The organism is Roseibium sediminis, from assembly GCF_008711325.1.
In the GTDB taxonomy this organism is placed as follows: Bacteria; Pseudomonadota; Alphaproteobacteria; order Rhizobiales; family Stappiaceae; genus Roseibium; species Roseibium sediminis.
Genome location: NZ_VXDB01000002.1, coordinates 111031 through 167322 on the forward strand (window position 1 = coordinate 111031; position 56292 = coordinate 167322).

General features: G+C 57.5%; 59 protein-coding genes and 4 tRNA genes (2 of these 63 cut by a window edge). 9 read left to right on the forward strand and 54 right to left on the reverse strand.

All coding sequences use genetic code 11. From position 1 onward, the window contains the following. The 39 genes from secY to F0155_RS02565 form a co-directional block, all read right to left on the reverse strand. Positions 1–853 carry the 5' portion of a preprotein translocase subunit SecY gene (gene secY, locus F0155_RS02375; protein ID WP_150522876.1) on the reverse strand. Its footprint begins 479 nt before the window's first position, so 853 of the gene's 1332 nt are visible here — the first part of the coding sequence; it begins with the start codon at positions 851–853; its stop codon lies beyond the left edge, outside the window. A 48-nt stretch (positions 854–901) separates the two neighbouring features. Next, complete coding sequence (gene rplO / locus F0155_RS02380) at positions 902–1372, reverse strand: 50S ribosomal protein L15 (RefSeq protein WP_150522877.1); 471 nt, start codon at positions 1370–1372, stop codon at positions 902–904. Between the two features lie 20 nt (positions 1373–1392). After that, positions 1393–1590 (reverse strand): 50S ribosomal protein L30, encoded by a 198-nt coding sequence (gene rpmD / locus F0155_RS02385; RefSeq protein ID WP_150522878.1) that lies wholly within the window; start codon positions 1588–1590, stop codon positions 1393–1395. A gap of 41 nt (positions 1591–1631) precedes the next feature. Further along, a complete protein-coding gene (rpsE, locus tag F0155_RS02390; protein WP_150522879.1) occupies positions 1632–2195 on the reverse strand; it encodes a 30S ribosomal protein S5 in 564 nt (187 codons plus the stop codon). Between the two features lie 41 nt (positions 2196–2236). After that, entirely contained in the window at positions 2237–2599 is a 363-nt protein-coding gene (rplR, locus tag F0155_RS02395; RefSeq protein ID WP_150522880.1) for a 50S ribosomal protein L18, read from the reverse strand. A gap of 12 nt (positions 2600–2611) precedes the next feature. After that, entirely contained in the window at positions 2612–3145 is a 534-nt protein-coding gene (rplF, locus tag F0155_RS02400) for a 50S ribosomal protein L6 (protein ID WP_150522881.1), read from the reverse strand. Positions 3146–3186: 41 nt separating this feature from the next. Continuing rightward, positions 3187–3585 carry a 30S ribosomal protein S8 gene (gene rpsH, locus F0155_RS02405; protein WP_150522882.1) on the reverse strand — a complete coding sequence of 133 codons (399 nt, stop codon included), beginning with the start codon at positions 3583–3585 and terminating at the stop codon, positions 3187–3189. Between the two features lie 12 nt (positions 3586–3597). Continuing rightward, positions 3598–3903 (reverse strand): 30S ribosomal protein S14, encoded by a 306-nt coding sequence (gene rpsN, locus F0155_RS02410; RefSeq protein ID WP_150522883.1) that lies wholly within the window; start codon positions 3901–3903, stop codon positions 3598–3600. Between the two features lie 21 nt (positions 3904–3924). Continuing rightward, positions 3925–4479 carry a 50S ribosomal protein L5 gene (gene rplE / locus F0155_RS02415; protein WP_150522884.1) on the reverse strand — a complete coding sequence of 185 codons (555 nt, stop codon included), beginning with the start codon at positions 4477–4479 and terminating at the stop codon, positions 3925–3927. Further along, positions 4472–4789: a 50S ribosomal protein L24 gene (gene rplX, locus F0155_RS02420; protein WP_150522885.1), complete on the reverse strand. Its 318-nt coding sequence runs from the start codon at positions 4787–4789 to the stop codon at positions 4472–4474. Before rplX ends, rplE begins: the two co-directional genes overlap by 8 nt. Next, positions 4789–5157, reverse strand: coding sequence for a 50S ribosomal protein L14 (gene rplN / locus F0155_RS02425; RefSeq protein ID WP_008191626.1), 369 nt, complete (start codon positions 5155–5157; stop codon positions 4789–4791). Before rplN ends, rplX begins: the two co-directional genes overlap by 1 nt. Before the next feature lie 71 nt (positions 5158–5228). Next, entirely contained in the window at positions 5229–5459 is a 231-nt protein-coding gene (gene rpsQ / locus F0155_RS02430) for a 30S ribosomal protein S17 (protein ID WP_150522886.1), read from the reverse strand. A 12-nt stretch (positions 5460–5471) separates the two neighbouring features. Then, positions 5472–5672 (reverse strand): 50S ribosomal protein L29, encoded by a 201-nt coding sequence (rpmC, locus tag F0155_RS02435; protein WP_150522887.1) that lies wholly within the window; start codon positions 5670–5672, stop codon positions 5472–5474. Between the two features lie 21 nt (positions 5673–5693). Then, the gene (rplP, locus tag F0155_RS02440; protein ID WP_150522888.1) at positions 5694–6107 is read right to left on the reverse strand and encodes a 50S ribosomal protein L16; all 414 of its coding nucleotides are present in this window, start codon (positions 6105–6107) and stop codon (positions 5694–5696) included. Positions 6108–6154: 47 nt separating this feature from the next. Then, the gene (gene rpsC, locus F0155_RS02445; protein WP_150522889.1) at positions 6155–6883 is read right to left on the reverse strand and encodes a 30S ribosomal protein S3; all 729 of its coding nucleotides are present in this window, start codon (positions 6881–6883) and stop codon (positions 6155–6157) included. Continuing rightward, positions 6883–7263 carry a 50S ribosomal protein L22 gene (gene rplV / locus F0155_RS02450; RefSeq protein ID WP_150522890.1) on the reverse strand — a complete coding sequence of 127 codons (381 nt, stop codon included), beginning with the start codon at positions 7261–7263 and terminating at the stop codon, positions 6883–6885. The genes rpsC and rplV overlap by 1 nt, the downstream gene beginning before the upstream one ends. A 2-nt stretch (positions 7264–7265) precedes the next feature. Further along, positions 7266–7544 carry a 30S ribosomal protein S19 gene (gene rpsS, locus F0155_RS02455; RefSeq protein WP_150522891.1) on the reverse strand — a complete coding sequence of 93 codons (279 nt, stop codon included), beginning with the start codon at positions 7542–7544 and terminating at the stop codon, positions 7266–7268. Between the two features lie 12 nt (positions 7545–7556). Beyond that, complete coding sequence (gene rplB / locus F0155_RS02460; RefSeq protein WP_150522892.1) at positions 7557–8390, reverse strand: 50S ribosomal protein L2; 834 nt, start codon at positions 8388–8390, stop codon at positions 7557–7559. An 18-nt stretch (positions 8391–8408) separates the two neighbouring features. Then, positions 8409–8702, reverse strand: coding sequence for a 50S ribosomal protein L23 (locus F0155_RS02465; RefSeq protein WP_150522893.1), 294 nt, complete (start codon positions 8700–8702; stop codon positions 8409–8411). After that, on the reverse strand, positions 8699–9319 hold the full coding sequence (gene rplD, locus F0155_RS02470) for a 50S ribosomal protein L4 (RefSeq protein WP_150522894.1): 621 nt from the start codon (positions 9317–9319) through the stop codon (positions 8699–8701). Before rplD ends, F0155_RS02465 begins: the two co-directional genes overlap by 4 nt. Beyond that, positions 9319–10041 carry a 50S ribosomal protein L3 gene (rplC, locus tag F0155_RS02475; protein ID WP_150522895.1) on the reverse strand — a complete coding sequence of 241 codons (723 nt, stop codon included), beginning with the start codon at positions 10039–10041 and terminating at the stop codon, positions 9319–9321. The genes rplD and rplC overlap by 1 nt, the downstream gene beginning before the upstream one ends. A gap of 23 nt (positions 10042–10064) precedes the next feature. Next, positions 10065–10373, reverse strand: coding sequence for a 30S ribosomal protein S10 (gene rpsJ, locus F0155_RS02480; RefSeq protein WP_006936455.1), 309 nt, complete (start codon positions 10371–10373; stop codon positions 10065–10067). A 76-nt stretch (positions 10374–10449) separates the two neighbouring features. After that, positions 10450–11640: an elongation factor Tu gene (gene tuf / locus F0155_RS02485; RefSeq protein ID WP_150522896.1), complete on the reverse strand. Its 1191-nt coding sequence runs from the start codon at positions 11638–11640 to the stop codon at positions 10450–10452. A 47-nt stretch (positions 11641–11687) separates the two neighbouring features. Further along, on the reverse strand, positions 11688–13763 hold the full coding sequence (gene fusA, locus F0155_RS02490; RefSeq protein WP_150522897.1) for an elongation factor G: 2076 nt from the start codon (positions 13761–13763) through the stop codon (positions 11688–11690). A gap of 24 nt (positions 13764–13787) precedes the next feature. After that, the gene (gene rpsG / locus F0155_RS02495) at positions 13788–14258 is read right to left on the reverse strand and encodes a 30S ribosomal protein S7 (protein WP_150522898.1); all 471 of its coding nucleotides are present in this window, start codon (positions 14256–14258) and stop codon (positions 13788–13790) included. 12 nt (positions 14259–14270) lie between these two features. Then, positions 14271–14642 carry a 30S ribosomal protein S12 gene (gene rpsL, locus F0155_RS02500; RefSeq protein ID WP_006936459.1) on the reverse strand — a complete coding sequence of 124 codons (372 nt, stop codon included), beginning with the start codon at positions 14640–14642 and terminating at the stop codon, positions 14271–14273. A gap of 527 nt (positions 14643–15169) precedes the next feature. Continuing rightward, complete coding sequence (locus tag F0155_RS02505) at positions 15170–15463, reverse strand: regulator (protein WP_150522899.1); 294 nt, start codon at positions 15461–15463, stop codon at positions 15170–15172. A 72-nt stretch (positions 15464–15535) separates the two neighbouring features. Next, positions 15536–19741 carry a DNA-directed RNA polymerase subunit beta' gene (gene rpoC, locus F0155_RS02510; RefSeq protein WP_150522900.1) on the reverse strand — a complete coding sequence of 1402 codons (4206 nt, stop codon included), beginning with the start codon at positions 19739–19741 and terminating at the stop codon, positions 15536–15538. A 101-nt stretch (positions 19742–19842) separates the two neighbouring features. Beyond that, the gene (gene rpoB, locus F0155_RS02515; RefSeq protein WP_150522901.1) at positions 19843–23982 is read right to left on the reverse strand and encodes a DNA-directed RNA polymerase subunit beta; all 4140 of its coding nucleotides are present in this window, start codon (positions 23980–23982) and stop codon (positions 19843–19845) included. A gap of 262 nt (positions 23983–24244) precedes the next feature. Continuing rightward, positions 24245–24622: a 50S ribosomal protein L7/L12 gene (rplL, locus tag F0155_RS02520; RefSeq protein ID WP_150522902.1), complete on the reverse strand. Its 378-nt coding sequence runs from the start codon at positions 24620–24622 to the stop codon at positions 24245–24247. Between the two features lie 60 nt (positions 24623–24682). Then, a complete protein-coding gene (gene rplJ, locus F0155_RS02525) occupies positions 24683–25201 on the reverse strand; it encodes a 50S ribosomal protein L10 (RefSeq protein ID WP_150522903.1) in 519 nt (172 codons plus the stop codon). A 306-nt stretch (positions 25202–25507) separates the two neighbouring features. Then, a complete protein-coding gene (gene rplA / locus F0155_RS02530) occupies positions 25508–26203 on the reverse strand; it encodes a 50S ribosomal protein L1 (RefSeq protein ID WP_150522904.1) in 696 nt (231 codons plus the stop codon). A 4-nt stretch (positions 26204–26207) separates the two neighbouring features. Then, positions 26208–26636 (reverse strand): 50S ribosomal protein L11, encoded by a 429-nt coding sequence (rplK, locus tag F0155_RS02535; RefSeq protein WP_150522905.1) that lies wholly within the window; start codon positions 26634–26636, stop codon positions 26208–26210. 164 nt (positions 26637–26800) lie between these two features. Beyond that, positions 26801–27331 (reverse strand): transcription termination/antitermination protein NusG, encoded by a 531-nt coding sequence (gene nusG / locus F0155_RS02540; protein ID WP_150522906.1) that lies wholly within the window; start codon positions 27329–27331, stop codon positions 26801–26803. Positions 27332–27395: 64 nt separating this feature from the next. After that, positions 27396–27587, reverse strand: coding sequence for a preprotein translocase subunit SecE (gene secE / locus F0155_RS02545; RefSeq protein ID WP_150522907.1), 192 nt, complete (start codon positions 27585–27587; stop codon positions 27396–27398). Between the two features lie 103 nt (positions 27588–27690). After that, positions 27691–27766: transfer RNA gene (locus F0155_RS02550), tRNA-Trp, on the reverse strand. Between the two features lie 108 nt (positions 27767–27874). After that, the gene (gene tuf, locus F0155_RS02555; RefSeq protein ID WP_150522896.1) at positions 27875–29065 is read right to left on the reverse strand and encodes an elongation factor Tu; all 1191 of its coding nucleotides are present in this window, start codon (positions 29063–29065) and stop codon (positions 27875–27877) included. 165 nt (positions 29066–29230) lie between these two features. Further along, a tRNA-Gly gene (locus F0155_RS02560) sits at positions 29231–29304 on the reverse strand. Between the two features lie 23 nt (positions 29305–29327). Further along, positions 29328–29412, reverse strand: a tRNA-Tyr gene (locus tag F0155_RS02565). A 438-nt stretch (positions 29413–29850) separates the two neighbouring features. On the opposite strand from F0155_RS02565, the gene F0155_RS02570 reads away from it, so the two are divergent. Then, entirely contained in the window at positions 29851–30684 is an 834-nt protein-coding gene (locus F0155_RS02570) for a TrmH family RNA methyltransferase (RefSeq protein ID WP_150522908.1), read from the forward strand. A 93-nt stretch (positions 30685–30777) separates the two neighbouring features. Here the strand turns inward: F0155_RS02570 and F0155_RS02575 are convergent, their stop codons facing one another. After that, positions 30778–31956 carry an MFS transporter gene (locus F0155_RS02575; RefSeq protein ID WP_150522909.1) on the reverse strand — a complete coding sequence of 393 codons (1179 nt, stop codon included), beginning with the start codon at positions 31954–31956 and terminating at the stop codon, positions 30778–30780. A 204-nt stretch (positions 31957–32160) separates the two neighbouring features. Beyond that, on the reverse strand, positions 32161–33018 hold the full coding sequence (locus tag F0155_RS02580) for a delta-class carbonic anhydrase (RefSeq protein WP_244303450.1): 858 nt from the start codon (positions 33016–33018) through the stop codon (positions 32161–32163). 323 nt (positions 33019–33341) lie between these two features. Here F0155_RS02580 and F0155_RS02585 point away from each other — a divergent pair. Then, positions 33342–33417 (forward strand) — tRNA-Thr (locus tag F0155_RS02585). Positions 33418–33539: 122 nt separating this feature from the next. Here F0155_RS02585 and F0155_RS02590 read toward each other — a convergent pair. Next, entirely contained in the window at positions 33540–34535 is a 996-nt protein-coding gene (locus F0155_RS02590; protein ID WP_425299910.1) for a transporter substrate-binding domain-containing protein, read from the reverse strand. Between the two features lie 528 nt (positions 34536–35063). Here F0155_RS02590 and F0155_RS02595 point away from each other — a divergent pair. Together F0155_RS02595 and F0155_RS02600 are read left to right on the forward strand one after the other, a co-directional pair. Beyond that, positions 35064–35561, forward strand: a complete 498-nt coding sequence (locus tag F0155_RS02595) for a putative pterin-binding protein (protein WP_150522911.1) — start codon at positions 35064–35066, stop codon at positions 35559–35561. Positions 35562–35708: 147 nt separating this feature from the next. Continuing rightward, positions 35709–37679 (forward strand): putative bifunctional diguanylate cyclase/phosphodiesterase, encoded by a 1971-nt coding sequence (locus F0155_RS02600; protein WP_161599739.1) that lies wholly within the window; start codon positions 35709–35711, stop codon positions 37677–37679. Positions 37680–37734: 55 nt separating this feature from the next. Here the strand turns inward: F0155_RS02600 and F0155_RS02605 are convergent, their stop codons facing one another. Further along, a complete protein-coding gene (locus tag F0155_RS02605; protein ID WP_150522913.1) occupies positions 37735–39840 on the reverse strand; it encodes a hybrid sensor histidine kinase/response regulator in 2106 nt (701 codons plus the stop codon). Positions 39841–40227: 387 nt separating this feature from the next. Here F0155_RS02605 and F0155_RS02610 point away from each other — a divergent pair, with 387 nt between their 5' ends. The 3 genes from F0155_RS02610 (at position 40228) to F0155_RS02620 (ending at position 42638) form a co-directional block, all read left to right on the forward strand. After that, positions 40228–40938 carry a trypsin-like serine peptidase gene (locus tag F0155_RS02610; RefSeq protein ID WP_150522914.1) on the forward strand — a complete coding sequence of 237 codons (711 nt, stop codon included), beginning with the start codon at positions 40228–40230 and terminating at the stop codon, positions 40936–40938. Positions 40939–41111: 173 nt separating this feature from the next. After that, complete coding sequence (locus F0155_RS02615) at positions 41112–41909, forward strand: NAD kinase (protein ID WP_150522915.1); 798 nt, start codon at positions 41112–41114, stop codon at positions 41907–41909. Positions 41910–42110: 201 nt separating this feature from the next. Beyond that, positions 42111–42638 carry an Hpt domain-containing protein gene (locus F0155_RS02620; protein ID WP_150522916.1) on the forward strand — a complete coding sequence of 176 codons (528 nt, stop codon included), beginning with the start codon at positions 42111–42113 and terminating at the stop codon, positions 42636–42638. Between the two features lie 74 nt (positions 42639–42712). Here the strand turns inward: F0155_RS02620 and F0155_RS02625 are convergent, their stop codons facing one another. The 4 genes from F0155_RS02625 to F0155_RS02640 form a co-directional block, all read right to left on the reverse strand. Then, on the reverse strand, positions 42713–43870 hold the full coding sequence (locus F0155_RS02625; RefSeq protein ID WP_244303455.1) for a DUF2336 domain-containing protein: 1158 nt from the start codon (positions 43868–43870) through the stop codon (positions 42713–42715). A gap of 92 nt (positions 43871–43962) precedes the next feature. After that, complete coding sequence (locus F0155_RS02630) at positions 43963–45045, reverse strand: transglycosylase SLT domain-containing protein (protein WP_150522918.1); 1083 nt, start codon at positions 45043–45045, stop codon at positions 43963–43965. Between the two features lie 313 nt (positions 45046–45358). Next, positions 45359–45961: a flavin reductase family protein gene (locus F0155_RS02635; RefSeq protein ID WP_150522919.1), complete on the reverse strand. Its 603-nt coding sequence runs from the start codon at positions 45959–45961 to the stop codon at positions 45359–45361. Between the two features lie 7 nt (positions 45962–45968). Next, positions 45969–46562: a nitroreductase family protein gene (locus F0155_RS02640; RefSeq protein WP_150522920.1), complete on the reverse strand. Its 594-nt coding sequence runs from the start codon at positions 46560–46562 to the stop codon at positions 45969–45971. A gap of 223 nt (positions 46563–46785) precedes the next feature. On the opposite strand from F0155_RS02640, the gene F0155_RS02645 reads away from it, so the two are divergent. Continuing rightward, positions 46786–47829 (forward strand): hypothetical protein, encoded by a 1044-nt coding sequence (locus tag F0155_RS02645; RefSeq protein WP_208999095.1) that lies wholly within the window; start codon positions 46786–46788, stop codon positions 47827–47829. Positions 47830–47856: 27 nt separating this feature from the next. Here F0155_RS02645 and F0155_RS02650 read toward each other — a convergent pair whose 3' ends face one another. After that, positions 47857–49035, reverse strand: coding sequence for a phytanoyl-CoA dioxygenase family protein (locus tag F0155_RS02650; RefSeq protein ID WP_150522922.1), 1179 nt, complete (start codon positions 49033–49035; stop codon positions 47857–47859). Between the two features lie 89 nt (positions 49036–49124). On the opposite strand from F0155_RS02650, the gene F0155_RS02655 reads away from it, so the two are divergent. After that, the gene (locus tag F0155_RS02655) at positions 49125–50159 is read left to right on the forward strand and encodes a LacI family DNA-binding transcriptional regulator (protein WP_150522923.1); all 1035 of its coding nucleotides are present in this window, start codon (positions 49125–49127) and stop codon (positions 50157–50159) included. A gap of 41 nt (positions 50160–50200) precedes the next feature. Here F0155_RS02655 and F0155_RS02660 read toward each other — a convergent pair whose 3' ends face one another. The 6 genes from F0155_RS02660 to F0155_RS02685 form a co-directional block, all read right to left on the reverse strand. Next, complete coding sequence (locus F0155_RS02660; RefSeq protein WP_150522924.1) at positions 50201–50893, reverse strand: helix-turn-helix transcriptional regulator; 693 nt, start codon at positions 50891–50893, stop codon at positions 50201–50203. A gap of 18 nt (positions 50894–50911) precedes the next feature. Beyond that, complete coding sequence (locus F0155_RS02665; RefSeq protein ID WP_150522925.1) at positions 50912–51295, reverse strand: VOC family protein; 384 nt, start codon at positions 51293–51295, stop codon at positions 50912–50914. A 100-nt stretch (positions 51296–51395) separates the two neighbouring features. Continuing rightward, positions 51396–52277: a dimethyl sulfoxide reductase anchor subunit family protein gene (locus tag F0155_RS02670; protein WP_150522926.1), complete on the reverse strand. Its 882-nt coding sequence runs from the start codon at positions 52275–52277 to the stop codon at positions 51396–51398. Then, positions 52277–53026 carry a 4Fe-4S dicluster domain-containing protein gene (locus tag F0155_RS02675; RefSeq protein WP_150522927.1) on the reverse strand — a complete coding sequence of 250 codons (750 nt, stop codon included), beginning with the start codon at positions 53024–53026 and terminating at the stop codon, positions 52277–52279. Before F0155_RS02675 ends, F0155_RS02670 begins: the two co-directional genes overlap by 1 nt. Further along, positions 53023–55860 (reverse strand): molybdopterin oxidoreductase family protein, encoded by a 2838-nt coding sequence (locus F0155_RS02680; protein ID WP_150522928.1) that lies wholly within the window; start codon positions 55858–55860, stop codon positions 53023–53025. The genes F0155_RS02675 and F0155_RS02680 overlap by 4 nt, the downstream gene beginning before the upstream one ends. Continuing rightward, positions 55860–56292 carry the 3' end of an acetate/propionate family kinase gene (locus F0155_RS02685; protein WP_192913738.1) on the reverse strand. 707 nt of this gene lie beyond the right edge of the window, so 433 of the gene's 1140 nt are visible here — the last part of the coding sequence; its start codon lies beyond the right edge, outside the window; it ends in the stop codon at positions 55860–55862. Before F0155_RS02685 ends, F0155_RS02680 begins: the two co-directional genes overlap by 1 nt.

The following is a 56292-nucleotide window of genomic DNA, read 5'->3' on the forward strand; positions in this document are numbered from 1 at the left end:
GAAGAGAGGATGCAAAGATCGGCGGAATCACACCTGCAGTGTTCAGTTTGAGCGGCAGGAACGAGGTGTTGCCCTCGAACATGCGGTTGCCCATCTGACGCTTCGGGTACTGGATCAGCAATCGCCGCTGCGCACGCTCCATGAACACGATCACCGCAATCACGACCACAGACAGAATGATGATCGCAAGGATGATCCACGTTGCAAGCGCACCCTGACGACCGAGTTCAAGCGTCGAAACGATTGCGGACGGCAGACCGGCAACGATACCAGCGAAGATGATCAGTGAAATGCCGTTACCAATGCCGCGCGAAGTGATCTGCTCACCCAGCCACATCAGGAACATGGTGCCGCCGACGAGTGTCAGAACAGCAGATGCACGGAAGAACCAGCCCGGATCGGTTACGACGTTCGCCGCACCTTCCAGACCGACGGCAATGCCATAGGCCTGAAGAGCTGCCAGAACGACCGTACCGTAACGGGTATACTGGTTGATCACCTTCCGGCCCTGATCGCCATCCTTCTTCATCTGCTCAAGAGACGGAACAACCGTCGTCATGAGCTGCATGATGATCGAGGCGGAAATATAGGGCATGATGCCAAGCGCAAAGATTGCCATGCGCTCGACAGCGCCACCGGCAAACATGTTGAACATGCCGATGATGCCGGATTGCGCCTGGTTGAACGCCTGCCCGAAAGCTTCCGGATTGATTCCGGGCAACGGAATGTATGTGCCCAGTCGATAAACCAAAAGCGCCCCCAGTGTGAACCAGATGCGCTTTTTGAGTTCTTCAGCCTTGGCGAAAGCTGAGAAATTTAAATTTGACGCCAGTTGCTCGGCGGCCGATGCCATGCCCTACTCCGGTCAGTTTTTTACCGACAAAATGGGAAAAGCCCAGGCCTATTCGGCCTGAGCTCCCTTAACGACTACCTTGCCGCCCGCTTTTTCCACCGCTTCGATTGCGCCCTTGGACGCACCGGCTACTTCAAACGTGACTGCAGTCTTCAATTCGCCGTCGCTGAGAAGACGGACGCCATCGCGGACGCGCTTGACTACACCAGCAGCCTTGAGAGCTTCGACAGTCACTGCTGCCTTTGCATCAAGCTTGCCTGCTTCGATAGCCTGCTGAACACGACCCAGGGATACAATGTTGTAATCCTTGGCGAAGATGTTCGTGAAACCGCGCTTCGGCAGACGACGATGCAATGGCATTTGGCCGCCTTCAAAGCCCTTGATCGCTACGCCGGAACGGGACTTTTGACCCTTGACGCCACGACCACCGGTCTTGCCCTTGCCAGAACCGATACCGCGTCCAACGCGGGTCCGGTCCTTAACGGCGCCGGGGTTGTCCTGAAGTTCGTTGAGCTTCATGTTTCTACTCCCGATCCCGTTTACGCGTTGTCTTCAACGACGCGAACGAGATGCTGGATCTTTCTGATCATGCCGCGCACTTCCGGGGTGTCCTTCAGCGTCGAGCGGCGGTGCATCTTGTTCAGGCCGAGACCGATGAGCGTTGCGCGCTGTTCCTTGGGACGGCGCAGCGGGCTCCCGATCTGTTCGACCGTGATGGTCTTTTCGGTGTTCGCCATGGAACTAACCCTCGTTCAAGTGGGTCCGAAGACCGCCGAAATCAAGCCTCGGCGGCTGCGGTAACCTCATCGTTATTGTCCCGGCGGCGCGACTGGATCACAGAGACCTTCAGGCCACGACGAGCTGCGACGGAGCGCGGGCTGTCTTCCCTGGTCAGTGCTTCAAAAGTTGCGCGCACCATGTTGTAGGGGTTGGAAGACCCCAGCGACTTGGCAACAACGTCCTGAACTCCGAGCGTTTCGAAAACTGCACGCATCGGACCACCCGCGATGATACCGGTACCGGCCGGAGCCGAACGCAGGATCACCTTGCCAGCACCGTGACGGCCTTCAACATCGTGATGAAGGGTCCGGCCCTCACGAAGAGGAACGCGGATCATGGTGCGCTTGGCAGCTTCAGTTGCCTTGCGGATTGCTTCCGGCACTTCACGTGCCTTGCCGTGTCCAAAGCCTACGCGGCCTTTCTGATCACCAACCACAACGAGCGCGGCGAAGCCGAAACGACGGCCACCCTTGACCACCTTAGCGACGCGGTTGATGTGGACCAGCTTGTCGACGAATTCGCTATCGCGCTCTTCGCGCTCGCGATTGTCTTGTCTCGCCATTTTATACGTCTTCCGTTCTTAAGAGCGCCAACGGGCGCTGGTCAGAATTCAAGTCCACCTTCGCGGGCTGCATCAGCAAGCGCCTTGACGCGCCCATGATACTGGTACCCACCCCGGTCGAACACGACCTGCTTGATGCCGGCGGCAGACGCACGCTCGGCTACAAGCTTGCCGACCGCGGCAGCTGCTGCGGTATCGGCGCCCGTTTTCAGGTTGCCCTTGACATCCTTCTCGATCGTCGAAGCGGATACGAGAGTGTGTCCGTTCGCGTCGTCGATGATCTGTGCATAGATCTGCTTCGACGAGCGGAAAACCGAAAGGCGCGGACGGCCATTGGCCGCCTTCTTGAGTGAACGGCGCACGCGATCGCGGCGGCGTTCGAAAGCATCTTTGCTGTTCGCCATGATCCTGCTCCGTTACTTCTTCTTGCCTTCTTTGCGGACGATGAATTCGCCAGCATAACGAACGCCCTTGCCCTTGTAGGGCTCCGGCGAGCGGAATTCGCGGATTTCCGCTGCGACCTGGCCGACAACCTGCTTGTCGATACCATTGATCACGATTTCGGTCGGCTTCGGGCACTTGACCTCGATGCCTTCCGGAACGTCGTAAACGACGTCATGCGAGAAACCCAGCGCAAGCTGAAGGTTCTTGCCCTGCATTTGGGCACGGTAACCAACACCCGTGATCTCGAGCTTTCTTTCAAAGCCTTCGCTCACGCCGGTGATGATGTTCTGGACCATGGTCCGGCTCATGCCCCAAAGGGAACGCGCCGTCTTGGTATTACCACGCGGATCAACCTTGATCCCGTCGTCCGTCATTTCGGCCAGCACCAGGTCGTTGAGCACGAAGGAGAGTTCCCCCTTCGGGCCCTTAACCGATACGGTCTGACCGTTGATCGTTGCCGTTACCCCGCTAGGCACGGGGACTGGCTTTTTGCCAATACGAGACATCTGACCAACCTTGTCGTTGTCTTAAAAGCGAGACCACCGCATCAGAAGATGCGGCAGAGAACCTCGCCACCTACGTTTTCTTCCCGCGCCTGATGGTCGCTCATGACGCCACGCGGAGTCGACAGAATCGACACGCCCAGGCCATTAGAGACATGCGGGATGTTCTTCACCGAAGAATATACCCGGCGACCCGGCTTGGATACGCGCTCAATCGTGCGAATCACCGGCTCACCATCGAAGTACTTCAGTTCGATTTCCAACTCGGACTTACCGCCCTCGAATTCAACCGTGGTGAAGCCACGGATGTATCCTTCTTTTACGAGCACTTCAAGTACGTGTGCGCGCAATTTGGAATTTGGTGAACTGACCTTCGTCTTGCGACGCATTTGCGCGTTGCGGATGCGGGTCAGCATATCCCCCAACGGATCAGAAATTGCCATCGGAGTTTCTCCTTACCAGCTCGACTTGACCAGGCCGGGGATCTTACCCAGGGAGCCCAGTTCACGAAGCGCAATACGCGACATCTTCAGCTTGCGGTAGTAACCGCGCGGACGTCCGGAGACTTCACAACGGTTGCGAACACGGTTCGCAGCCGAGTTCCGCGGCAATTTCGCAAGCTTGAGACGTGCATTGAACCGCTCTTCAAGGCTGAGGCTGTCATCCTTCGCCATCGCCTTCAGAGCTGCGCGCTTCTCAGCGTATTTCTTCACAAGCTTCTTACGACGCTCGTTCTTTTCGACCGCGCTCTTCTTCGCCATCGTCGTTCCCTTCCTTGCCCGTTATTTCTTGAACGGGAAGTTGAACGCGCGGAGCAGTTCGCGCGCTTCGTCGTCGTTTGCAGCGGTGGTGCACACGATCACATCCATGCCCCAGATCTGGTCGACCTTGTCGTACTCGATCTCCGGAAACACAATGTGTTCCTTGATGCCCATCGCGTAGTTACCACGACCGTCGAAGCTCTTCGGGTTCAGACCCCGGAAGTCACGAACGCGCGGCAGCGCGATGGTGATCAGACGGTCCAGGAATTCGTACATCTGCTGGCGACGCAGGGTGACCTTCGTGCCGAGCGGCATTTCTTCACGAACCTTGAACGTCGCGATCGACTTCTTGGCTTTCGTGATGACCGGCTTCTGACCGGCGATCAGCGCGAGGTCGGCAGCAGCGGTACGTGCCTTCTTGGAATCACCGACAGCTTCACCGACGCCGATGTTCAGAACGATCTTGTCCAGCTTCGGAACCTGCATCGGGTTCGCGTAGTTGAACTTTTCCTGAAGCTGCTTGCGCACGACGTCTTCGTAGTGCGTCTTCAGGCGCGGTACATAAGTCTCAGCCATCGATCAGGTCTCCCGAACGCTTGGCCACACGGACCTTGGAACCGTCTTCCTTGACCTGGAAACCAACGCGAGTGGCCTTGCCGTCCTTCGGATCAGCAACAGCCAGGTTGGACAGATGGATCGGTGCTTCCTTGGAAACGATCCCTGCTTCCTGGGTCTGGGTCTGCTTCTGGTGGCGGCGAACCAGGTTCACGCCACGGACAAGCGCCTTGTTGTCAGACGGAAACAGCTGGATGACTTCACCGGACTTGCCCTTGTCACGTCCGGTGAGCACGACAACCGTGTCGCCCTTTTTAATTTTCGCAGCCATCAGAGCACCTCCGGCGCGAGTGAAATGATTTTCATGTGGTTCTTTGCACGGAGTTCACGCGGCACTGGCCCGAAGATACGGGTGCCAACTGGCTCCTTGTTGTTGTTGACCAGCACGGCCGCATTGCGGTCGAACCGGATCACGCTGCCATCGGGACGGCGGATATCCTTTGCCGTGCGCACGACAACAGCCTTCATCACATCGCCCTTCTTAACACGGCCCCGCGGGATCGCTTCCTTGACGGAGACAACGATGATGTCGCCTACCTGAGCGTATTTCCGCTTGGAGCCGCCGAGCACTTTGATGCACATGACACGACGTGCGCCGGAGTTGTCGGCTACGTCGAGGTTTGTTTGCATCTGAATCATGACTGGCTGCCTTGTTCTTCTATCGGCGCTCCTGCCAGGGGCGCCTGATGCTCAACCTTCATGGAAAGTGGTCAGTTGCTGACCACAGTCCAACGCTTGTTTTTCGAAATCGGCGCGCATTCTTCAATCTGAACAATGTCGCCGATCTTGTGAGTGTTGGCTTCGTCGTGCGCCCGGTACTTCTTGGACCGACGAACGGTCTTCTTCAGAAGCGGATGGGTGAAACGACGTTCGACCTTTACGGTCACCGTTTTGTCGTTTGCGTCGCCGACGACGGTGCCCTGCAAAATACGCTTCGGCATTATGTCGTCTCCTTACGCGCTAGCCGCCACACGCTTTTCGCGCATGATCGTTTCGATCCGGGCAATATCGCGGCGGATCTGCCGGACGCGCCCAGTATTTTCAAGCTGACCCGTAGCCCGCTGGAAGCGCAGATTGAACTGCTCCTTCTTGAGGCTCTCAAGCTCAGTGCGGAGCTCGTCGAGGGTCTTTGCCCTTACATCACTCGCCTTCATGGCCTTGACTCCTTGCCTGCCTTACTCGGCGATCCGCTGGACGAACCGGCACTTGATCGGCAGTTTGGCGGCGGCAAGACGCATTGCTTCACGAGCAACGTCTTCCGGAACACCATCGATTTCGAACATGATCCGGCCTGGCTTGACGCGGCAAGCCCAGTAGTCCGGAGAACCCTTACCCTTACCCATTCGGACTTCGGCCGGCTTCGAGGAAACCGGGAGGTCCGGGAAGATCCGGATCCATACGCGACCCGCACGCTTCATATGGCGGGTCATGGCACGGCGGGCCGCTTCGATCTGACGCGCAGTAACGCGCTCCGGCTCTACAGCCTTCAGACCGAAAGCGCCGAAGTTGAGGTCAGTGCCCCCCTTCGACAGACCGTGGATGCGGCCCTTGTGCTGCTTGCGGAACTTTGTGCGCTTCGGTTGCAGCATCGTTCTTCTCTCGTCTTTCGTGTTTAACGAGCAGCTGGCAGCTTAAATTAAGCTGCGCGCTCGCGGCCCCGATCCCGGCGTCCGCCGCGATCACCCTGGTTGTTATCTGAGCCCTGGGTCGCACGGCGTTCAGACGCCATCGGATCGTGCTCGAGAATTTCACCCTTGAAGATCCAGACCTTCACGCCGCACACGCCGTAGGCAGTGTGAGCAGAAGCAACACCGTAGTCGATGTCTGCGCGAAGAGTGTGGAGCGGCACGCGACCTTCACGGTACCATTCGATACGCGCGATTTCCGCGCCACCGAGACGGCCACCGCAGGTGATCTTGATGCCTTGTGCGCCAAGACGCATAGCCGACTGAACGGACCGCTTCATGGCACGACGGAATGCAACACGGCGTTCCAGCTGCTGGGCGATCGAAGCCGCAACGAGAGTTGCGTCAACTTCCGGCTTGCGCACTTCAACGATGTTGATGTGCACTTCGGACTTGGTGATGTCAGCAATCTTCTTGCGAAGACGCTCGATGTCTGCACCCTTCTTGCCGATGACCACACCCGGACGACCGGAGTGAATGGTAACGCGGCACTTCTTGTGCGGACGTTCGATGACGATCTTGGAAACAGCTGCCTGCTTCAGTTCGTTCATCAGGAATTCGCGAATGCGGAAGTCTTCATGAAGAAGAGTGCCGTACTCACCCTTGCCGGCGAACCAGCGGGAATCCCAGGTGCGGTTAATCCCGAGGCGCATGCCGATCGGGTTTACTTTATGTCCCATCAGGCACTCTCCTCGACTTCGCGGACGACGATGGTCAGGTTCGAGAACGGCTTCTCGATCCGGCCAGCGCGGCCACGTGCACGAGCCTGGAACCGCTTGATGACAAATGCCTTGCCAACATGAGCTTCGGCAACCACCAGGTTGTCGATGTCCAGGTCATGGTTGTTTTCCGCGTTTGCAATCGCAGACATCAAGGTCTTCTTGACATCCTGCGCAATGCGCTTGCGGGAGAAGGTCAGGTCGGCAATCGCGGTGCCGACCTTTTTACCGCGGATTGCAGCCGCAACGAGATTCAGCTTGCGCGGAGAAACGCGCAGCATGCGGGTCATTGCCCGGGCCTCATTGTCGGCGAGCGTCCGCTCACGCTTCGGCTTGCCCATCGTTACTTCCTCTTTGCCTTTTTGTCGGCGCCGTGTCCGTAATAGGTCCGGCTCGGGGAAAACTCACCGAACTTGTGACCAATCATCTCTTCAGACACCAGCACCGGAACGTGCTTTTGACCGTTGTAGACGCCGAAGGTAAGCCCAACGAACTGAGGCAGAATCGTCGACCGGCGGCTCCAGGTCTTGATAACCTCGTTGCGGCCGGACTCCCGTACCTTGTCCGCTTTCTTGAGAAGGTAACCGTCGACAAACGGACCTTTCCAGACAGAACGTGTCACGATCCTTGCCCCTTACTTCTTACGCGCGTGGCGGCTACGAACAATGTACTTGTCCGTGGATTTATTGCGCCGCGTGCGCTTACCCTTAGTCGGTTTACCCCAAGGAGTAACCGGATGACGGCCACCGGATGTCCGACCTTCACCACCACCGTGCGGGTGGTCGATCGGGTTCATGGCGACACCACGAGTGTGCGGGCGAATGCCAAGCCAGCGAGAGCGGCCTGCCTTGCCCAGATTGATGTTGGAGTGATCCGGGTTGGACACTGCACCAACGGTAGCCATGCAGGTACCGAGGACGCGGCGCTGTTCGCCGGACATCAGACGCAGGGTTGTGTAACCCTGGTCACGACCAACAACCTGAACAAAAGCACCAGCTGAACGTGCGATCTGCGCGCCCTTGCCCGGCTTGAGTTCGATGTTGTGAACGATCGTGCCAACCGGAATGGAAGCGAGCGGCATTGCGTTACCCGGCTTCACGTCAACTGCCTGGCCGGCAACGACAGTGTCGCCTACGCCCAGACGCTGCGGAGCAAGGATGTAGCTCAGCTCACCGTCTTCATAACGGATCAGCGCGATGAATGCGGTCCGGTTCGGATCGTATTCCAGGCGTTCCACGGTGGCCGGCACGTCGAACTTGCGACGCTTGAAGTCGACCAGTCGGTACGAACGCTTGTGACCACCACCCCGGTTCGGGGCAGTCAGGCGGCCGTTGTTGTTACGGCCACCGGTCTTGGACAGGCCTTCGGTCAAGGTCTTGACCGGCTTGCCCTTCCAGAGGTCGGACCGGTCAACCTGCACCAGCTGGCGGCGGCCCGGCGACGTGGGATTGAATGTCTTAAGTGCCATCTTCTTCTGTCCCCCGCCTTAGAGCCCGGTGGTCACGTCGATGGCCTGCCCTTCGGCGAGCGTCACGACGGCCTTCTTGAAGTCGGACTGACGGCCAATGCGACCGCGGAACCGCTTCACCTTGCCCTTGCGGACCAGTGTATTTACGGCCGTAACCTTGACACCGAACAACGCTTCGACAGCTGCCTTGATCTGCGGCTTTGTCGCGTCATTGGCTACCTTGAAGACAACCTTGTTTTCTTCAGAAGCCAAGGTCGCCTTTTCGGTGATTACCGGGCCGACGATTTTGTCGTAGTGAGGAAGGTTGCTCATTTAAAGCGCTCCTCAAGTGCGGACACCGCAGCCTTGGTCAACACCAGGGTGTTGGCCCGCAGGATGTCGTAAACGTTGATGCCCTGAACCGGCAGAATGTCCACATTCGGGATATTCCGGGAAGCCAGTGCAAAGTTGTTGTCGACCTCGGCGCCATCAATGATCAGCGCGCTGGACAGCCCTGCCTTTGCAAGGGTTTCCTTCAGAGCCTTGGTCTTTGCTTCGGCGGCCTTTACGTCTTCAACGACGATCAGGCTGGATGCCTTGGCTTTCGCAGACAGGGCATGCTTGAGGCCCAGCACGCGAACCTTCTTGGGAAGGTCGTGGCTGTGATCGCGAACGATCGGGCCGAATGCCTTGCCGCCGCCGCGGAACTGCGGAGCCTTGCGGTTGCCGTGACGCGCACCGCCCGAACCCTTCTGGCGCACGAATTTCTTCGTGGTACCAGAAACTTCCGAACGACCGAGCGCCTTGTGGGTACCGGCCTGGCGCTTGGCAAGCTGCCAACGCACCACGCGGTGGATCAGATCGGCGCGCGGCTCAAGACCAAAAATCTCGTCCGACACCGTGATCGAACCGGCCGCCCCGCCTTCCAGGGTCTTGACCTGAAGTTCCATCACTCACTCTCCTTCCCGGCCGCTTCAGCAGCAGCTGCAGCGCCTTCCGGCGCACGGAATGCACCCGGCATCGGCACACCTTCCGGAAGTGCCTTCTTGATCGCGTCGCGAACCACGATCCAGCCGCCCTTGGCGCCCGGAACGGAACCTTCAACCATGATCAAGCCACGCTCAACATCCGTACGCACAACTTTCAAGTTCTGCGTGGTCACGCGGACATCGCCCATGTGACCGGCCATTTTCTTGCCCTTGAAGACGCGGCCCGGATCCTGACACTGACCGGTCGAACCGTGTGAACGGTGCGAAACAGAGTTACCGTGAGATGCGCGGCCACCACCGAAGTTGTGACGCTTCATAACACCGGCAAAACCCTTACCGATCGAAGAGCCGGTGACGTCGACAAACTGACCTTCGACGTAGTGGTCAGCGGTGATTTCCGCGCCAACGTCGATCAGGTTGTCAGCCGACACGCGGAACTCGGCGAGCTTGCGCTTGGGCTCCACCTTGGCAACCGCGAAATGTCCGCGCATCGCCTTAGGCGTATTCTTTACTTTTGCCAGACCAACGCCGACCTGCAGCGCGGTATAGCCGTTCTTTTCTTCAGTCCGGTGGGCAACCACCTGGCACTTTTCCAGTCGCAGAACTGTGACCGGAACATGCTCGCCTGCATCATTGTAGATGCGGGTCATGCCCACTTTCTGAGCGATCACTCCAGAACGCATTTACGTGTCCCCTTCGATCCGCCTCAGAGCTTGATCTCGACGTCCACACCAGCGGCCAGATCGAGCTTCATAAGAGCGTCAACCGTCTGGGGCGTCGGATCAACGATGTCGAGAAGGCGCTTATGCGTGCGCATCTCGAACTGATCGCGGCTTTTCTTATCGATATGCGGGCCGCGAAGTACTGTGTACTTCTCGATCCGCGTCGGCAGCGGTACGGGTCCCCGTACCTGTGCACCGGTCCGCTTGGCCGTGTTCACGATCTCCTTGGTGGAGGCGTCGAGAATACGGTGGTCAAATGCCTTAAGACGGATCCGGATATTCTGACCGTTCATTTCAGATTTCCCGAGGTAAATCGGCAGGCCCGCCGCCAGAGTGTTTCATTGAAACCGGAGCAGGCCCTGCCGGCGATTACTTGATGATGGAAGCGACGACGCCAGCGCCGACGGTCCGGCCACCTTCGCGGATAGCGAAGCGCAGACCTTCTTCCATGGCGATCGGAACGATCAGCTCAACGTCAACAGAGACGTTGTCGCCCGGCATCACCATTTCAGTGCCTTCCGGAAGGGACACAACACCCGTCACGTCCGTCGTACGGAAGTAGAACTGAGGACGGTAGTTGGTGAAGAACGGTGTATGACGACCGCCTTCTTCCTTCGTCAGGATGTAGGCTTCTGCCTTGAAGTTCGTGTGCGGGTTAACTGTACCCGGCTTGCACAGCACCTGGCCGCGCTCAACGTCTTCACGGCCGATACCGCGGATCAGTGCGCCGATGTTGTCGCCTGCTTCGCCGCTGTCCAGCAGCTTGCGGAACATTTCAACGCCCGTAACAGTCGTCTTCTGGGTGTCGCGGATGCCGACGATCTCGACTTCCTCACCAACCTTGACGATGCCACGCTCAACACGACCGGTCACAACCGTACCACGGCCGGAGATCGAGAAGACGTCTTCGATCGGCATCAGGAACGGCTGATCCTTCGGACGCTCCGGCGTCGGGATGTAGGCGTCAACCTGAGCCATCAGTTCCTTGATCGCGTCACGGCCGATAGCCGGGTCACGGTTTTCAACTGCCGCCAGTGCAGAACCCTTGACGATCGGAATGTCGTCGCCCGGGAACTCGTAGGAAGACAGAAGCTCACGGATTTCCATTTCGACCAGCTCGAGGAGCTCTTCGTCGTCGACCTGGTCAACCTTGTTCATGAACACGACAAGTGCCGGAACGCCAACCTGACGAGCGAGAAGGATGTGCTCGCGGGTCTGAGGCATCGGGCCGTCAGCTGCGGAGCAGACCAGGATCGCGCCGTCCATCTGGGCAGCACCGGTGATCATGTTCTTCACGTAGTCGGCGTGGCCCGGGCAGTCAACGTGAGCGTAGTGACGGTTTTCCGTCTCGTACTCAACGTGTGCCGTGGAGATGGTGATGCCGCGCGCCTTTTCTTCAGGTGCTGCGTCGATCTGGTCATATGCCTTAGCAACTGCGCCGCCGGTTTCGGCAAGCGTCATCGTGATTGCTGCAGTCAGCGTCGTCTTACCATGGTCAACGTGGCCGATCGTGCCAATGTTGACGTGAGGCTTATTGCGCTCAAATTTTTCTTTCGCCATCGGATTACTCCGTTTCTCTATTTCTTTTTGACTACAAGAGGTTGGGGTCAGGCGTATTTCGCCTGAACCTCTTCGGCGACGGCCTGCGGCACCTGCTCGTAATGGTCGAAGACCATCGAGTACTGGGCACGGCCTTGGGACATGGACCGCAGGTTGTTCACGTAGCCAAACATGTTGGCCAGCGGGACCATTGCGGTGATGACTGTCACGATACCGCGGTTTTCGGTACCGGCGATCTGACCCCGACGGGAGTTCAGGTCACCGATCACGTCACCCATGTAATCTTCCGGAGTGACGACCTCGACCTTCATGATCGGCTCGAGAAGCTTCGGACCAGCCTTCTGGATCCCTTCACGGAAACCAGCGCGACCAGCGATTTCGAAGGCGAGAACCGAGGAATCAACATCGTGGTAGGCACCGTCGATGAGGGTTGCCTTGATGTCCAGCATCGGGAAGCCTGCCAGCGGACCGGAAGACATGACGCTTTCGATACCCTTGCTCACGCCCGGGATGTATTCCTTCGGAACCGATCCACCGACGATCTTGCTTTCGAATACGAAACCGGCATTTGCTTCAGCCGGCTCAAGCACGAGCTTGATACGGGCGAACTGACCAGAACCACCGGACTGCTTCTTGTGGGTGTAATCCACTTCAGCAAGCTTGGTGATGGTTTCGCGGTAAGCAACCTGCGGAGCACCGATGTTGGCTTCAACCTTGAACTCGCGACGCATACGGTCGACGATGATGTCGAGGTGAAGTTCACCCATGCCAGCAATGATGGTCTGGCCGGATTCTTCGTCGGTCTTGACGCGGAAGGACGGATCTTCAGCAGCCAGGCGGTTCAGGGCGAGGCCCATCTTTTCCTGGTCGGCCTTGGTCTTCGGCTCAACAGCGATCTCGATAACCGGCTCAGGGAACTCCATGCGCTCAAGGATCACCGGCTTCAGCGGGTCACACAGGGTGTCGCCGGTCGTGGTGTCCTTCAGGCCTGCGATAGCAACGATGTCACCAGCATAGGCGATATCGATGTCTTCGCGGGAGTTGGAGTGCATCTGCATCATGCGACCGACGCGCTCTTTCTTCTCCTTGACCGTGTTGAGCAGGGTTACACCCTTTGTCAGCACGCCGGAGTAGATGCGGCAGAAGGTCAGAGAGCCAACGAACGGGTCGTTTGCAATCTTGAATGCAAGCAGGCCGAGCGGCTCTTCGTCAGAAGACTTGCGCAGAACTTCGCCTTCGGTCTTCGGGTCGATGCCGCGGATGTCCGGAACTTCAACCGGGCTCGGCAGATAATCAACAACGCCATCAAGAAGCGGCTGCACGCCCTTGTTCTTGAAGGCAGAACCACAGAACACCGGAACGAACATGCTGTTGATGGTGCCCTTACGGATCAGCTTGCGCAGCTGCTCGTTGGACGGCATTTCGCCTTCCAGGTAGGCTTCCATCGCAGCTTCGTCGACTTCAACGGCTGTTTCGATCAGCTGCTCGCGAGCTTCGTTTGCACGGTCCACCAGGTCAGCCGGAATATCAAGGACATCCCATGCTGCACCGAGGTTTTCCGACTGCCATACGAGAGCCTTCATTTCGATGAGGTCTACGCAACCGGCAAACTCGCTCTCAGCACCGATCGGGAGCTGCATGACAAGCGGAGTAGCACCAAGACGGGTCTTGATCATGGTTACGCAACGATCGAAATCGGCGCCCAGCTTGTCCATCTTGTTGACGAAGATCATCCGCGGGACCTTGTACTTGTCGGCCTGACGCCAGACAGTCTCGGTCTGCGGCTCAACACCAGCATTGGCGTCGAGGAGAGCAACTGCGCCATCGAGAACGCGGAGCGAACGCTCAACTTCAATCGTGAAGTCAACGTGGCCCGGGGTATCGATGATGTTCAGACGCTTCTCTTTCCAGAAAGCGGTCGTCGCAGCAGAGGTAATCGTGATGCCACGCTCCTGCTCCTGCTCCATCCAGTCCATGGTGGCTGCGCCATCATGCACTTCGCCAATCTTGTGGCTCTTGCCTGTGTAGTAGAGGATCCGCTCGGTCGTGGTCGTCTTGCCAGCATCGATGTGTGCCATGATGCCGAAGTTGCGGTAGTCCTCGATTTTATGCGTGCGCGCCATAGCGTCAGCCCTTCGAAGTCCTGATTACCAGCGGTAGTGCGAGAATGCACGGTTGGCGTCAGCCATACGGTGCGTGTCTTCGCGCTTCTTAACTGCAGTGCCACGGTTGTTGGCTGCGTCGAGCATTTCGCCGGACAGACGGTCAACCATGGTCGTTTCGTTGCGGTTACGCGCTGCAGTGATCAGCCAGCGAATTGCGAGAGCCTGACGACGGTCAGAACGCACTTCCACCGGAACCTGGTAGGTTGCACCACCAACACGGCGGGAACGCACTTCCACTTGCGGCATAACGTTTTCAAGAGCTGCGTGGAACACTTCAATCGGGTTCTCACGGGTCTTGTTTTCGATCACATCGAAAGCACCGTAAACGATGCGCTCTGCAACCGACTTCTTGCCGTCGTACATGATAGCGTTCATGAACTTGGTGACGACAATGTCCCCGAACTTCGGATCCGGGTTGATTTCGCGTTTTTCTGCGCGGTGACGACGGGACATCTAATGTGCTCCTTACTTCGGCCGCTTCGCGCCGTACTTGGACCGGCGCTGCTTACGATCCTTGACGCCCTGGGTATCAAGCACACCACGAATGATGTGGTAGCGAACACCCGGCAAATCCTTCACACGACCGCCGCGGATCATCACGACAGAGTGTTCCTGAAGGTTGTGACCTTCACCCGGGATATAACCAATGACTTCAAAGCCGTTGGTCAGACGGATTTTTGCCACTTTACGCAGAGCCGAGTTCGGCTTCTTCGGAGTGGTCGTGTAAACGCGGGTGCAAACACCACGCTTTTGCGGGCAGGCCTCCATGGCCGGCACTTTGTTCCGCTTCGGCGGATCTTTCCGCGGCTTGCGGATCAACTGGTTGATGGTCGGCATATCGTGCCCTTTACCTTGTCCATCCAAAAATTCGTATCGCAACTGCCGTTTTCGCTGACTTTGCATGCAAAATCGCGCCCGCGCACTCCAGAGGAGCGGCAGGCGCTGCGAAAACCAGAGGACCACGCACTTTCATACGCGGTCATGCAATCGACGCTTATTCGCCTTTATGAACCCGGCAGCGTTTAAGAGGCTATTTCCTGCGCGAGCCGCGCTGGACAATTCCGCTCTTACCGCCTGCCCTTGGGATGGCCGGAACCTACTCACATCCCCTTCCCGCGTCAAGCGGTTTATCGGAATTTCCCGTTTTCCGGGATTTCGGCAGATTCCTAGGCTTTTTCAGTCGATTTTCGGACAATTTGCGCAATCTTGTTTCGCGGATAGCGCTTGTTTCAATCGTATTGTTACCGATACCGGAAATGCATGGCTGGCATACAGATGAACAAATGCTTAACACATTGGTTCAATTCATGACTCGGCTTTGGAATCACGTTTCCAAGAATCGGATTTCGGCGAATCCTTTTGCCCTATTCGGCAAATGCGATCACCGCGACGTTTCCGGCCAACGCATCCTCATAGGCTGCTTCATAGGTCGGGTCTTCCGGCTCGCCGTCCATGACGCCGATCTGATCCAGCTCCGCTTCGACATAACCCTTAGAGGTCAGCGCCTCGAGCGTCTTGCGAACCGCATCATCATCATCCGCTCCACGCAGGAGCACATGGACCGGAGTAGCTGTTTCTTCAGTGCCGTCTTCATGGTCCCATACCCGACCGATTACTATGTAGACGACCGGATCGAGTGTATCGCCATTGTCATTCATGATGAGATTTCCCTGGTACATATGAGAAGGGCCGCCCGAAGGCGGCCCTGCATTTTTCATTTGGTCGAACCGTTATTCGGCTGCGCCGCTGAGATCTTCCAGAAGACCTTCGGCGGATGCTGCGCTTTGCGAAGACTCCTGCCGTTGTGCTTCCTGGATCAGATCGTCCCGGTGGGTTGCGATCTGGCGGATGCGCTTCATCACCCCGCCGGTACCGGCCGGGATCAGGCGACCAACGATGACGTTTTCCTTGAGGCCGACCAGCGGATCCACCTTGCCGCCGACAGCAGCTTCGGTGAGAACGCGCGTCGTCTCCTGGAAGGACGCTGCGGAGAAGAACGAACGGGTCTGCAGCGATGCCTTGGTGATACCCAGCAGAACCGGGTTACCCTTGGCAGGATCGCGAGCGTTATCGATCGCCTTCTGGTTGGCTTCCTCGAAGTCGATACGGTCGATCTGTTCGCCCGCAAAGAACTCCGTCTCACCCGGATCAGTGATCTCAACCTTCTGCAGCATCTGGCGAACGATCACCTCGATGTGCTTGTCGTTGATGGTCACGCCCTGCAGACGATAGACTTCCTGGATTTCATTGACGAGGTAAGCAGCCAGTGCCTCCACGCCCTTGACGGCCAGAATGTCATGCGGTGCCGGGTTACCGTCGAGGATGTACTCACCCTTCTCGATGGCATCGCCTTCCTGAAGATGGAAGTGCTTGCCCTTCGGGATGAGGTATTCGACGGGCTCCATCCCCTCGTCCGCCGGCTCGATGATGATCCGACGCTTGTTCTTGTAGTCACGGCCGAAGCGGATCGTACCGGAGATTTCCGCGATGATCGCGTGATCCTTCGGACGACGTGCTTCGAACAGTTCTGCAACGCGCGGCAGACCACCGGTGATGTCCTTGGTCTTGGCGCTTTCCAGCGGGATACGAGACAGAACGTCACCGGCCTTAACCGATGCACCCGGCTGAACCGACAAAATGGCGTCCACGGACAGAAGGATACGGGCATCCAGACCGCGAGCGGTCTTGGAAACAGCACCCTTTGCGTCCTTGACGACGATTGCCGGCTTGAGGTCCGCACCACGCTGGGACGAACGCCAGTCGGTAACGACACGCTTGGTGATGCCGGTCGCCTCGTCGGCGGTTTCCTGCACGGAAATACCGTCAACCAGGTCTTCGAAGTCCACGATACCGTCGACATCGGCAAGCATCGGACGCGTGTATGGATCCCACTCGGCAATCCGCTGGCCGCGCTTGACCGTGTCGCCATCGTCCACATGAAGCTTGGAGCCATATGTGACACGGTGAACGGCACGCTCGTTGTCATCACTGTCGAGGACAACGATGGACATGTTGCGGACCATGGCAATCAGGTTGCCATCGGAGTCGCGCTGGACATTGCGGTTTCGGATCTTGACCCGGCCATCGACGTTGGATTCGATGAACGAAGAGTCGACAACCTGTGCCGTACCACCAATGTGGAACGTACGCATCGTCAGCTGTGTTCCCGGCTCACCGATGGACTGGGCAGCGATAACGCCGACAGCCTCACCCATGTTGACCGGAGTACCGCGAGCAAGGTCACGGCCGTAACAGGTCGCACAGACGCCGGTTTCGGTTTCACAGGTCAGAACCGAGCGGATCTTGACCTGCTGAACCTTGGCAGCCTCAATGACTTCCACGTCCTTCTCGTCGATCAGGTGGCCCTTCGGAACGATCATTTCACCGGTCTGGTGATTGTAAACGTCCTCTGCGGTCGTACGACCCAGAACGCGCATGCCAAGGGAGGCAATGACGTTACCGGCGTCAACGATCGGTGCCACGGTGATGCCACGCTGGGAACCACAATCCGGTTCAAGGATGATGGAATCCTGCGCAACGTCCACCAGACGACGGGTCAGGTAACCGGAGTTAGCAGTCTTCAAGGCGGTGTCGGCCAGACCCTTACGAGCACCGTGTGTGGAGTTGAAGTACTCCAGAACCGAGAGGCCTTCCTTGAAGTTCGAGATGATCGGGTTTTCGATGATCTCGCCGGACGGCTTGGCCATGAGGCCGCGCATACCAGCCAGCTGCTTCATCTGCTGGGGTGAACCACGGGCCCCGGAGTGGGACATCATGTACACCGAGTTCATCTGCTTCTGGCGACCGGTTTCCTCGTCGAATTCCACCGCCTGAATGCGCTTCATCATCTCGTCAGCAACACGGTCGGTACACTTCGCCCAGGCGTCGACAACCTTGTTGTACTTTTCGCCCTGGGTGATGAGACCGTCATTGTACTGCTGTTCGTATTCGGTTGCCATGGCGGCAGTCTCGGCCACCAGCTTCTGCTTGGTGTCCGGGATAACCATGTCGTCCATGCCGAACGAAATACCTGCTCTACAGGCGTTCTTGAAACCGAGACCCATGATCTGGTCACAGAAGATGACCGTCTCTTTCTGACCGCACGCACGATAAACGGCGTCGATCATCTTGGAGACTTCCTTCTTCGTCATCAGCTTGTTGCAGATGTCGAAGGGAACTTCATGGTGCTTGGGCAGAAGCTCACCGATGAGCATGCGGCCCGGCGTGGTTTCGTGGATTGCGGAAACCTCGTTGCCATCCGCGTCAATGGTCCGGAAACGACCCTTGATCTTGGTGTGCAGCGTGATGACCTTGTTCGCCAGCGCGTGATGGATTTCGCCGATGTCGCCGAAGGCCATGCCTTCGCCCGGCTCCTTCTCTGCCATGATCGACAGATAGTAGAGGCCGAGAACGATATCCTGCGACGGAACGATGATCGGGCCACCGTTTGCCGGATGCAGAATGTTGTTCGTGGACATCATCAGCGTACGTGCTTCCAGCTGGGCTTCCAGCGAGAGCGGTACGTGAACAGCCATCTGGTCACCGTCGAAGTCGGCGTTGAAGGCCGAACAGACGAGCGGGTGCAGCTGGATAGCCTTGCCTTCGATCAGGGTCGGTTCGAACGCCTGGATGCCAAGACGGTGAAGCGTCGGCGCGCGGTTCAGCAGAACCGGGTGCTCGCGGATCACTTCGTCAAGGATGTCCCAGACTTCCGGACGCTCTTTTTCAACCAGCTTCTTCGCCTGCTTGACGGTGGAAGAGAACCCCTTCGCGTCAAGACGGGAGTAGATGAACGGCTTGAACAGTTCGAGCGCCATCTTCTTCGGCAGACCGCACTGGTGCAGCTTGAGTTCCGGGCCCACGGTGATGACCGAACGGCCGGAATAGTCAACGCGCTTACCAAGAAGGTTCTGACGGAAGCGGCCCTGCTTGCCCTTGAGCATGTCGGACAGCGACTTCAGCGGACGCTTGTTGGCACCGGTGATGACGCGGCCACGGCGGCCGTTGTCAAACAGGGCGTCAACAGACTCCTGAAGCATGCGCTTCTCGTTCCGGATGATGATATCCGGAGCACGCAGTTCCATCAGGCGACGCAGACGGTTGTTACGGTTGATCACGCGGCGATACAGATCGTTCAGATCCGACGTCGCGAACCGGCCACCGTCGAGCGGAACCAGCGGACGCAGATCCGGCGGGATAACCGGAACGACGGTCATGATCATCCATTCCGGGCGATTGCCGGATTCAATGAATGCCTCGATAACCTTCAGGCGCTTGGCCAGCTTCTTCGGCTTCAGTTCGGTCGTGGCTTCAGCAATTTCCTGACGCAGCTGTTCGCTTGTGCGCTCGAGATCGAGGCTCATCAGGATTTCGCGGATTGCCTCTGCACCGATCATCGCGGTGAAAGCGTCTTCCCCATATTCGTCCTGCGCAGCAATGAAGTCTTCTTCGGAAAGAAGCTGGTGCTGCTTCAACGGGGTCAGACCCGGCTCAAGAACGACATAGTTTTCGAAGTACAGAACGCGTTCCAGATCCTTCAGCGTCATGTCGAGCAGAAGGCCGATACGGCTCGGCAGGGACTTCAGGAACCAGATATGCGCAACAGGCGCAGCCAGTTCGATGTGGCCCATGCGCTCACGGCGAACCCGCGACAGGGTGACTTCAACGCCACACTTTTCGCAGATAACGCCCTTGTACTTCATGCGCTTGTACTTGCCGCAAAGACATTCGTAGTCCTTGATCGGGCCAAAAATACGCGCGCAGAACAGGCCGTCACGCTCAGGCTTGAACGTACGGTAGTTGATGGTCTCAGGCTTTTTGATCTCGCCAAACGACCAGGACATGATCTTTTCCGGGCTCGCAAGCGAGATCCGGATATTATCGAAGGTCTGTGTGGGAGCCTGCTGATTAAACAGGTTCATGACCTCATGATTCATGGTCCATCTCCTTCACTGCAGGGGCCGGGAGAACGCCCGTCGGCGCTCTCCCCTCAGCCAGCACTGCAAGTCTCAAATCGGTCTTAGTCTTCACGTCCGGATCACTCGGCTGCGTCAGCAGCAGGTTCGTCGGAGAGCTGAGGCTGATCGGTGCGCTGCAGCTCCACGTTCAGACCCAAAGACCGCATTTCTTTCACAAGCACGTTGAAGCTTTCCGGAATGCCTGCCTCGAAGGTGTCGTCACCGCGAACAATGGCCTCATAGACCTTTGTACGACCGGCCACGTCATCCGACTTGACAGTAAGCATTTCCTGCAGCGTGTAGGCTGCACCATAGGCTTCAAGGGCCCAGACCTCCATTTCCCCGAAGCGCTGGCCACCGAACTGCGCCTTACCACCCAGCGGCTGCTGGGTAACGAGCGAGTACGGGCCAATCGAACGGGCATGGATCTTGTCGTCGACCAGGTGGTGGAGCTTCAACATGTAGATGTAGCCCACGGTCACACGGCGATCGAACTCTTCCCCTGTCCGGCCATCATAGAGGACCGACTGGCCGCTCGTATGGTATCCGGCAATGTTCAGAGCATCGACAACATCTGGTTCACGCGCGCCGTCGAAGACCGGCGTTGCAATCGGCACGCCCTTCTTCAACTGTTCGGCAAGGAGCGTGATGCTCTCGTCATCGAATTCCTTGACGTTATCGCCCTTCAGATTGTCGCCGTAGATCTCGACGATCTTTCCGCGAAGCTCATCAATCTGGCCCGACTTCCTGTACTCATCGTACATTTCGCCGATACGCAGACCCATGCCGCGGCAGGCCCAACCCAGGTGGGTTTCAAGGATCTGACCAACGTTCATGCGCGAAGGCACGCCGAGCGGGTTCAACACGATGTCGACATGCGTGCCGTCTTCCAGGAACGGCATGTCTTCACACGGGTTGATCTTGGACACCACACCCTTGTTGCCGTGACGGCCAGCCATCTTGTCGCCCGGCTGAAGCTTGCGCTTCACGGCAACGAAGACCTTGACCATCTTCATGACGCCCGGGGGCAGCTCATCACCACGCTGCAGCTTCTCGACCTTGTCGATAAACCGCTGCTCAAGGCGCTTGCGGCTGTCATCATACTGACCGCGCAGAGCCTCGATTTCGGACATGAACTTCTCGTCTTCGGTCGCAAACTGCCACCACTGGGACCGCGGGAATTCATTGAGTGCGTCGCCGTTCAGCTCCCCACCCTTCTTGAAGCCCTTGGGCCCTGCAACAGCGGACTTGCCGAGCAGCATTTCTGCCAGACGGCCATAGACGTTACGGTCCAGGATTGCCTGTTCGTCGTCACGGTCCTTTGCAAGACGCTCGATTTCCTCGCGCTCGATAGCCATAGCGCGCTCGTCCTTCTCAACGCCGTGGCGATTGAAGACACGAACTTCGACAACGGTACCCGAAACTCCCGGCGGCAGGCGCAGGGACGTGTCGCGAACATCGGACGCCTTTTCACCGAAGATGGCGCGCAGAAGCTTTTCTTCCGGCGTCATCGGGCTTTCGCCCTTCGGAGTGATCTTGCCGACGAGAATGTCGCCCGGATGCAGTTCCGCACCGATATAGACAATCCCGGCTTCGTCGAGGTTCTTCAGGGCTTCTTCCGAAACGTTCGGAATGTCGCGCGTGATTTCTTCCGGACCAAGCTTGGTGTCACGCGCCATCACTTCGAATTCTTCCAGATGGATCGAAGTGAAGACGTCATCGGACACGATCCGCTCGGACAGCAGGATGGAATCCTCGAAGTTGTAGCCGTTCCACGGCATGAACGCGACGAGCACGTTCCGGCCGAGAGCCAGATCACCGAGATCAGTCGACGGACCGTCCGCAATGATGTCACCCTTGTGAACCCGGTCACCCACGCGAACCAGCGGGCGCTGGTTGATGCAGGTGTTCTGGTTCGAACGCTGGAACTTCATCAGGCGGTAGATATCAACACCGGACTTGCCCGGATCGAGATCTTCGGTTGCCCGGATAACGATACGGGTCGCGTCAACCTGGTCGACGACACCGGCGCGCTTTGCACCGATGGCCGCACCGGAGTCGCGAGCCACGATCGGCTCCATGCCGGTTCCAACGAACGGAGCTTCTGCCCGCACGAGCGGAACGGCCTGACGCTGCATGTTCGAGCCCATCAGGGCGCGGTTCGCGTCATCGTTCTCAAGGAACGGAATGAGCGCGGCAGCAACAGACACAAGCTGCTTCGGCGAAACGTCCATGAGGTCAACGCGATCAGACGGGACCATCATGTTTTCGCCGGCGTGGCGGCAGGTGATCAGTTCGTCCGTGAACCGTCCGACGTCATCATAGCTGGCGTTGGACTGAGCCACGTAGTGCTTGGCTTCTTCCATCGCGGACAGGTAGACGATGTCGTTGGTCACGACGCCGTCCTTCACCTTGCGATACGGGCTTTCAATGAAGCCGTACTTGTTCACACGGGCGAAGGTTGCAAGCGAGTTGATCAGACCGATGTTCGGGCCTTCCGGCGTCTCAATCGGGCAGATACGACCGTAGTGCGTCGGGTGAACGTCGCGAACTTCGAAGCCTGCGCGCTCACGGGTCAGACCACCCGGGCCAAGGGCCGAAAGGCGGCGCTTGTGCGTGACTTCGGACAGCGGGTTCGTCTGGTCCATGAACTGCGACAGCTGCGAGGAGCCGAAGAATTCACGAACGGCAGCCGCTGCCGGCTTCGCGTTGATCAGGTCCTGCGGCATAACGGTGTCGATCTCGACAGAGCTCATGCGCTCCTTGATCGCGCGTTCCATGCGCAGCAGGCCAACCCGGTACTGGTTTTCCATGAGTTCGCCAACCGAGCGAACACGACGGTTGCCCAGGTTGTCGATGTCATCGATTTCGCCCTTGCCATCACGCAGCTGCAACAGCACGCGAATAACTTCAAGGATATCTTCCTTGCGCAGGACGCGAACCGTGTCTTCAGCATCGACGTCGAGACGCATGTTCATCTTCACGCGGCCAACGGCGGAGAGGTCATAGCGCTCTGCATCGAAGAACAGCGACTGGAACATGGCTTCCGCGGAATCGATGGTGGGCGGCTCACCCGGGCGCATCACGCGGTAGATGTCGAACAGCGCGTCTTCGCGGGACTCGTTCTTGTCCACGGCAAGGGTCGTGCGGATGTACGGGCCCGTGTTGACGTGGTCAATGTCGAGAACAACAAGATCGTGGTAACCGCGATCAACGAGTTCCTCGAGGAGCTTGCCTGTGATTTCCTCACCGGCTTCCGCATAAATCTCACCGGACTGAGCGTTGACGATGTCCTCAGCCAGATACTGGCCATGCAGGTCTTCGTCGGTCACCTTCAGAGCGGTAACGTTCTTTTCAGCCAGCTGCTTGATGGTGCGAGCCGTGATCTTGCGACCACCTTCGACAACCACTTCGCCGCTGTCAGCGTCGATCAGGTCATAGGACGCCTTGGTGCCCTTCAAACGCTCGCCGTCAAACGGCATGCGCCAGGAACCATCCTTCTCGCGGGTATATTCAATCCGGTTGTAGAAGGTGTTCAGGATCTCTTCGCCGTCAAGGCCGAGGGCCATGAGAAGCGAGGTGACCGGGATCTTGCGGCGACGGTCGATACGCGCATACACGACGTCCTTGGCATCGAACTCGATGTCCAGCCAGGAGCCGCGATAAGGAATGACGCGCGCTGCAAACAGAAGCTTGCCGGAAGAGTGCGTCTTGCCCTTGTCGTGATCGAAAAACACGCCCGGCGAACGGTGCATCTGGGAGACGATGACGCGCTCGGTGCCGTTGACGATAAAGGTACCATTGTCCGTCATGAAGGGCATGTCGCCCATGTAGACGTCCTGCTCCTTGATGTCCTTCACCGACTTGGCGCCGGTTTCTTCGTCGACATCAAACACGATCAGGCGCAAGGTGACCTTGAGCGGCGCTGCGAACGTCATGTCGCGCTGGCGGCACTCGTCAACATCGTACTTCGGAGCTTCAAATTCGTAGGAAACAAACTCAAGAAGAGATGTTCCGGCAAAATCGGAGATCGGGAACACGGACTGGAATACGGCTTCCAGACCATCATTTTTGCGTCCACCGCCCGGCATCTCGTCGACCTGAAGGAATTGGTCGTAGGATGCTTTTTGAACCTCGATGAGATTGGGCATGGCCGCGACATCGCGGATTGATCCGTAGTATTTACGAACCTTTTTGCGACCGTTGAACGTTTGGGTCATTGTCGCTCCTCGTATCGGCCGGGTAACGGCTTCCCGAAACGCCCCTTGTCCATCGGATGCTTTGCATCCAGGCGCTTCGGAAAAACGTTCCCCATTGATCACCCTGCCAGCGTGAAACAGGATCGTGATCGGTCTATGGGGTCTGAGGCATCCCTTTGGAAAGAGGATCCCCCAGTGGTACGTTTGCCCCGGAAACGGGAGAACCCGCCGGGGCCAGAAAACGGCCCCGGTTACCCGGGACCGTTATTGGGCTAAAGCCCGATTACTTCAGCTCGACGGTAGCGCCGGCTTCTTCGAGCTTCTTCTTCAGCTCTTCTGCTTCTGCCTTGGAAACCTGTTCCTTGACCGGCTTCGGAGCGCCTTCGACGAGTTCCTTGGCTTCCTTCAGACCGAGACCCGTGATGGCACGGACTTCCTTGATGACGTTGATTTTCTTGTCGCCAGCAGATGCCAGGATGACGTCGAATTCGGTCTTTTCTTCTTCAGCAGCAGCAGCGCCGCCACCAGCAGCAACAGCAGCAACTGCAACCGGAGCAGCAGCAGAAACGCCCCACTTCTCTTCCAGAAGCTTGGACAGTTCAGCAGCTTCCATAACGGTCAGTGCAGACAGTTCTTCGACGAGCTTTTCAAGATCAGCCATTTTTCAGTACCTTAAGTTCGAACCAGTGTGTTGGTTTTGATTGACAGTGTTTTGGTCGCCTTATGCGGCCTTGTCCTTCTCGGCGTACGCGTTGAAGACGCGGGCGAGCTGCCCGGCCGGCGCGTTGACAACCTGAGCAATACGGGATGCCGGGGTCTGGATCATACCGACCAGCTTTGCGCGCAGCTCATCGAGCGACGGCATAGAGGCCAGAGACTTAACTCCGTCCGCGTTCAGGTTTGTGGTTCCGAGAGCGCCACCAAGGATTTCAAACTTTGCGTTTGCCTTGGCGAAGTCTACTGCTGCCTTCGGGGCTGCGATCGGATCCTCGGAATAAACGAGGACGGTCGGGCCCTGGAAGAGGTCAGCAATGTGCTCCAGTTCCGTGCCTTGAAGGGCAAGTTTCACAAGGCGGTTTTTCGCGACTTTCACAGAGCCACCAGCTTCACGTACAGAAGACCGCAGGGCAGTCATCTGGGAAACTGAAAGGCCTGCATAGTGCGCGACGACAACGACGCCGGTCTGTGCCAGCTCGGCGTTGAGAGACGTCACGAACTCGTGCTTTTCCGCTCTTTCCACTTGCCTTCTCCATTTGATGACGTTTCCGTCACCGGTTTGCCTTTGCCGCAGCAGGTTTCCCGAACCCGGGACGCCCGCTAACGACGCTCAGGGTCCTGTCCCCTCGCTCGCGCGAGCAGCGCGGCAAGGCCTGGTTCGAACCGGGTGTTCGCTTTCGCGAAAGTTCGGCTCTTACCTATCTATGCAGGCCACTTGGCTTAAACCGGTTTCCCGGCACCTGCAGTCTCGGACAGGGTGACCTGGCGGCGAGCCACCAGATCAATCAGCCGGTTGCCCGGCCGAAACTTGTAGATCCGACGTGTCGGATTACTCGCTGACGGTTGCCAGGTCGACCTTTACGCCCGGGCCCATCGTCGAGGAAATTGCGATCCGGCGCATGTACTGCCCCTTGGATCCGGACGGCTTTGCCTTCTGAACAGCATCAACAAATGCCTGGATGTTCTGCTTCAGAGCATCTTCAGAGAAGGAAACCTTGCCGATGCCTGCATGAACGATACCGGCCTTTTCGACGCGGAACTGAACAGCACCGCCCTTGGCGTCGTTAACAGCAGACTTCACGTCCGGAGTTACCGTTCCGACCTTCGGGTTCGGCATCAGGCCGCGCGGGCCGAGAACCTTACCGAGGCGACCGACGAGCGGCATCATGTCCGGGGTAGCGATGACCGTATCGAAATCGATCTTGCCGCCCTGGATGGCTTCAACCAGGTCTTCTGCACCGACGATGTCTGCACCGGCTGCCTTGGCTTCTTCAGCCTTGTCGCCACGAGCAAACACGGCAACGCGAACAGTCTTGCCAGTGCCGTTCGGCAGAACACACACGCCGCGGACCATCTGGTCTGCATGACGCGGATCAACGCCGAGGTTGATTGCAACTTCGACGGTCTCGTCGAACTTGACCTTGGAACGACCCTTAACGAGAGTCAGAGCTTCGCCCAGACCATAGGTCTTGTTGCGATCAATACCCTCACGAGCTTCCGTGATACGCTTTCCGAGCTTAGCCATGATCTTACTCCGTAACTTCCAGGCCCATGGACCGGGCGGAGCCTGCGACCATCAGCATTGCTGCGTCGATGTCGTTGGCGTTCAGGTCTTTCATCTTTGCTTCAGCGATTTCCTTGACCTGCGCCTTGGTCACGGAACCAACGGTGCCGCGGCCGGGGGTCTGGGAACCCTTCTGAAGCTTTGCGGCCTTCTTGAGGAAGAACGACACCGGAGCCGTCTTGATCTCGAAGGTGAAAGACTTGTCGGAATAATATGTAATGACGGTCGGGCACGGAGCGCCCTTCTCAACATCCTGGGTCTGAGCGTTGAACGCCTTGCAGAATTCCATGATGTTCAGACCGCGCTGACCCAGCGCAGGACCAATCGGGGGAGACGGTGTTGCAGAACCAGCCGGCACCTGCAGCTTGATATAGCCGTCAATTTTCTTCGCCATGTTGATCTCCATTCATGCAAGCGGATGATGGCTCATCAGCCTTGCGGGAGTTGGTGGTGTGACCCTTGATGCCTGCCCGGCGATGAGCAGGCGGATCTACCACCCGATTACCCTGCCCCGTTCAGGACAGGCACGGAGACTGCCAAAGCAGCCAAACAGTCAGATCAGAGCTTGTCGACCTGACCGAATTCCAATTCGACCGGCGTGGCGCGACCGAAGATCGACACCGCCACCTTCAGGCGCGCACGCTCGTCATCAACTTCTTCGACGAGGCCGGAGAAGGACGCAAACGGGCCGTCGGATACGCGAACCTGCTCACCAACCTCAAAGCTGATGGTCGGCTTCGGACGATCAACGCCTTCCTGCACCTGATTGATGATGCGAAGGGCTTCCCGCTCGGGGATCGGCACCGGCTTCTGGTCTGCACCGAGAAACCCGGTAACTTTCGGTGTATCCTTGATGAGGTGGAACGCCTCGTTGGTCATGTCCATCTTCACCAGAACATAGCCCGGGAAGAACTTGCGCTCAGCCTCAACCTTGCGGCCGCGGCGAACTTCAGTGACCTTTTCCATCGGAACGAGAATTTCCTCAAAAAGGTCGGAAAGACCCTTTTGCTCGGCCTTTTCACGGATGGACTCGGCGACCTTCTTCTCGAAATTCGAATAGGCGTGCACAATGTACCAGCGCTTGGCCATGTTCTTCAGTTCCGTTTCTTGTTCTTTTCAGCGTGTTACGGGCAGATCCTCAATCGGGATCGCTTTAAACACCAAGCAGCCAGCCGATACCCCAGCCCATCAACTGGTCGGCAAGCAGGAAGAAAATCGACGCAATCACCACCATGACAAAAACCATGACAGTGGTTACGGCAGTCTCGCGACGTGTCGGCCAGGTGACTTTCGACACCTCGGAGCGAACCTGCTGAATGAATGTAAAGGGATTGGTCTTCGCCATTCCGATTCCGGTCTGTTAAATACGAGTGGGCGCGCGACCCATGTTCGCGCGCCTCACCCGAGGTCTATGTAACCCCTCGGGGCTCTGCTTTCAAGAGCAAAAATGGCAGGGGCAGCAGGGTTCGAACCCGCGACCTGCGGTTTTGGAGACCGCCGCTCTACCAACTGAGCTATACCCCTTCAGGTGATCGAATTTCGATCTTGCTCCTGATACTCGCCTGACCTCGATTTATCAAGGCCTGACGAAGATATCCACCGGGTCCGGGCGGACCCGGTGGACACCAATTCTTACTTGATGATGGAAGCGACGACGCCAGCGCCGACGGTCCGGCCACCTTCGCGGATAGCGAAGCGCAGACCTTCTTCCATGGCGATCGGAACGATCAGCTCAACGTCAACAGAGACGTTGTCGCCCGGCATCACCATTTCAGTGCCTTCCGGAAGGGACACAACACCCGTCACGTCCGTCGTACGGAAGTAGAACTGAGGACGGTAGTTGGTGAAGAACGGTGTATGACGACCGCCTTCTTCCTTCGTCAGGATGTAGGCTTCTGCCTTGAAGTTCGTGTGCGGGTTAACTGTACCCGGCTTGCACAGCACCTGGCCGCGCTCAACGTCTTCACGGCCGATACCGCGGATCAGTGCGCCGATGTTGTCGCCTGCTTCGCCGCTGTCCAGCAGCTTGCGGAACATTTCAACGCCCGTAACAGTCGTCTTCTGGGTGTCGCGGATGCCGACGATCTCGACTTCCTCACCAACCTTGACGATGCCACGCTCAACACGACCGGTCACAACCGTACCACGGCCGGAGATCGAGAAGACGTCTTCGATCGGCATCAGGAACGGCTGATCCTTCGGACGCTCCGGCGTCGGGATGTAGGCGTCAACCTGAGCCATCAGTTCCTTGATCGCGTCACGGCCGATAGCCGGGTCACGGTTTTCAACTGCCGCCAGTGCAGAACCCTTGACGATCGGAATGTCGTCGCCCGGGAACTCGTAGGAAGACAGAAGCTCACGGATTTCCATTTCGACCAGCTCGAGGAGCTCTTCGTCGTCGACCTGGTCAACCTTGTTCATGAACACGACAAGTGCCGGAACGCCAACCTGACGAGCGAGAAGGATGTGCTCGCGGGTCTGAGGCATCGGGCCGTCAGCTGCGGAGCAGACCAGGATCGCGCCGTCCATCTGGGCAGCACCGGTGATCATGTTCTTCACGTAGTCGGCGTGGCCCGGGCAGTCAACGTGAGCGTAGTGACGGTTTTCCGTCTCGTACTCAACGTGTGCCGTGGAGATGGTGATGCCGCGCGCCTTTTCTTCAGGTGCTGCGTCGATCTGGTCATATGCCTTAGCAACTGCGCCGCCGGTTTCGGCAAGCGTCATCGTGATTGCTGCAGTCAGCGTCGTCTTACCATGGTCAACGTGGCCGATCGTGCCAATGTTGACGTGAGGCTTATTGCGCTCAAATTTTTCCTTCGCCATCGGCGTCGCTCTCTGTCCAATACGCGTTTATATCGATATAGGCTCGCGGCGGGACACGTTCCGAAGCTTTGGAATACTCCTCAGACGACGAATTTATCCCATAGATTTTCAGGATGTCCGGGCGAAAGAGCCTTCCGTTCCGGTCACTCCGATCAGCACCCATGATGGAGCGGGTGAAGGGAATCGAACCCTCGTCGTCAGCTTGGAAGGCTGCTGCTCTACCATTGAGCTACACCCGCGCGCCGGACCCGAAAAGAAACGATGGTGGAGGAGGTTGGATTCGAACCAACGTAGGCTTAGCCAACGGATTTACAGTCCGTCCCCTTTAGCCACTCGGGCACTCCTCCATCTCGTCTCACTTCACGCCGAAGCGGTCAGGATGGCTTACCGAAGAGCCCGCCTTGGTGGTGCGAGCAATCCCGTGGCGCGTGTTATGCAGATAGGGACCTTTGGTGTCAACGGCGTTTTTGCGAAGAAGTTCATAAAATCGTCGCTCGTTCGAAGTTCCCCTCCCCGAACGTTGGATACGGACCGTTGCTTTCTCCCGGTATCCTGCCCTTTTCTGGCGGTTCTGTCACGTTTCTTCACAGCTTCTACGTCGCAAATTGCCCCATCGGAACACCTGTGTGGAAAACCCGAGAAGGCAAAACCGACACTTTTTGCGCCCCTTTTGGATTGGCGATTCAGCCCGTTGGCCTAACAGAAGCCCAAATAGATCGCGGGCTGCCTGCTTATGACAATTGTCACTCTTTAAAGCTTCGGGGTTTGGGAGTAGGAGTGCTGTCATGACTGAGAACAACAATGGTTCCGGAGCCAAGCGTCCGGGAGACAATCGCCGCCCGCGCAACTTTTCGCGCCCGGGCCAAGGCAACAGGAAACCTGCGCCGCGCCGTCCCGGCCTGCCGCCGGAAGGACCGATCCTTCTCTATGGCCTGCATACGATCGAGGCAGCCTTTGCAAACAAGGAGCGCAAACGCCGAAAATTGTTTGCGACGGAAAACGCGCAGCGCCGGCTGACCGAGCGCGGAGTAGTCATAGACGTCCCGATCGAAACAGTGCCGCCAAAGGCGCTGGACCGGATGGTGACAAGGGATGCGGTGCATCAGGGCGCCGTTCTGGAAGTCGTAGCGCTGCCTGCCTATGGACCGGAACACCTCAAGGGTGCGCGTCTAGTGCTCGCGCTTGATCAGGTGACCGATCCGCACAATGTGGGCGCGATTCTTCGTTCAGCGGTCGCCCTTGATGCCGACGCCGTTGTCACGACCGAGCGACACGCTCCTGAAGAAGGCCCGGTTCTGGCAAAATCTGCCTCCGGTGCCCTCGACATGATCAAACATGTTCGGGTGAAAAACATGGCGCGGTTCGTGACAGAAATGCAGGATCAGGGTTTTGCCGCCATTGCACTGGACAGTGATGGCCCCGCCTCCCTTGAAGACACCGAGTTTGCCGAAAAGACGGTGCTGGTTCTTGGCTCTGAAGGCAAGGGCGTCCGTCAGGGCGTTCGCGAAGCCTGCACAGCGCTGGCACGCCTCGACATGCCCGGCGCCATCCGCTCGCTCAATGTTTCCAATGCGGCTGTGCTGGCTCTTTATGTCGCGCGCCGCAAGATGGGCCTGTGACGCGCAGCCCCTACATTTGGATTTAGACGCAGAATTGAAAAAGGCAGAGAGGGATCGCTGCCTTTTTTGTTCCCAGACGCAATGAGGTCAGGCTCAAGCCGCTGAATTGGCGGCCGCCCCACTCAGAGGCTCCTCCCTTGCCTCGGCCCGTGTCAGGAATGTCGCCAGCGACAGGCTGAGCAGCAACATTGGACCCGTGACCATGAGCCCTGTGCGAATGTCATAAAGATCGGCAACGGGGCCGATCGTGAGCGGGCCGATCAGGAACCCGAGAAGCGCAATAAACGACAGCACGGCGACATTTGAAGCCGGACTGGTTCCAGGTGCTGCTGATGCTGCTGTGACGCCGAGCGGGAATGCCAGCGACACTCCGACCCCAAGAACGCCGAGGCCTGCAAGAGCGACCGGAGCAGAAGGCGCAAACCAGATCAGGGCAACGCCGAACAATCCGATAAGGGCAAGCCCCTGCCCCAGCCGACCGGGTGCTGCCATCTGGCGCAGACGATCTCCGAACAGGCGTGTCGTTGCCACGCAAAGGGCAAAGACGGAGACGCCGAGACCTGCGAGACCGGGATTGGCAGCGAAGGTGTCTCTCAGATAGACCGCAGCCCAATCGGCCATGGCTCCTTCGATCAGGGTCGTTCCAAACGTGAAGATGCAAACGCCCAGAAGGATCGGATGCGGAAGCCTGAAGCCTTTTGCAGTCCCCTCTTCCATGCGCTCGACCCTGGTTGGCACGGGAACGCCCTGGATTGTCGGATAGGCAAGAACCTGCACCACAATCGCAATCACCATGCCGGCGTATAGTGGGCTCATACCTGCCCATGCAACTGCGGAACCGATCAGCGTGCCGCTCAAAAGGCCGAAGCTCCAGAATCCATGCGCAGTGCTCATGACCTTGCGGCCTGTCTCCTTCTCATATTCATCGGCCAGCACATTCAGACCGAGTTCCACAAGAGACAGTGAGCTGCCAACGCAGGCGAGCGCGGCCATCAGGACCCATTGCGACGTGGCCAGGAACGGCGTCAGCATCACAAGGAGAAATACGGGGAAGAAGACGAAGGTGATCAGACGCGCACCGAGCCAATTCGCCACTTTCCCGGCGAAAAGAAGCGTGGTCAGCGTACCAATCGGCGCGCCGATCAGCGCGATTGCCAGTTCGCTGTTTGTCAGGCCCAGAGCTGTCTGGACGCCAGGAATATGCGGCAGCCAGGCACCAAGGGCGATGGGTTGAAGAAAGAAGATAATGCAAATGCGTTGGGCGTGGGTCATGACGAATCCTGCCGAAAGAAATAATTTCGGCTTCCGAACTAACAGCAAGACCAACGTTTGCACAGACGGGAGAAATCCCAAGGGCAAACTCACCTAACGTCATTTTCTCGCGGAATTCTGAGATTTGTTGGCTCTTCATCCCCAAAAAGGGTCAGCGGCTTGCAGGAAAAAATCTCCCCTGCAAGCTGAGCTTCAAACTGCCGGTTAGTTGATCGGCGAAAGAAGGTCTGGATTCACCACCAGATTACGAACGCCGTGAGCGTGGTCTTCGTCAAACGGATTGTCCGCCAACCAGGCAGCGACGGAGGAGATCGAAACCTTCAACACTTTAGGATGAACATTCCAGGTCACCTGAAAGGGCGAGGCCTTGGTGTTGTACCCAGGTCCGGTTGTCGACCCGGCATAGCTGACCGGCTGCCCCAAATCCGAAGGCATATTGATCGCTTGATGATTTCCGTCGACGACCCCAACCTCATTAAGGACGCGCAGGTCGGCAGCCTTATCATCGTTCACCAGCACATATACAAAGGCCTCAACGCGCAGCTGCGGGTTCGCATTTGCCTCTGACAGGCAGGACCCAAGGGTCGGACCAGGCGTGATTGGCGCGGTGGAATGCACGTAGTGAATCTCGATCGTATCCCCCGGCTGCAGATCACCATGCTTGCCCTCACCGACAGGATAGTCGATGGCTGCCAGCTCAGCGCTGCTCAGCTGTCCGTCATAAAGGTATCCGCCCCCATACCCATGCTCATCGGGATTACCGGCATGGCGCGTGTATTCCCCGCCCTTGTGTTCTGCACCTTCATGAAAATGAATGTTGCAAAGGTTCATCTGGTCCACAGGGGGAGCCTTGCCGAATGCGACGGGATTGCTGCCTGCAACAGATTCGATGTCTCGCGGCGCCTGCGGTCCGAATCCTGCCTCATTCGCCATTTCCGCAAGAGCCGCCCGTTGACCGGCGATGGTTTCGTCACTCAGGCGATTTTCGCCCGCGTTGGCGCTTCCGTTAGAAAGCAAAAGACAAAGTGAAAGGCCGACTGCCGTAGAAACTGATAGTTTCACTTGTTGCTCCTTTATTCAAATAATTGTGCAGCACAAAACGTAACTCGCTACGCGTCGGAATATAATTATTTCTACGTATACTTTCCATAGTTACAGATTAGATCGTCCCGATCCGCACCATCACTGAGCGCATTCCAGGGGGAAGCCCAAGGGTTTGAAACTGATACTGACATGCGTCTTGACCGCGGCGTGTTATCCACAAACACCTTGCCGCTGGTTTCATCAGAAAACGGAAAATCAAAATTCCCTCTTGCCCCGCAAAGGCAATTGAGGGTACACGGTGCTCCTCGCTTCGGGCCATATCCGAAAGCGCTTGACCCTTAGCCGGTATAGCTCAGCTGGTAGAGCACGTGATTTGTAATCTCGGGGTCGCGGGTTCGAATCCTGCTGCCGGCACCACCTCCCCCTTTCTATAGAGTCCGCTTTAGCTGCGAGCCACTTGGTTCTCGCAGACGATCGCGGCCTGCGCCTTCCGGTTTGAAGAGCGGAAGGACGCAGGCCATCTTTCGAACAATTGGCACCTAGTTTCGGACTGTTTCCTCGCCCGGCGGGATATAGCCCGGCACATCAAGTTCGCCGTACCATTTTGCCCACAAGGCGTCGAATTCGCCGCTTTGACGAAGTTCCGCGTAGCGCTTCTTCATGTGTTGCCGAATCTCGACCGGCGTCTGGAGCGAGGCGGCAAGATAGGTAACAGGGATGCCGAAGGCCCGGATCGGCGTGGCCTTCAGCGGTTTGCCATGACCGCCAGCAGCCAGCCAAGCCTCGGTCTCCTTTACTGAAACCAACGCCTCTTCCTTGATTACGATTGTGCCGCCCAATCGTCCCATCGAGATTCTTTGCGCATCCGACATCAGGGCCGGCCTGCCGTCGACAAAAACCAGATCGTGCTCGGATTCCATCTTTTTTCGATAATCGACATCGGTTTTAAGCCGCTCAATATCCAACACGCGATCGAAGTCTGATGCCGCCTTGACGAAGAAATTGCTCCTGTATTCCGGGTCTTCCTGCAACCGCTTCTCAAACTCCGGGTTCCAGGCAATTGCCTCGTCAATTTCGATGAAGTTGGGCCCGAGAACCAGATCATCAATATCGTCAAGGTCACCAATCGACTCTTCGGCCCGGGTCACCAGATAGGCAGCCTCGGTGTTGAACACGCCGATATAGTCCATGAAAGTCAGGCGCTCGGGGCGATAGGAAACCAGCGGCAGAAAATTCGCCTCCCCTGTCCGTATGTTTTCCAGCGACCTTTTCCAGACCGGGGCATCGGCAAAGCTGACGGCAAGATCAACCGGCGCACCGTCCAGAAGCGCATTGATCAAATCGACTTCAAATCCCGTATACGCCTGCCGTGTTGCATCATAACCCGATGCAGGCACCTGCATCGATAAATAGGCCCGCAACGTCAGCGGCTCTGCTTGCAGGTGTTGGCTGGAGAGGACGCTCAACATTCCTGCGGCCAACACCAATCCACCAGCCCTCAAGAAGCCATTTAAACGAACGATCATTGTTTCCATGTTCACGCGCCCTCCCGCTCGAACATTGCCAAATTGAAAGCCGGCGCCTACGTGAAGTTGCGGCACCACAATAGAGAGCGCTCCGAAAGGAGAGACGTTGCCAGCTGGCAAATTCTTTCTCCTTCAATGCATGCGTCATCGTTCCCGGAAATGCCTCTACGCACATCCAAAGTTCCAATCGAAAGACATTGCATGCATTCGAACGCTGCTGCCAGACGCAGGAAAAGAAACCGTCATCCCTGGCAGAACACACTCGCCCACCAAGTCAAACACCCGGAAAGAGATAACTTTTTATAAATTCTTCCCATACGTAAGCTGCGAGAGATAACCACATTCGCCTCATCTTACGTAGTTGTCATTTACTGCAATTTCCAAAATTAATTCTGATTCTAAAAGATATTCGACAGGATCGCATTGTTGCAATTATGCCTTTAACTCAAACCATTAAATACGCCTTATATTAACTTGCATTTGGTAGTATCGTAGAGGTTGAAATTTGTAACTCACCCGTCTGGAGAAGGATGTCGAATGCGTTTTGGATCTGCTCTTGGACCTCTTGCTGTTGCTCTCTCGCTCACAATTCTGCAGCTGCCTTTTGCCGCGACTGCAAGTGCTGCGGAGACACTGTTCGCGTTGATTACCGCGGATGGAACGTCAACTGATGTCACCGACAAAACCTTTGAAGAGATCGGCTACACCGAGATCAAGACTCGTCTTGTCGGTGAAGCGGACACGGTTTCCACCGTTCGCGGCGTCCTGTTTTCCGCCCTGCTGGATCATTACGGTGTCGATGCGGAGACCGTACAGGTGACCGGACTCGACGGATACATGGCCGAGCTACCTGTCGACGAGCTGAAGCAATATCCGGTCGTGATAGCAACTGAAGTCGACGGAAATCGCCTGTCAGTTCGAAGCAAGGGCCCGGGTTGGGTTGTGTACCCGTTCACGGACCATCCCGAAATTGACGATCAATTGCGCGAAGCCCGCTGCGTGTGGCAGGTCCGCGATATCGCCGTCCGGAACTAGAGGAAGCGAGCAGGGTTATAATTGCCGCTCAGCGGCAAAGTTTGTGTGGCGTTGAATACTCCTCACCGGAACTCCTCTCTCTCAGTTTCTAATATGAGAGAACCTATCAGGGAGCTACTCCGGGAGGATGCTGCGAAAAGGAACAGGATGAAGCCAAAAACCAAAGCGCTTGCAGTCAGTTTGCCGCTATTGCGGTCGGCCCTTGTGATCGTTTTGTTCGTGGCTGCCATGACCTTCACGCATTTCACCATCAACAAGGTTGTTGGCGATTTTGACCGGCGTGAATTCTATTCTGCCCGTCTTGAAGAGGTCAGCCAGTTTGGCTGGGAATACCGTAGCTTCTACGAAATGGGTGCGGCGCTGGCCTATGGCGAGCCGTGGGCCAGCCGTGCCGACCTCAACCGCGCGCTTGATATCTTCTGGTCTCGCACACATACATTGTCGCAGGCTGACTATATCGAGGCGTATGACGATCCTGAAAAACCCCTTCGGCTGGTCAAGGACGTCAAGGACGCCCTGCCGGAATTCGAAAAGGCCGCAAATCTGATCGTTGAAGGCGATCCAGAGAGCCTTGCCCCTTTGAGAACCCTTTATCTCACCTATCGGAACGATATTCTCGATTTCTCACAGGCGGCCTACAACATGCGACGCCTGAAGGCTGCAGCAGCGCTTCAGTCGCAATTCGAGACGACCGATACGCTCAAGGACCTCAACCTTTGGCTCGGAATCGGCGGTTTGCTGGGCTTCTTTTACCTGTTGTTCGAGCTGTTTCAGACGCGACGGCTTGCCGACAAGCTGCATGCCTCTAACAAGAAAGTGCGGGAACTCGCGGAAACGGACTTCCTCACCGGCCTCTATAATCGCCGCAGCTTTTCCGAACGCGTTGAAAAGATGCAGGCGGATGATGAAACCGCGGCCTATAGCCTCCTTTATCTCGATCTCGACGGCTTCAAGCCGATCAATGACCGGCTCGGCCATATTGCCGGCGACGTTGTGCTGCGGGAAATCGGAGTGCGCCTGAATTCCCTGTCCGATGACATTTTCATTGCCCGACTGGGCGGGGACGAATTCGCGATTCTGGCATCCGGTGGAGCCGACGCAGCACAGCGCCTGTCTGAACGGGTGCTTGAGGTCATATCGGCCAGGATCGACTGTGACGGGGCGACCATCTCCATATCAGGCAGTATCGGAATCACAGTCGTCGAGGACGGGCGCAAGCCGACAGTCTCGGAACTGATGCATGAGGCTGACCTGGCTCTCTATGAAGCAAAAGGCCGGGGACGACGCGGTTTCCGCTTCTACCATCCGCAAATGGCCAATGAACTGCGGCGCCGGGTCCAAATCGAGGAAGAACTGGCGCGCGCCATCGAAACCCAGTCGATCGAGATCGTTTTCCAGCCGATTGTCGGTGAGGAGGATGGCAACATCATCGCGCTGGAGGCACTCTCCAGATGGGTTCACCCGATTTCCGGCGCGATCGGGCCGGAGGAAATGTTCGACATCGCCGAGGAGATCGGTCTTGGACCGGCGCTTGGCAGTTATGTCCTGGAACAGGCGTGCAAGAGCGCCCGACCTATTCTTGATGCATTGCCGGAACTTGCCCTGTCGATCAACGTCCGCCCCAGCCATGCCGCGGTAGATGAATTTGTTGACGACTGCCTTCGTGTGGTTTCGGTCAACGGCCTGAACAACAGCGGACTGGTGCTTGAATTTACAGAAGATGACATGGCAACCAACTATAGCCGCATCGGAAAGAACCTTTCGGCCCTGACAGATGCCGGCGTCCGTATAGCCATCGACGATTTTGGCAAGGGCTATTCAAGCTATGCCCGCTTGATGCAATTCCCGTTCTCTGTGCTCAAGCTCGACAGATCGATGATCGCCCATATCGAAACCGATGCTCGCGTGGCGACAATGGTCTCTGCGCTGGTTTCCATGACCCGCAAGCTTGGCGCCGAACTCATCGTTGAAGGTGTTGAGACCGGCACGCAACATTCCATGCTTCAAAAGGCAGGCGTGACACGGTTTCAGGGCTTTTTGTTTGCCACGCCGATGGCACCCAAGGATTTGCTTTCCTGGCTGGATATCTGTCCATCGCGCCGCAAGCGGCTGGTCTGACCTTCCCTAACACTACAACGGACTTTCCTCGCTCCACAGCTGACCTGAAAAAGGCTCAAATGCTCTCGTGCTGTCTGAGGGATTGGAGAACCTTCTGGAGATCGACCAGAGACAATGGCTTTTGGAGGAAGGTCACCGGCTCGATATCAAGGATTGCCTGTTCCTCATGCTCTGGAATGTTTCCGCTCATGAAGACGAAGACGGCGGTATGACCGGACCGACGGAAGAAGCGAAGCACTTCACTTCCAAACCCCTCACGCAGGACAATATCGCAGAACACCACGTCAAGAGATCCGAGAAGCTGAGGAGACAACGCTTCCACCCCCTTCAAATCGGATGCGGCAGTAACATCATGCCCCAGAACCAGGAACAGTTCCTTGAGTGTGAGCTGCAAGTCGATGTTGTCCTCGACAATTAGAATCCGGAATGACCCCTTGCCGCCCTTGCTCGGAGCATCTGCCGGTGCGACGGGTATAATTCCGGGCTTGTCTTGCGCCGGGAACACCAGTGTCGCTGTGGTTCCCTTGCCTTGCTGGCTTTCAAGCTCGAGCCGGCCGTGATGACGGGCAGCGAAGGCCGAGACTGTTGAGAGGCCAAGGCCAGTACCGGTTCCATTTGTCTTGGTGGTGAAGAATGGCTGAACCACCTTTTCGATCAACTCCGGCGCGATGCCCTCTCCATTGTCCGTGACGCCAATATGAACTTCACCGTCGATCTGGCGGCAGGACAATTTGACCTCTCCACTCCCCTTTGTCGCATCGCAGGCATTTGAAAAGAGGTTGAGGATCATCGTTTCAAGGAGAAGCGCGTCGATCAGGATATAAGCCTCATCCTCCAGCTCCAGCTGCACTGACACATGGAACCGATTGCTGTGGGACAGCAATCTGGCTGTTATTCGCAAGACATCGGCTGCGTCCACGATCTCGATCTGCTCTGGCAAGTCCCTGACCGAAGAAAGCAATTGCCGGGTAACGATCGAGGCGCTGTCACAGGAATGGAGGATATTGAGCAAAATGGCCTGATGTCTGGCGTCGAGACCTCGGGCAGTCAACAGCTCGCAATTTGCCTGAATGACCGCCAGATAATTATTGAAGTCATGCGCCACACTGCTGGCAAGCATGCCCAGGGCCTTCAGTCGTTCGTTCTTGGAGGCTTCCTGATCAATGCGACGCTGCTCGGTAACATCCAGCATCGTCAGGATATAGCCTGTTTCATCGTCGCTGAGCTTGAACCGCTTGCACCCGGTGCTGAAATAACGACCGTCTTCCTGCGGCAAGTCTCGCCTCCCCCATTCCATGCTGGCGGGGCCGGACATGATCAGCTCTTTCAGCGGCACCGGCACGCTGCCTCCGACCTCTGTCCCGGGAAAGAGCTTCTCGAAGGCAGGGTTCATGCGGATGATATTCATTCGCTCGCCAATGACGGCGACGCCTTCGCTCAACGAGTTCTGGATGTAGTCTGAAAACTCCTTCTCCCTCCGGAGCCGCTCCCGCTCTTCCTCGAGTGCGGCATTCGCCTGAATGACCTTGCTTTCGATGAAACTTGCCTGGGACGAAATCCAGTTGATGGCCAGGGTCAAATTGATGGCAGTCGCCGTTCCATGAAAGATCCACCAGATCAGTCCGTTGGTTTCCGGCCACATCCATTCAGGAGAAGCTGGCCCCAAAACCAGCAGAAGGAAGCTGATATAAACCACTGGCAACAGTGGATAGGCAGCAAGAAGGAACCGGGCGTTGTAACTCAGGAAGCCGAACATCATCGGGATCTGGATGCACACCGACCCGAATACGGTGACAAAGTGCTGCTGCCCGGCCTGCAGAACATAGGCTGCGCAGGCAAGAACGGTGCTGAGCGTCGACAAAAGCGCATGCCATTTGCGCAGCCGTTCCCAGAGCCCGAGATCAAACCTTCGCTCTACCAGACTTTCCTTCAGCGCGCCGCACATGAAGACTGCGACAATACTTGGTGCAAAAGCAAGGATGTAGGGCAAAACGTTGAAGGAAAGATCCGGTGTAACGACATCAAAAATAAATGCGGAGAGCGTAAGGAGCGAAACGGCAAAAACGCTGAACCGGGAAAACTCGAAATAGATCACGATCCCGCGGGCTGTGCGGAGCTCAGTTCGCCCCAAATGCTTGAGTGCGGCAGCCTGATCCGCCACGGGAAGCCGTGACGCCCCGGTTCTCAAACAGCGTATCGCTCTCCCTACCCCACCCAATGCAGAACACTTCTTCCCGTGAGATGCCCGGACTTTACTTGCCCTTGGCAATTATAAGAAGTTTGCGCCTTAAAGTAAGTCCCCCTCCTGCCCTTTTTCTGTTTTACTGCCGACAAGGGCTGCAGCTGCGCCTCTGCGTTATCCAAGTGATTTCACCTGTACGGGATTTACTGATGACATGACGCAGGAAGATAATCTCTATCTGGCAGATCAAATAAGAGCGACGCCTTGCTAACGGACAGATGGGAAAAATGCGGGTTTAGGGAGTTGCCAAAGCGGCAAATCGGGCTCGAACACCTTTTACCTGCGCTGCTTTTTTTGCTCTGTGCCTTGATCCTGATTTTCTCCCAGTACCCCCATACGGCGAACGCCGACGAGGCACGTATCCGGATCGTGGATAGTGACCAACCGCCATGGACCGCCGTCGGGCGTCTCAACATGGCTGGCCATGACCGCCTATCGATGTGCACCGGTGTACTGGTTGGTCCCAAAACAGTGATTACAGCCGCTCACTGTCTTTTCGATGGACGCAGTGGATACCCGCATCCTGTGAATGACCTTCGGTTTGTCACGGGAGTCAGGCGAGACCAGAATGCGGGAGTCGCCGAGGTCGACTGCGCGCTTTTTCTGCCCGGGTTCACATACGCACGAAAACCCTCTGTGAGGGACACACGGTGGGACATCGCAGCTGTCATTCTCAAACACCCCTTGCCGGTCCTTCCGGTACCGGTCATTCGCACCAGCGCCCTTGCACGGGTCGGCGGCGAAACCCGTCTGAGAGCCGCCGGATATAGACGATCACGCAAGTTTCTCCCGACTCTCGATGGAGATTGCCGCCTTTTGTGGACACGCGATGGCATCTGGATCACCAGCTGCGCGACGGAAAGCGGGGCGTCCGGAGGACCGGTTTTCGTGGAAGACGACGGGATCTGGAAACTCGCTGCGATCATGTCTGCACGTTTGAACCGCGCGGGTTCCATTGCTGTTCCGCGTGGCATCTGGAGCGACCTTGTCCGCAGCGATGCGTGTCCGGGACCATAGGCAAAGTCCGCCCGACAAGGGGAGCGTTCCCGTTTATCGGACCCATAACGGATGGGAACCGGACCGATCCTCCCAATTAAGGACTTGGCGCAGCGACATTTTCCTGCATTTACTTGTACGCAGCTTTTGCAATGCACCAATTTGCAGTGACAAGGACAACCCAGCAGCTGGCCATGAATCAACATGTAGACGCCCGCACGAACCTTCAGACGGAAAAGCTGGCTTTCGTATCCAGCGATACCGACGAGGCCATTGCGGCACGTGAGGCGTTGTCACGCCACTACGGATCGGTGGAAGCGGAAGACGCGGACGTCATCGTCGCTCTTGGCGGCGACGGCCTGATGCTGCAGACCCTGCATCGTTTCATGGGTACGGGAAAACCGATCTACGGCATGAACCGCGGCTCTGTCGGCTTCCTGATGAACGAGTTTCGCGAAGAAGACCTGCGGGCGCGCCTGAAAGCTGCCGATGTCACGACAATCCACCCTCTGATCATGGAAGCGGTCGATCTGGACGGCACGCAGCACATGGCCCGGGCGATCAACGAAGTCTCCCTTCTGCGTCAGACTTCTCAGGCTGCCCGGCTCAAAGTGTCCGTAGATGGGCGGGTACGACTTGAGGAGCTGGTCTGCGACGGCATTCTTGTTGCCACTCCCGCCGGCAGTACCGCCTATAACCTGTCGGCTCACGGGCCGATCCTGCCGATCTCCTCGCCGCTTCTGGCCCTCACCCCCATCAGCGCCTTTCGTCCGCGCAGATGGCGCGGAGCCTTGCTGCCTGATCATGCAAGGGTCGACATCGACATTCTGGATTCCGACAAACGCCCTGTCAGTGCATCGGCCGACCACAGGGAAATTCGAAACGTTGTGCGGGTATCCGTTCGCGAGGAATCCAGCCTTGATGGCCTGATCATGTTTGATCCGGACCATGGCTGGGACGAACGCATTCTGACAGAGATGTTCCGGTACTGACGGAATCCGGGTGTTCCGGCATCGCTCATCAGCCCGAAATTAGCCCCCGGTTAGGTATAAACTGAAAGCTACCCACAGAATGCGAGCGGGATGTGATCGTTCAACTTGCATGTAGTGGTAGAATAGGCTCGTGTTCGATTCGTGACTTCTGCAGCTATTCGTTGCCCTCGCGCGACGGGTAAAACAATCGAGAGACGTCCCATGGGTCCAGACGAACTAGGCGATGACGAGGACTATGAAGTCATCAAGCCGCCCCGCAATCTCAAATCCAAAGTTCGAGAATTGAGCGCACGCGAAGCTTCGAAGTTCGACCCGATCAAGGATGCCGAAACCGCCCTGCAACGGCTGTCGGGCAACTTCGACGACTGGATGAAAAATGAAACACGTGATCTGGCAGAAGCCTGGAAAGCTGTCGAGCAGGACGGGTTGAACACGGAAACCATGGACCGCGTCTATCAGACCACCCACAATATCAGGGGACAGGCCGTGACGTTGGGCTTCCCTCTTGTGGGCGAGGCTGCGGCCCTGTTCTGCCATCTGATGGACACCGTGCCGGATGCCTCGCACCTGCCGAAGGAACTCGCCGCGCGCTACGTTGCCGCCATTCGGGCCATGGTTGCCGAGAACGCGCGGGACGAAAACAGTCCGACAGGCAAGGCACTGGTCAATGGCCTAGCCGATGTGACCGACGCGCTTTTGGACAGGATGCCAAAACCCAAGCAAGACTGACAATCCCCCCAACGGAAAAGGCCCCGGCGGATGATCGCGACGGGGCCTCTTTTTATTGGATCCGGTGCTGTTACTCAGGCTGCTGCAAGCGCCTTCGTTGTGCTGGTTTCCCTCATGAAGGCACGAGCCTCCTGGCGCGCGACATCAACGGAGAAGTTGCGCAGGAAGGCGACAATGTCGTCGTTTCCGTCCAGCGAGTCGTCCTGCAATTCCTCAAGCAGATACTCGGTCAACATGCGAGCCTGCTCGATATGGAGATCGCGAGTGAAATCTGCCTGAACCTGCCGAGCCAGATCAATGGTCATCAGGAAGGCCTGATGCGAGCGAAGCGGCAGGCCAGCCTTTCTCAGCAAGGCGCGCAGGACAGCAGGGCGAACCGTCTGCAGTGTCTCACGCAGCCGTTTGACCGGGACATTCCCGAGCACCGAAAGCGCATGGACGAACAGGCGCAGTTGGCCGCAGCAAACCGCACGCAGCAACAAACGGGTGTTCAGATGCGCTTCTTCACGCAGGTACCCCACGAAATCCGCCAGCTGCTCCTCATCTGCCTTGGAGGCAAGCTTCAGGATGACCTTGTCACCGGACTCGGTGGCAAACTTGCCGCGAGCGCGTTCCGACAGACCGGTTTGGACCAGCGGATTGTTTTCCAGGCTCACCGCAAGTTTCAGCAGCAGCTTGTGGCGCATGCGAATGCAGATGTCATCACGCTGCAGCAGGCGTTCGCGAACGATCGGGTGATCGGCAAAGCGATCCGCGATGCGAGTAACGGCGGACTGAATGACGGTGGCGCTGGTGTTGTCCAGAAGCGCAGCACACGCCGGCGCCTCGCCCACTTCGGCAAGGGCAGCGGCAACAGCTGCAGACAGATACGGCCTTTGGGCAATGGCAACCTGAGCCCGTTCGGACCCCTCGGCCGCCAGATCGACCAGTTCCGTATCGGAGAATATCGGGGAGCGACGCAGGATCGGCTCAGCCACCTCGTCCACATCACCAGCCAGACCGCGAATGATGTGCGGCGGGGCTTCTGCGCTTCTCGCCAGGTTCTCGGCGAGGGATTTCCGAACATCGATGCTCGGATCGTCCAAAAGCAGCGTCAGGGCTACGGTTGCGCCCTTCCGTTCTTCGTAGGACAGTTCCGAATGAAGCCACGCACGTGCCAGTGCACCTGCTGCTTCAGCTCTCGGCCCGTCCGGGGCTGTTTCGACCCATTTAAGAAACTCGTTTATGACCATCTTCAACGCACTACAGATCCGTTTCCACCAGACCAGAGTGACATCAAAGCCTTAACGATCGGTTCACCATAAAAACAGCAAAACGCGTTTTCTTACGCAGGGGGAAGCAAGTCCTTCTGCTCCCTTTTGCCGTCAAGGATCAGAAACCGGGTAAGATCCAGCGGCAATCCATCCTGAGCCACAGCCAATTCCTGGATAGCCAGTTTGGACCCATTGCCGGACAGCCGCGAATAGGCGCTTTCCTGAACAGCTGCAAATGCCGACGCCAGACGCGCCTTCACATTGACGTTTTCAGTGGCAGCGTCATTTCGAAACAGGGCTTCAAACGGGTTGGATGTTTCTGTTGCCTGAAAGGCGGACAAGACCCGACTGGACACGCCCATACCGACCTCGGAACCATCCGACTGCACGTCGCCCGCGCTTGCCACGGCATCGGGGTCCGGCCGCTGCGACGGGACACCAACATTGAGGGTCGGCTTGTCCGTTGGCAGCATGGCGACCTCGGTCAGCCCCCTCACCTTCGGCTGGCGCCCATTGTCGGATACGTTCGCGATCATCGTTACAGCGTCATGCTTTGAAACGATGACATTGTAGACCTCTTCCATCGACCGGGGCGTTCCGTTCCGGTGATAGAAGATGGGCTTGTTCGCCCTTGCCTGCTTGGAGAAAACGGCGTCCGCCCGCATGTCCGGGCTCGACTCCATCGCATTGATCAGCCGCGATGCACCAGTTGCTCCCAGAAAATGCGCCATATAGAGCTCGCCATCGCTCGGCGGACGGCCGATCTTTCGGCTGAGCTGGTCAGCGTTCTTCTGGGTCAGGGCTCCGGCCATAAGGGCCGAGATCTGCGGATCCTTCCGCAAATCCAGGATCTCCTGTTTCACTCGGGCATCGCTGACATAGTATTTGCCGCTTCTGCTCCGCTTTATCTGGTCGGCGTAGTTTTCAAGTCCGTGTTTCGGGCCTGCCTCTTTCACTGTCTCCAGCCAGGTGGACTCGATGAATTGGAACAAACCGGTCGCACTGGACGTGCGCGCCTTGGCTGTAGGGTTCATCGACGATTCACGCTGGGCCGTCTTCACCAGATAGTCGAAAGACGTGCCTGTTGAACTACTGGCTGACTGAAAGGCCTGCTCGATCCGGGACGCGACCGACGCGGTCTCAGCTACACGCATGATACCCGCTCCTCGAGAGTTTTAATCTATGGTTAATTTCGAGCCACAAAGGTTAACAAGTGGTTAACAATCCACACCGCCGCGTCATTTTTCTGAAATTACGAACTAGCTTCAAAACATTGATAGTTCTTATTATTTTTGGATACTTGAAACAATTGCCTCCCGCAAGCCTTTTTACAAATTGCAATTTGGATCAAGGCTTAATGATGGCTATTGCAAGTATTTACATGACAAGAAAATACAAAACGCAGCACATCTGGAAGGATGTGCTGCGTTTCATAAAAGCGAGACCAAAAGACTATTGGCAGAACTGCTATCCGCCGGGGCGTCCCATCTCGAAAACCTCGTTCACCACCGCATAATCCTTGTATCCCAAACGTGATAGTGGCCGAACCTTGGTCACGTCGAACCGCCCATCGGTCAGAACTTCATCCTTGATGTGAATGGCAACGACCTGGCCGAAGACCACATGGCTGCCGGTTTCCTTGCCATCCAGATCACGAATGTTCTCGGCCTTCAGAAGTTTACACTCCAGAGCCGAATAGGCTGCGGCCACACGCGGAGCCTTTACAAAGCGGCATTCAGCCATCTCAAGGCGCGCTGCCTCGAACTCCGACATGCCATGTGGCAACGGGGCTGAGGAAGCGTTCATCGCGTCCTTCAGATCATAACTGACCATGTTGCAGACGAATTCGCCGGTTTCCTCGACATTGGAAACGGTGTCCTTGTATCCCGTCGAAGAGAACACGACGATTGGCGGAGTATCTCCCACGGCATTGAAGAAACTGTAGGGCGCAAGATTTGCCCGCCCTTGCAGGTCCAGCGTGGAAATCCAGCCGATCGGGCGCGGGGCGACAATGGCCTTGAAGGGGTTGAACGGGAGACCGTGATCGTTCTTGGATGTCTCGTAGAACATGCGTTTTTCAGCTTTCCGACCAGTTGGAACAGATATCTGCAAGGTTTGGGCGATCCCGCTCGACGGGGGCCTGTGTTGGCAGGCCGATATGGATGAAGCCGGCGAAGCGCTCACCCTCCCTCCGGCCAAGGAACTGGCTCGCCTCGTCATCAAAGGCATACCATTCCGTCAGCCATTGAGCCGCATATCCGGCCCCTCCGGCTGCGTTGACAAGGTTCATGCAGGCCGCACCGGCAGAGAGCTCCTGCTCCCACACCGGGATCTTGGGATGGATGGCTGCCTTGCTGATGACACCGACAACCAGCGGTGAACGGGTGAAGCGGGTGCGCTCCTGCTCCAATCGTGCCTCGTCCAGTGGGCCAAAATTTTTCTGCGCCAAGGCAACAAGCCGATCGCCGATCCGCTCCCCCTGCTCGCGGCGATAAACGACAAAGCGCCACGGGGCCAACTTGCCGTGATCGGGAACACGGGCAGCAGCGGTCAGAATCTTTTCAAGTTCTTCGTCCGCAGGACCGGTGCCTGTCATTGTGATACAGGGATGAGACCTGCGGGTCAGAAGGAAATCCAGCACTTCGGGGCGTGGAGCAGCATTCGAGGTCATGAATAATACCTGTATAAAGGGAGTGCGGCAGGACGATAGATGACGTAATTCATTGACCGCAATTGTCAACTTTTGACAAGCTGTCTTGAATTCGCCGGATTTTCCATTGCAGGAAGATCATGAAGTGCGTTTAAAGACGCCTTTCGGCAAAGAATGAAGGTCTGGAGTAGGAAGTGTGCTGAACCATTCGCTCAGAATCAGAAAACTGGCGATATGCGCTGCAATGGCGATTGCCCTCGCGCTTCCTTCTGCAACGAGCGGGATGTTCGGTTTATCCGGCTATGCCTGGGCCCAAAGCGAAGAGACCGCAGTTCGCGCGCCCCGAGAAAAACCCAGCCCGGAAGAACTCGTCAGCGAACCGGAAGCCCCTGTTGAAAACCTGCTGGACCGACCGCCGGAACCTCTGTTTTCCGATGCGTTGCTTCCCTACGCACCGGCCACGCAGGGAGCCAACGGATTTCCGGCAGGCGCAAGTGAGGGTGTTCTTTATCTTATGGCGCGACTGACGCGCGATACGGAACCTCTGACCAACGGCCTTGTCTGGCGCATCTATAGCGAAACGACCAACTCCGATGGCAAACTGGAACTTGTTGCCAAGTCGGAAGGCGGCAACGGAGAATTTCGCCTCGATCCGGGCGTCTACCTGATCCACACCGGCTACGGCTATGCAACTGCGGTCAACCGGATCGTGATGGGCCGAAAGGTCGAATCCAAGATGGTGATCCTGAACGCAGGCGGCGTGAAGCTGAATGCCGCTCTCGATCAGGAAACGCCGCTCAAGGCGAACGTCAAATTCGACGTTTACGGAATGGAGTTCAACGAACGCGGCGAACGCCGTCTGATTGTCGGAGATATTCCACCGGAGACCATCGTGCGCCTGAATGCGGATACGTATCACATCGTCAGCCGATATGGAGAAACGAACTCGGTCGTGCGGGCGGATGTGCAGGTTTTGCCCGGCAAGCTCACCGAAGCCATGCTCTATCATGATGCAGCCGAAATCACGCTGAAACTGGTCAATGAAGGGGGCGGAGAGGCCATCGCCAACACGTCATGGTCTGTACTCAGCCCCGGCGGTGATGTGGTGGTGGAAGCAACGGGTGCCTTCCCGAGCTTTGTTCTGGCAACCGGCGACTATGAGGTCATTGCCAGAAACAACGGGCGTTTGTTCCGGGACACGTTCGAAGTCAAGAATGGCGACGACCGTGAGGTCGAGGTCCTGGCCAGCAGCCGAAGCGACAAGGCCGCTCCGGCCAAGGTGAACTGACACACCGGCCAACACGGTACCGGGCTCTCAAGGCCGACGTCTGGCGTCCTGTTCGTCAAGAGCTGCTTCAAAGCTGGACCTATCCCACCGTTCCGACAACGCCTTGAGGAACAACTGTTTCTGCGTTTGCGGGGCCAGACCGCCGATCGGCGGGTCGCGGTCCAGATTTGTCGGGAAGGAATACCCTTCCGCGCAGGAGGACACTGCCGCCTCAATGGATGACCAGGACATGCTGCCGGATGCGTGTGCATCCTTGAGCGCGGGATAGAGCGCCTTGCACATCGCCATCCTGTCGATGCTTTCCATCGCCCGACCGAAAGCGCTGGAGACCTGAAGAAGATTGACCAGTCGCTGCACGTCCGCGCTGCGATTGGCACCGGCGGCATGAAAGAGGGCCGGATTGAAGAAGAGCGCGTCGCCCTTTTCCAGAGGCAGCTGGATGTAGCGCTTCTCGAAACAGGCCCGGAACTCGTCCAGTCTCCACGCGGCGTAACCTGCCCTGTAAAGCTGGGAAAACGGCAGAAGTTTAGTCGGCCCACTTTCAATCGGCATGTCCACATGCGCAACGCCCCCCTGAAGGGTCATCACCGGAGACAGGTCGTGCACATGCGCCGGATAGGAGGCGCTGATATCCGCCGTCTGAAAGCCGAGATGATAGTCCCTGTGCGCCTGCTGGGCTTCTCCACCCGGGCGCACCAGATTGACCTGCGCGGTCATCTGGTAGTTCGGCCCGAGCCACGCTTCGCACACGGTGTCTATCGCCCGGTTGCCAAAACAGCCGGCAAAGACCGCTGGAGCCTGCAGACACAGCTTTTGCAGGGAGTTCCAGATCCGGTCATTTGCACCAGCCTTGGCGAAGTGATCCGCCCCACCGCCGTTTTCAAGCTTTTCGCGCGCAATGATGTCGTGAAACACCTTAGCGGCTTCATCAAGCGGAGCCGTGTCGGCAAAGGCACCTTTAAGGACAAGAACACCGGACAGGTCCTTGAGGACATGCGCCCATTCCGCCATCAACCGACGACGCAGACCCGCCCCTTCCAGCTCCTTGCCAAGTCCTGCCACATCATAGATCGGGACATTCTTGACGACGGTGTCGGTGAAAACCAGCTCACTTGCCTCAAGAGACCTGCTGACCAGAGCCCGAAACTCGTCGATGTGGCAGGATTTTGCATCAAAATATCCCGAAACAGGCAGTCGAGCATCCATCGTTCTTTCCCCCGGCTTGTTTTCCTTTCCCTGAAAGTACCGTCGCGTTCCGCTTGATTTGCGCTCGATTTCCATCAAGAATCCATCAAATGACCCATCGTTTTCCCGTCAAGGAGATTGCCCTCCAGTCAGGGCTCAGCACCGCCACCGTGGACCGGGTTTTGAATGATCGCCCGAATGTCAGTCCGCTTGCCCGTCGCCGGGTTGCGGCAGCGCTCAAGGAACTGGAAGCTCAGGAAGACCAGCTGTCGGCGCGCGGCAGGCGGTTGATGATCGATATCGTGGCCGAGGCCCCTTCCCGTTTCCTGCGCGAGATCCGCCATTCGACGGAGCGCGCTCTTGCCTCGTTTCTTCCGGCCTCCGTCAGATGCCGTTTCACCTTTCAGGAAACCATGTCCGTGCCTCAATGCGTGGCCGAGCTCAATCGCATTGCCAAACGCGGAAGCAGCGGCGTTTGCCTGAAGGCGCGGGATGTTCCGGAAGTCCGTGCTGCAATTGCGGAGTTGAAGAACCGCGGCATTCCGGTGGTGACCGTGTTCACCGATTGCCCGTCCTCCGCCCGCATTGCCTATGCCGGGCTGGATAATCTGGAAGCCGGGAAAACTGCCGGATATCTCATGTCGGGGCTTCTCAACGGTCTTGAAGGAGCGGTTCTTGCGTCTCGAAGCGACAGAAGTTTTCAGGGCGAAGAGGAACGTCTTCAGGGGTTTGAACGGGAACTATCATCCTGCCGACCGGACATCGAGATCCTGTCTGTGGTCAATGGCGCAGGCCTGAACGCCAGAACTGCCCGCTCTGTGGAGGAGGCTCTGCGAGCGGGAACCGACATTATCGGCGTTTATTCAATGGGCGGTGGCAACCACGGCTTGCTCGGCATGCTGGACAATCTGGGCCAGAAACCGGTGGCTGCCATCGGTCACGATCTGGATGAAGACAATGTGGAGCTTCTGAGGTCGGGCGACCTGTCGCTGGTGCTCTACCATGATCTTGAGCAGGACATGCACATGGCCATCCGGCATCTTCTGGCGGCCCAGCGCGTTGTTCCCGAACCGGAAGAAGAGGCCCTGAGCGATATCCAGGTCATCACACCCCGCAACATTCCCGCGCGGTTCAGATTGCCCTGAACGAGCTGGCCTTAGCGAAACAACCTGAACAAACCGGTGCGCTACAAGCCGCAATTCTCGTCTTCCATTCGTCGATAGAAGTCTTTCAGCGTCTTTCCTGGCTCGTGCTGAAAGGTCTCGCCCGTGTCCAGCACCGCACCAACCCGGTCCAGTCGGAACATCCGAAAATCATCGCGCAATTCGCACCAGGCAACCAGTGTCCAGACCTTGCCCCAGAACCAAAGGCCAAGAGGACGGAGGATGCGTTTGGTGTCTGCGCCAGCCGCGTCCCTGTAGGTGACTGATAGCCGCCTGCGTTCGTTGGAGGCCGTTTCCAGAAGATCAATGAGTTCCCTGACTTCCGGCGTCATTTCGAAGGCAAGCGCGTGGATTTCAACCCCGTCGGTGCGCAGCCTGAGGTTTCGCGGTAGAACTGCGTCGATCTTCACCAGCGCTTCTTCCGCCGCGCGGGCCATTCCTGCCCCGCCCCAGGCGCGGATCAACCGCGCTCCTGCCACCAGAGCCACGATCTCGTCACGGGTGAACATCAAGGGTGGCAGGTCATAGCCGTCACGAAGGATATAACCGACCCCGGCAGCGCCATCGATCGGGACGCCGGTTGCCTGCAGATCGGCTATATCGCGATAGATGGTCCGTTCAGAGACTTCCAGCCGATCAGCCAGTTGTCTTGCCCGCACAAGCCGCCCGCCCCTCAGGTATTGAACAATCTGGAACAGGCGGTCTGCGCGTCTCATGAAACTGGCCTTGGGGCTTTACTTCGGATTGGCCTGAAACATTCCGACGGAATTGCCATCAGGATCAAGGCCATAAACAAACCGTCCAGAGGGAATGGCAATCGTCTCGGACACGATTTCTCCACCAGCTGCCGCAAACCGTTCAACTGTGGCTTCAAGAGTATCAGGGCATGCAAGGTGGATGGTCGGGCCAGTTCCGCGCGCAGGCGGTTTGCCCGGATAGAGGTGCCCGGCGACGCCGTCTTCCCCTGCGGAAGGGAACATTGCAATCGGGTTTGGCCCCATGTCTTCCACCTTGTTCAACTCTGTCTTGAAGACGGCGTTGAAGAAGCGGATCGACGTTTCCAGATCGGATACCGGGAGTTCGAACCAGACTGCAAAATTTGCGGGTTTGAAAGTCATTTGAAATGTCCTCGTTTGTTTGTTCAACGAGGAGAGACCTAGCACCCCCCTCCTGACAGCATTCTGTCAGGAGCCTGTCAGGATCAGCAATTTTCCTGAGTTATCTGTCATGCTTGCCATAATAGAGGCCGACAACATGCTCGGCCTCTGCAAAGAACAGCCATCTGGACGCGAAGGTTCCAAGGACAAAAAAGCCGGCTGCAAACACGGTTCCAGCCAGACTTCCGGGCCACGTGGCGACGATTGCAATTGGCAGCAGGATCATGGAGACAAAGGCGATGACCCGCAGTTTTTGCGCATGCTTGCGTCCGACGACATGGACCATCTCCTTCAGGAGATAATTCGTGCCGGTGTGGGGCGGTTCAAACAGGCGTACCTTGCCAAGCTTTCCCAAACCGGTGGCACTTCCGATGTTGCTGCCTTGCTGGGCAAAGCGCCGGTCGCCGAATATCCAGTGCAAGAGCTGCGCAACACTGGCGCAGACCAGCAACAGGAGCGCCGCGGCAGTCTGCTGGGCCAATATTGCACCTCCCGCGAGAGACAGGGTCAGCATGTAGACGGGGGTGAGCCAATGGTTCCAGCGGGGAACGGTCTTGAGCTGCGCATAGATCATCGCGGTTGAAAACACGGTGGCAACAGCAAGGGCTGCGCCCAGCCAACCAAGCGGGGCAATTGTGCTTTCCCGGAAGATGACGTTGATGGCATAAAGACCCATGACCGCCAGCGTGGCGGCAGAAAGCCAGGCCTCACGCGACAGCCAGCTGGTCTTCCACTGGCTGAAGGCCCGCAATGCGCGTTGCGGATTGCCGAGATGGAAGGTCGACGCGATCAACCCGGAAACGGCAAAGGTGAAGGCGATGGCAAAGGGCATGAAAGCCGCAACGCCCTGAACGTCCAGAACACCAATCCCGAGGAAGGCAAGCATTCCAAAGCCAAGACCGGAGAGAACGGTGAAGATGATAACCGAGGGAGCCGGATGCATCAGAGTGCCTCCAATGCCTTGTCGAGCCAGCCAAGGAACCCTTTCGGCTCCTCGGCGACCGGAGTGAGAGAGGATATGTCGACCGGTTGCGCTGTCAGCCTGTCCTTGGGCCTTGGCGGCAGATATTTGTTGGTGGGCGCTGTGCCCTGCTCGGGCATCAGGTCAAATCCGCCGCGTTCGGCCACCAGCTTCGACACGTCGCTGTCCGGGTCTCCAAGATCTCCGAAATGGCGTGCCCCGGCGGGACAGGTGCGCACACAGGCCGGCACCCGGTCCACCTCTTCAAGGTTCTCGTTGTAAATCCGGTCAACGCACAAGGTGCATTTCTTCATGACACCTGCGACCTGATCAAGCTCGCGGGTACCATAAGGGCAAGCCCAGGCGCACAACCCGCACCCGATACAGGCGCTTTCATCGACCAGAACGATCCCGTCCTCGGATCGTTTATAGCTTGCCCCCGTCGGGCAAACGGTCACGCAGGGTGCCGTGTCGCAATGCAGGCAGGACTTTGGAAAATGAACCGTCTGGCTGCACCCGCCGCCAGTTGGCGCGATCTCATAGGAATGTACCCTGTTCAGGAAGCTGCCAACGGGATCGGCTCCATAGGCATCTACGTCGCTGAGCGGCGCGCCGTAGTTTTCCGTGTTCCAGCCCTTGCAGGCGACGACACAGGCATGGCATCCGACACAGGTATCCAGATCGATGACCAGCCCGAGCTTGCGCTGCGTTGTTGCGGGAAGTTCGGTCATGCTTCCACCTTTTTCTGAACAATCGTCGGGCCTTCGCCGACGGGCGACACCTGGGATGATGTCGTCGGCTTGCTGTGTTTCCGCGGTCGGGATTTTTCGATCCGGACCCGCAAATCAAACCACGCGGCCTGTCCGGTGATCGGGTCTGAATTGGACCATCTCAGACCGTCTCCCTTGGGGGGAAGAAGTTCGTTGATGAGGTGATTGAGGAGAAAACCCTTGGTGGCCTCCGGTGCGCCCTTCTCAAGCGCCCATGCCCCTCGCCTCTTGCCGATGGCGTTCCAGGTCCAGACCGTGTTCTCGTTCAGTCCGGCCATGTGCGCAACCGGCACCCGGATTTCTCCATGCACCGAGGTGACCTTGGCCCAATCCCCGTCCTTGAACCCCTTCTCTTCCCAGATCTTGGTCGGAACATAGAGCGGATTCATGCCATGGATCTGGCGCAGCCACGCGTTCTGACTGCCCCAGGAATGGTACATGGCCATGGGTCGCTGGGTCAGCGCATGGACGGGATAGGCATCCTCGTCGATCTCGCGGTCCTCCAGCGCCGGATACCAGATCGGCAGCGGGTCCATGCAATCAATGATCCGCTGTCTGAGGTGATCCGGCGGCTGCCTGTCGCCATGCCCTTCCGCAGCCAGCTGCATGCGGCGCAAGGGTTCCACATAAAGCTGGAAGAGATAGGGCTGCGGCTTGTCGTAGAAGCCAAGCCCCACAGCCCACTCCTGATAGGCCGTGTTCCATGGCTTGTAGAACGCGGCTTCCTCCGGCACATGCTCGACAAAAAACCCGCCATTTTCGATATAGCGGTTCAGCTGGTCCGGATTGACCTCGCCTCTCCCGCTTTTCGAGCCATCGCCCCTGAACCCCGCCAGTGGGCCAATGCCCGGTCGGCGCTGGTGGTTGACGATATAATCCGCGTAATCGGCATAAATCGCCTCGCCCTTGTCATTGACGAAACCGGGAAGGCCCAACCTCACGCCAAGATCGACCAGCACCGACTGGAAGCCGCGCACATCGCGGTCCGGTTCGATGACCGGCCAGCGGATTGCATCAGCAGCTGCATCCGCCTCACAGATCGGGCGATCCAGCAAAGAGATGCAGTCGTGGCGCTCCAGATAGGTGGTATCGGGGAGGACCAGGTCCGCGAAGGCGACCATTTCGGACGAATAGGCATCCGAATAGATGATCTTCGGGATGACATAGTCGCCGTTCTCGTCCTTGTCTGTCAGCATGTCCATGACGCTGCTGGTGTTCATGGACGAGTTCCAGGACATGTTGGCCATGTAGAGGAACAGCGTGTCGATCTTGTAAGGATCACCGGCATGGGCGTTGGAGATCACCATGTGCATCAGCCCATGGGCCGAGAGCGGGTTCTCCCAGGTAAACGCCTTGTCGATCCGTGCCGGCGTGCCGTCTTCCTTCAGTGCAAGGTCCTGCGGGCCACGCACGAAGCCAAGATGCGGCCCGTCCAGCGGACATTTGGGCTGGGACTTGCAATGCGGCGTTGGATGCGCTTCGACCGGCTTCGGGTAAGGCGGCTTGAAGCGGAACCCGCCGGGAACTTCCACCGTCCCAAGCAGGATCTGCAACACATGCAGCGCTCGGCAGGTCTGAAACCCGTTGGAATGGGCGGAGATCCCGCGCATGGCGTGAAAACTGACCGGGCGACCCAGCATTTTTTCGTGACGCTCGCCGCGAAAGTCTGTCCACGGCTGGTCCAGTTCAAAGGCCTCGTCAAACGCCACACGGGCCACTTCCGCTGCCAATGCCCGAATGCGATCTGCCGAAATTCCGCACCTGTCAGACACTTTTTCAGGGGTATAGTCTTCGGACAGAAAATGCTCCGCCATATGCTGGAACACGGTGCGATGTGTCGCCCCGTCCATATCGACTGAGCCGGCAAGATCAGGATTGATGCCCGCCTTGTCGAAAGGCTCAAGCACACCGGTCTTGCGGTCAACAACCAGCGGCTTTCCGGTTCCATCGCGCAGCAGCAGCCCCTTCTCCGGCGAGCCGGGCGTCTCGTTCACCAGACAGGGTGCATTGGTGTAGCGGGAGAGATAGTTCAGATCGATCTTTCCGGCCTTCATGAGAAGGTGGATCATCGACAGGATCAGCAGACCGTCGGTTCCGGGCGTAATCCCGACCCATTCATCCGCAACTGCATTGTAGCCGGAGCGGATCGGGTTGACGCCGATGACCTTGCCGCCGTTCGCCTTGAGCTTCCCGATCCCCATCTTGATGGGGTTGGAGTCGTGATCCTCGGCAACGCCGAATATGACGAAGAGTTTCGTGCGGTCCCAGTCCGTCTGACCGAACTCCCAGAAGGCGCCGCCCATCGTGTAGATGCCGGCGGTTGCCATGTTGACGGAGCAAAAGCCGCCATGGGCGGCATAGTTTGGCGTTCCGAAGTTCTGCGCCCAATAGCTGGTGAAGCTCTGTGACTGGTCGCGCCCGGTAAAGAAGGCCAGTTTTTCCGGAGCATTATCGCGCAAGGGCCCAAGCCATGAGGTGGCAATTTCAAGGGCCTCGTCCCACGAGATTTCCTTGAATTGTCCCGATCCCCGCGGCCCCGTCCGCAAGAGAGGCGCCTTCAATTTCGAAGGGGCGTTGACCTGCATGATACCGGCGGAGCCCTTGGCACACAGGACGCCCTTGTTGACCGGGTGATCGCGATTGCCCTCGATATAGGCAACCCGCTTTTTCCCATCCGGGCCGTCTTTCATGTGGACGTTGATCCCGCATCGACAGGCGCACATGTAGCAGGTCGTTTTCCGAACCTCGTCGGAAACCTTTGGCGAGGTGTCGAGGGTCGGGTTCGGACTGGCCATCAATGGACCTCCATGAGTGACAGGGCGTTGCGGGCGATCATCGCCTCTTCCTCTGCAGGCACGATCCAGACCTGAACCTTCGACTGCTCTGTGTGGAGACGGGTGGAATTTGCGGAATTGGCATCAGCATCAAAATCGACGCCGAGCCAGGAAAGATCGGATACGATGCGTTCCCGGGTTCCGGCATCGTTTTCGCCAATGCCGCCGGTGAAGGCGATCGCATCCGCGCCGCCCATGGCCGCGATCATCGATCCGGCGTGGCGGACGGCCCAGTAACAGAAGTGATCGACAGCGAACCGGGCCTCCGGCGTATCCGCCGCTTTCAACTCCCGCATGTCGGACATGCCGCCCAGCGCAAGAAGGCCGCTTTTGCGGTTCAACAACTCGGAGGTTTGCGCAGCGCCGTGATCTTCGACTAGCTTCAGGACGGCG

Coding starts and splice junctions, on each gene's coding strand:
- secE (WP_150522907.1), bottom strand. CDS start 27,587: ATGGCGAAGACCAATCCCTTTACATTCATTCAGCAGGTTCGCTCCGAG.
- rplB (WP_150522892.1), bottom strand. CDS start 8,390: ATGGCACTTAAGACATTCAATCCCACGTCGCCGGGCCGCCGCCAGCTG.
- rpsL (WP_006936459.1), bottom strand. CDS start 14,642: ATGCCGACCATCAACCAGTTGATCCGCAAGCCGCGGAAAGATCCGCCG.
- F0155_RS02665 (WP_150522925.1), bottom strand. CDS start 51,295: ATGACTTTCAAACCCGCAAATTTTGCAGTCTGGTTCGAACTCCCGGTA.
- F0155_RS02650 (WP_150522922.1), bottom strand. CDS start 49,035: ATGGATGCTCGACTGCCTGTTTCGGGATATTTTGATGCAAAATCCTGC.
- tuf (WP_150522896.1), bottom strand. CDS start 29,065: ATGGCGAAGGAAAAATTTGAGCGCAATAAGCCTCACGTCAACATTGGC.
- F0155_RS02575 (WP_150522909.1), bottom strand. CDS start 31,956: ATGACCCACGCCCAACGCATTTGCATTATCTTCTTTCTTCAACCCATC.
- rplX (WP_150522885.1), bottom strand. CDS start 4,789: ATGGCTGCGAAAATTAAAAAGGGCGACACGGTTGTCGTGCTCACCGGA.
- F0155_RS02590 (WP_425299910.1), bottom strand. CDS start 34,535: ATGGAAACAATGATCGTTCGTTTAAATGGCTTCTTGAGGGCTGGTGGA.
- rpoC (WP_150522900.1), bottom strand. CDS start 19,741: ATGAATCATGAGGTCATGAACCTGTTTAATCAGCAGGCTCCCACACAG.
- F0155_RS02620 (WP_150522916.1), top strand. CDS start 42,111: ATGGGTCCAGACGAACTAGGCGATGACGAGGACTATGAAGTCATCAAG.
- rplP (WP_150522888.1), bottom strand. CDS start 6,107: ATGCTGCAACCGAAGCGCACAAAGTTCCGCAAGCAGCACAAGGGCCGC.
- rplC (WP_150522895.1), bottom strand. CDS start 10,041: ATGCGTTCTGGAGTGATCGCTCAGAAAGTGGGCATGACCCGCATCTAC.
- rplE (WP_150522884.1), bottom strand. CDS start 4,479: ATGGCTGAGACTTATGTACCGCGCCTGAAGACGCACTACGAAGACGTC.
- rpsG (WP_150522898.1), bottom strand. CDS start 14,258: ATGTCCCGTCGTCACCGCGCAGAAAAACGCGAAATCAACCCGGATCCG.
- F0155_RS02505 (WP_150522899.1), bottom strand. CDS start 15,463: ATGAATGACAATGGCGATACACTCGATCCGGTCGTCTACATAGTAATC.
- rplO (WP_150522877.1), bottom strand. CDS start 1,372: ATGAAGCTCAACGAACTTCAGGACAACCCCGGCGCCGTTAAGGACCGG.
- F0155_RS02465 (WP_150522893.1), bottom strand. CDS start 8,702: ATGAGCAACCTTCCTCACTACGACAAAATCGTCGGCCCGGTAATCACC.
- F0155_RS02660 (WP_150522924.1), bottom strand. CDS start 50,893: ATGAGACGCGCAGACCGCCTGTTCCAGATTGTTCAATACCTGAGGGGC.
- fusA (WP_150522897.1), bottom strand. CDS start 13,763: ATGGCGCGCACGCATAAAATCGAGGACTACCGCAACTTCGGCATCATG.
- rpsE (WP_150522879.1), bottom strand. CDS start 2,195: ATGGCGAGACAAGACAATCGCGAGCGCGAAGAGCGCGATAGCGAATTC.
- rpsC (WP_150522889.1), bottom strand. CDS start 6,883: ATGGGACATAAAGTAAACCCGATCGGCATGCGCCTCGGGATTAACCGC.
- rpmD (WP_150522878.1), bottom strand. CDS start 1,590: ATGGCGAACACCGAAAAGACCATCACGGTCGAACAGATCGGGAGCCCG.
- F0155_RS02675 (WP_150522927.1), bottom strand. CDS start 53,026: ATGACCGAACTTCCCGCAACAACGCAGCGCAAGCTCGGGCTGGTCATC.
- rplR (WP_150522880.1), bottom strand. CDS start 2,599: ATGGCGAACAGCAAAGATGCTTTCGAACGCCGCCGCGATCGCGTGCGC.
- rpsJ (WP_006936455.1), bottom strand. CDS start 10,373: ATGAACGGTCAGAATATCCGGATCCGTCTTAAGGCATTTGACCACCGT.
- F0155_RS02655 (WP_150522923.1), top strand. CDS start 49,125: ATGACCCATCGTTTTCCCGTCAAGGAGATTGCCCTCCAGTCAGGGCTC.
- F0155_RS02570 (WP_150522908.1), top strand. CDS start 29,851: ATGACTGAGAACAACAATGGTTCCGGAGCCAAGCGTCCGGGAGACAAT.
- F0155_RS02640 (WP_150522920.1), bottom strand. CDS start 46,562: ATGACCTCGAATGCTGCTCCACGCCCCGAAGTGCTGGATTTCCTTCTG.
- rplF (WP_150522881.1), bottom strand. CDS start 3,145: ATGTCTCGTATTGGCAAAAAGCCAGTCCCCGTGCCTAGCGGGGTAACG.
- rplA (WP_150522904.1), bottom strand. CDS start 26,203: ATGGCTAAGCTCGGAAAGCGTATCACGGAAGCTCGTGAGGGTATTGAT.
- rplV (WP_150522890.1), bottom strand. CDS start 7,263: ATGGGCAAGCCGAAGCGTGAGCGGACGCTCGCCGACAATGAGGCCCGG.
- F0155_RS02680 (WP_150522928.1), bottom strand. CDS start 55,860: ATGGCCAGTCCGAACCCGACCCTCGACACCTCGCCAAAGGTTTCCGAC.
- F0155_RS02600 (WP_161599739.1), top strand. CDS start 35,709: ATGAAGCCAAAAACCAAAGCGCTTGCAGTCAGTTTGCCGCTATTGCGG.
- F0155_RS02615 (WP_150522915.1), top strand. CDS start 41,112: ATGAATCAACATGTAGACGCCCGCACGAACCTTCAGACGGAAAAGCTG.
- F0155_RS02625 (WP_244303455.1), bottom strand. CDS start 43,870: ATGGTCATAAACGAGTTTCTTAAATGGGTCGAAACAGCCCCGGACGGG.
- rpoB (WP_150522901.1), bottom strand. CDS start 23,982: ATGACCCAAACGTTCAACGGTCGCAAAAAGGTTCGTAAATACTACGGA.
- rplK (WP_150522905.1), bottom strand. CDS start 26,636: ATGGCGAAGAAAATTGACGGCTATATCAAGCTGCAGGTGCCGGCTGGT.
- rpmC (WP_150522887.1), bottom strand. CDS start 5,672: ATGAAGGCGAGTGATGTAAGGGCAAAGACCCTCGACGAGCTCCGCACT.
- F0155_RS02645 (WP_208999095.1), top strand. CDS start 46,786: ATGGCGATTGCCCTCGCGCTTCCTTCTGCAACGAGCGGGATGTTCGGT.
- F0155_RS02630 (WP_150522918.1), bottom strand. CDS start 45,045: ATGCGTGTAGCTGAGACCGCGTCGGTCGCGTCCCGGATCGAGCAGGCC.
- rpsQ (WP_150522886.1), bottom strand. CDS start 5,459: ATGCCGAAGCGTATTTTGCAGGGCACCGTCGTCGGCGACGCAAACGAC.
- tuf (WP_150522896.1), bottom strand. CDS start 11,640: ATGGCGAAAGAAAAATTTGAGCGCAATAAGCCTCACGTCAACATTGGC.
- rplN (WP_008191626.1), bottom strand. CDS start 5,157: ATGATTCAGATGCAAACAAACCTCGACGTAGCCGACAACTCCGGCGCA.
- nusG (WP_150522906.1), bottom strand. CDS start 27,331: ATGGCCAAGCGCTGGTACATTGTGCACGCCTATTCGAATTTCGAGAAG.
- F0155_RS02595 (WP_150522911.1), top strand. CDS start 35,064: ATGCGTTTTGGATCTGCTCTTGGACCTCTTGCTGTTGCTCTCTCGCTC.
- rpsN (WP_150522883.1), bottom strand. CDS start 3,903: ATGGCGAAGAAGAGCGCGGTCGAAAAGAACGAGCGTCGTAAGAAGCTT.
- rplD (WP_150522894.1), bottom strand. CDS start 9,319: ATGGAACTTCAGGTCAAGACCCTGGAAGGCGGGGCGGCCGGTTCGATC.
- F0155_RS02635 (WP_150522919.1), bottom strand. CDS start 45,961: ATGTTCTACGAGACATCCAAGAACGATCACGGTCTCCCGTTCAACCCC.
- rpsH (WP_150522882.1), bottom strand. CDS start 3,585: ATGGCAATTTCTGATCCGTTGGGGGATATGCTGACCCGCATCCGCAAC.
- F0155_RS02670 (WP_150522926.1), bottom strand. CDS start 52,277: ATGCATCCGGCTCCCTCGGTTATCATCTTCACCGTTCTCTCCGGTCTT.
- rplL (WP_150522902.1), bottom strand. CDS start 24,622: ATGGCTGATCTTGAAAAGCTCGTCGAAGAACTGTCTGCACTGACCGTT.